This is a genomic window from Microbacterium sp. X-17 (assembly GCF_039615055.1).
In genome coordinates, this window is record NZ_JBDHNI010000003.1 from 982,001 (window position 1) to 1,037,867 (window position 55,867).

The window sequence follows — 55,867 nt, forward strand, 5'->3', positions numbered from 1 at the left end:
CAGCCGGCGCGACATGTCGTGCCGTGCCGGGATGGAGAGGAACGCGCGCGTGTCGTCGATGAACCCGGACCCGCGGTAGAAGCCGGCCGTCTCCGTCGTCGCCGCGCGGAACCGCAGCACGGCGTCCGGAGCGTCGAGGAACCACCACGGAGCGCCGATGTAGACGCTCGGGTAGAAGCCGGCGAGCGGCGCGAGCTCGCGCGACGCGGCCGACTCGTCCACCGTGAACAGCACCAGGTGGAAGTCGGGGTCGTCGCCGTACTTCTCGAGCAGCGGCCGCAGCCCCTCCGTGTACCGCGTGGTGACGGGGATGTCGTGCCCGGTGTCCGGGCCGAACGCCGCGAAGGTCGGCGCGTGGTGATTGCGAAAGACGCCGGGGTGGACGGTCATGACCAGCCCGTCCTCCACGCTCATCCGCGCCATCTGGAGCAGCATGTGGCCCTGGAAGACCGCGGCCTCCGCCGGAGACAGGGCGCCGCGCCGCGCGCGCTCGAACAGCGCTGCGGCCTCCGCGGCCTCCAGGTCGACCGTCAGCGGCTGGAGGACGCCGTGGTCGGCGGACACCGCGCCGTGCTCCACGAAGTACCGCCGGCGCCCTGCGAGCGCGTCGAGGTAGCCGGCGAAGCTGGACGGCGCGGAGCCGTTCCACTCCGCGAGCCGGTCGATCCGCTCGGCGAAGCCCGGCGCGAGCGGGTTGAGGTACGCGTCCGGCCGGAAGGTCGGCACCACGCGCCCGGTGAAGGCAGGGTCGGCCGCGAGCGTCCCGTGGTGGCGCAGGTCGTCCAGCGGGTCGTCGGTCGTGGCGAGCACCTCGATCCCGAACCGCTCGAACAGCGCGCGCGGCCGGAACCCGTCGGTGGCGAGGATGGCCTGGATGCGGTCGAACAGCTCGTCGGCGTTCGCCGCGTCCGGCTCCTCCGCGATCCCGAACAGCTCGGTCAGCTCGCTGCGCAGCCAGTACCCGGAGGCCGTTCCGGCGAACAGGTGCCAGCGGCTGCAGAGCGCCCGCCACACCTCCCGCGCCGGGGCGACCGGTGCGCCGTCCGCGCCCGGGATGCCGAGCGCGCCGAGCGGGACGCCGTCCGCGTGCAGCAGCCGCGTCACGTAGTGGTCGTAGCGCACCAGCAGGTCGGCGGGGTCGGGGAAGGGGCGGTCCTCGACCAGGAGCGCCGGGTCGACGTGGCCGTGCGGCGAGATGATCGGCAGGCGCTCGACCGCCGCGAACAGGTCGCGGGCGATCGAGCGGGTCTCCGGATCCGCCGGCAGCAGGCGGTCCGGGTCGAGGCCCTCGGTCACTGCAGCACGGCCGTTCCGCCGGTGACGAGCACGACCTCGTCGTACTCGCCGGCCAGCACGTCGGCGACCCGGATCGGCTTGCCCAGCGTCGCCGAGACGTACAGCGCGCGGACCACGGCCAGCGCGGTCGTCGCCTCCCGCACGCCCACGACGGGCTCGGCGCCGGTGCGGATGCTGTGCACGACGTCCAGGTACTGCTTGGCGTGCGCGGTCTGGAGGTCGTCCGAGCCGCGGGTGTTCTCGCTCGCGTCGGCCGAGCCCACCTCGCGGGCGGCCTGGTTGCGGGTGCCGCCGATGCCGTAGTGGTTGTCGGCGGCCTCCGGGTCGGCGTCGGCGGCGTAGAAGTAGAGCAGCCGGTCGTTGTCGATGATGGCCGAGCCCGCCGAGCCGTGCACCTGGAGGCGCGCGGAGAGGCCGGGGTACGCCGCGGTGGTCGCGTGCACGACGGCGAGCGCTCCCGACTCGAAGCGCACCGTGGCGACGGCGGTGTCCTCGACCTCCATGTTCTCGTGGGCGAGGAGGGCGGTCTGGGCGTAGACCTCCACCGGCGTCCCCAGGAACCAGAGCAGCAGGTCGACGCTGTGCACGCCCTGGTTCATCACGGCGCCGCCGCCGTCGAGGTCCCAGGTGCCGCGCCACTCGCCGGAGTCGTAGTAGCTCTGCGAGCGCCACCAGGAGACGGCGGCGCTGCCCGAGGTGATCGTCCCGAACCGGCCGGCCTGGATGGCGTCGGACACCGCGACGCTGCCCGCGTCGAACCGGTGCTGGCTGATGATCGAGGTGACCTGGCCGCGCTCGCGGGCGGCGTCCGCGGCGTCCTGCACCAGGCGCGCGTTGGTCAGGCTGACGTCGATCGGCTTCTCGATGATGACGTGCGTGCCGGCGTTCAGCGCGGCCACGGCGACGGCCGCGTGCGCGCCGCTCGGCGTGCAGACGGCGATGAGGTCGAGGTCGGCGGCGGCGAGCGCGTCGGCGATCGAGGTGTAGACCTCCGGACGCGCGGCGCCGAGCACGTTCTCGACCTTGTCGGCGAGGCTCAGCGCCTTGGCCTCCACGACGTCCACGACGGCGACGAGCTCCAGGTCCGCGGTGTTCACGACGACCTCGGCGTGCTCGGCGCCGATGACGCCGCAGCCGACGACGGCGACGCGCAGGCGCTCGGCGGCGGTCACTGAGCGCTCACCCCCGCCTCGGCGAGCACGCGGCCGAACGCGCGGCCGGCGACGCCGAACGCGAACGGGCCGCTGAAGCCGCCCAGGTGGTGGGCGTTCGCCAGGTGCGGTTCGAGGGAGAAGAAGCCCTCGAAGCCGTCCTCGCGCAGCGCGGCGATGGTCTCGGCGAGCTCGCCGTCGCCCTCGCCGGCGGGCATGACGGCCCCGTCGGCCGAGCGGGCGTCCTTGACCTGGAAGTACTCCAGGTGCGGGCGCAGCGACGCGTACGCGCCGGTGAACGGCTTGACGCCGACCTGCACGAAGTTGGCCGAGTCCCACGCCACACGCAGCGCCGGCGAGCCGACGGTCTCGATGATGTCGAGGACGCGCTCCGGGGTGTCGCCGTAGATCTCCTTCTCGTTCTCGTGCACGAGGATGACGCCGCTCGCGGCGGCGAGGTCGGCCAGCGCGGTCATGCGCTCCATGACCGCGTCGCGGATGTCCTCCGGCGTCTGGTCCTCCGAGCGATAGAACGAGAAGATCCGGATGTAGCGGGCGCCGAGCACCTCGGCGGCGCGGATGGCGCGGGCCAGGCGCCCGACCTCGTACTCCACCGGCTCGGACACGTCGACCTTGCCGATCGGCGACGCGATGGCCGAGACGCCCATCCCGTGCTCGCGCAGGATGCCGTCCAGGCGGGCGAGCTCCTCCTCGGTGAGGTCGACGATGTTGGTCCCCCACGCGCTGCGCACTTCGATGTGGTTGGCGCCGAGCGCCTGCAGCACGGCGATCTGGACCTCGGGGTCCGGGCTGATCTCGTCTCCGAAGCCGGAGAGGGTCCATTGCGACTGTGACACGTTCATATCCCTTGTGTTTCGTAGCGAATCGGTTACTTGACGCTTCCGGCGGTGAGACCTCCGACGAGGAACCGCTGGAAGACGAGGTAGAGCACGACGACGGGGACCGCGCAGACGAGCGAGGCGGCCATCATCTGTCCGTAGAGGGGAAGGGACCCGCCTTCCGCGGAGGCGCCGAAGATCTGCAGCACCACCGCGGCGGTCTGGGTGTCGGGGCGGGTGAGCACCGACGCGAAGAGGACGTCGTTCCAGCCGAGCAGGAACGAGAAGACGCCGGAGACGACCAGCCCGGGCCAGCTCAGGGGCACGATGATCCGCACGAGCACCCCGACCGAGGAGGCGCCGTCGATGCGCGCGGCCTCCTCCAACTCCCGCGGCAGCCCGCGGAGGTAGGTGACCAGCACCCACGTCGCGAACGGCAGCGCGAAGGTCAGGTAGGCCAGGAACAGCCCCCAGCTCGTGCCGATGACCGTGATGCCGAGGTAGTTGCCCGCCGAGGCGAACACCACGAAGACCGGCAGGAGCAGCAGCGTGCCGGGCACGCTCTGCAGGCCGATCAGGCCGCGGAGGATCGTCAGCCGGCCGAGGAACTCGAAGCGCACGAGCACGTAGGCGGTGACGATGCCGAGCGCGGAGGCCACGACGGCGACCGCTCCGGCGATGGTGATGCTGTTGAACAGGCCGTTCGCCAGCGGGAGGGTGTCCCAGATCTTCGTGTAGTTCGTGAGCGTGAACTGGGTCGGGAAGTACGCGCCGCGCGCGACCTCCACGTCGGAGTTCATCGACGCGAACACGATGTAGAGCAGCGGGACGGCGATGACGGCGAGGATGACGCAGGTGCCGACCACCAGGACGGACCTCGGCAGCAGGCGCGTCACCTCGGCGGCGCGGCGCTCCGGCTTGGCGCGCTTCGGCTTCTGCCGCGCCGGCGCGACGGCGTCGAGGAGCGGCTCGCGCTCCAGGTCGGTTGCGTGGACGGTCATCGTCGGCCTCCGGAGTCCGCACCCGTGTCGAGCCTGACCGCGCGCAGGTAGAAGAACAGCGGGATAGCGATGAGCAGCAGCGAGATCAGCGCCATGGCGGCGCCCATCCCGAACCGCAGGCTCGTGAAGCTCATGCTGTACACGAGCGTGGGCAGCACCTGCACGTCGAACGGCGCGGGGACGCCGAACAGCAGGAACGCCAGCGAGAAGTTGTTCATGTGGTGCAGCGTCGCGATCAGGCAGGCCAGCGCGACCGGGCCGCGCAGATAGGGGAAGATCACGTAGCGCAGCTTCGCCCACCAGAGCGCGCCGTCGAGCGCCGAGGCCTCGTGGACCTCGTGGTCGACCGACTGGAGGCCGGAGAGCGCCATCAGGTAGATGAACGGCCACGCGGACCACACCTCCACCAGGATCAGCACCCAGTAGCTGGCCGGGCCGTTCAGCCACTGCACGGCCGGCGCCCCCGCGCCCTCCAGCGCCTTGTTGACGATGCCGTCGGGCTGCAGCATGGTGCGCCAGAACGTCCCGACCACGAACGCCGGCAGGACGTACGGGACCAGGAAGAGCGAGCGCACCACGCCACGCCCGCGGTACCGGTTCTGCGTCGCGAGGGCCGCGAACACGCCGATCGGGACCGAGATGAGGGTCGAGATGACGGCGAACCCGACCGTGTTGCCGAACGCGTGCAGGAGGTCGGTCTTGGTGAACGCCTCGATGAGGTTCTGCACCCCGATGAACGGGGCCGAGATCCACGACCGGATCGTGTACTGGTCCAGCTCGAGCAGGGCGATGTACACGCCCAGGATGAGCGGGATGACGATGATCAGGCCGATCAGGAGGCCGCCGGGTGCGAGCATCCACAGCGGCCTCCCCTGCTTCGTGAGGGACCTCCGTCGGGCGGGCGCCGTCGCTTTCCTCACTGCGAGCGTCATTTGCCGGCCGATGCCCGATCGAGGGAGGACTGCGCGTCCTGCTGAGCCTTGGCGAGGGCGGACTGGAGCCAGCTGTCGGAGACGCCCGAGCCGGCGAGCTGCGGCCGCGCCTGGACGACGACGTTGGTCAGCGCGAGCTGGATGTCGCCCCACGCGCCGGTGAACGGCGTGCTCTTCGAGTGCGCGCCCGCGTCGAGGATCGGGGCGAGGGTCTTGTCCGCGGACTCGATCTTCGACGCCGCCGCCGCGTTGGTGGGCAGGTCGCCGAAGTTCTGGTGGTAGTAGACCTGGAAGTCCTCGCTCGTGATGAGCTTGACGTAGGCGGCAGCGAGGTCCTGGTTCTTCGAGTAGGACGCGATGACCACGTTGTCGCCCGAGATGATCGAGGTCGACGGGATGGACTTGCTCGGCGCGCTGCTCTCCCCCGGCGGGATGGTCGGCATCACGGCGAAGGCGTAGTGACCCTTGATCGGCGACGCGTTGAAGGTCGTGGCGGCGGAGGCGGTGGTCATCAGCATCATGGCCGACTTGCCCGCCGCGAAGTTCGCCGCGGCGTCCGTGTCCTTCCAGCCGGCGGCGGCCGGGTTGACGACCTTGTCCTTGTTCAGCCAGCCGAAGTAGGCCTCCATGCCCTTCTTCACGGCCGGGCTGTCGAGGTTCGCCTTCTTGCCGGAGACCAGCGGCGTGCCGTAGTCGTTGGCGAAGGTCCAGGCGTACTTCCACGGAGTGTAGCCGTCGGCGTAGCCGGTCGCGAAGCCGTAGACGCCGTTGGCGGTCAGCTTCTTGGCCTGCGCCAGGAGGCCGTCCCAGGTGGAGGCGGGCTTGCTGATGCCCGCGGCCTTGAACATGTCGGTGTTGTACGCGAGCACGTAGGGGCGGCTGGCGAACGGGACGCCGATCTGGTTCTTCGCGTCGGGGCCGGAGATGCCGAGCGACGCCGGGACGAAGCGGCTCTTGCCGCCGACCTTGTCCCACATCGCGCTGTCGAGCTTGACGAAGGCGCCGGTCGAGTAGGCGGTCGGCGTGAACGTGGTGCCGATCGTGTAGACGTCGGGGCCCTGGCCGGAGACGACCGAGGTCTGGATCTTGGTGAGCTCGTCGTTCGCGGAGGCGAACGTCTCGAACTTGATGTCGGCGCCGGTCTGCTTCTTGAGCGCGGCGGCGATCTTGGCCTGCCAGGCCCGGAGGGCGTCGGCGTGCTGCGCGTTGGCCCCGACCAGGACGTCGAGGGTCTTGCCCTTGCCGTCGACGGCCGAGCCGGTCGACGAGCTGCTGCTTCCGCTGCTGCCGCAGGCGGTGAGGCCGAGGGCGGCGACCGAGATGACGGCGGCTGCGCCCAGCAGGCGGATTGTCGATTTCTTCACGTTGCTCCTCATTGAGTTCAATCGGAATCTCCGGCGGTGCGAGCCAGGAGGACGGCGTTGACGCTAATCTCGTTGCACAACGGAAGGCAAGAAATGCAAAAGTTGCCAGCGGGCGCGCAGACCAGGCGCGCGCCCACCCTCGCGGACATCGCCGCGCTCAGCGGCGTCGCGACCTCCACGGTCTCCCGGGCGCTCTCGCAGCCGGAGCGGGTCAGCCCGCGCACCCGGCACCGCATCGAGGCCGCCGCCAACCAGCTCGGCTACACGGCCCCGGCCGCCCCCGACCCGCAGTCCGGCCCGCGCGCCGTCGCGCTGCTCATCCCGGACATCACGAACCCGTTCTTCTTCGGCCTGATCCGGAGTACGCAGCAGCAGCTCCGGGCCGCCGGCTACACGCTCCTGCTGGTCGACACCGAGGAGGTGACCGACTTCGAGTCCGGCTACCTGGAGACCTTCGGCCACTCGGCCGCCGGGTTCATCCTCGCCGCCACGCGCCTCTCCGACGAGCAGCTCGCGGAGGCCGCGGCGCGCGTCCCGCTCGTGACCATCAACCGCGACAGCCCCGGGGTCCCCGCCGTGATGATCGACACCCCGAGCGGCGTCCAGCAGGCCGCGGAGCACCTGTACTCCCTGGGCCACCGCGACATCGTCTACCTCGCCGGGCCGACCGCGTCGTGGTCGGACAGCCACCGCTGGGAGCTGCTGCAGGAGACCGCGAAGACGCTCGGGATGAGCGTGCGCAGGCACGGACCGCACCACCCGAGCAAGAGCTCCGGCGCGGCGGCCGCCGACGCCCTGGTCAACTCCGGCGCGACGGCGGCGATCGCCTTCAACGACCTGCTGGCGATCGGCGTCCTGATGCGGCTGCGCGAGCGCGGCATCGACGTGCCGGGCCGGCTCAGCGTCGTGGGCTGCGACGACATCTTCGGCGCGGACTTCTGCAACCCGCCGCTCACGACGCTGTCCTCCCCGATCGAGCAGGCGGGCCGGATGGCGACGGACATGCTGCTCGGGCAGCTCCGCGCCGGAGGGCCGGTCACGCGCTCGGGGGTGGTCCTGCCGACGCACCTGGTGATCCGCGGGTCCACGGGGCCGGTCGCCGCAGACTGACGCGCCCGCCGCCGCGCGCGCATCTGCGCAGTGGATTCTGTGCGCTTCCGCATGCAATTTCGTTGCATCGGATTGCTATCAGTTTGCCATGCGTGTTCTGGTGGTCGGCATGGATTCCCCCACGGGCCCGCGTCGCACCCCGACGCTCGCGGACATCGCCGCCCTGAGCGGCGTCGCGACGTCGACGGTCTCGCGCGCCCTGTCGGAGCCGCGCCGCGTCAACGACGTCACCCGGGAGCGCATCGAACGCGCGGCGGCGGAGCTCGGCTACGTGTCGCGCACGCGCGTCCGGCCGCTGCCGTCCGGGCGCCCCCGCGCCATCGCGGTGCTGGTGTCCGACGTGACCAACCCGTTCTACTTCGGGATCGTCCGCGGCACCCAGCACCAGCTCAAGGCGGCCGGCTACCAGCAGATCCTCGTGGACACGGAGGAGTCGGACGAGCTGGAGGACGACATCCTGCGCAAGCTGCGCAGCTCGTTCGACGGCGCCATCCTGGCCGCCTCCCGGCTGACCGACCGCCGCCTGACGGCGCTGTCGGAGGAGCTGCCGCTGATCGCGATCAACCGCCAGACCCGCGGCGTCCCCAATGTCTTCATCGACACGCCCACCGGCTTCCAGCAGGCGCTGACGCACCTGGTGTCGCTGGGCCACCGCGACGTCGCCTATCTCGCCGGGCCCGACACCTCCTGGGCGAACGAGACCCGCTGGCGCACGCTGGCCCGCGCCGCGGCCGGCCACGGCATCTCGGTGCGGCGGCTCGGCCCGTTCCTGCCCAGCTACGACCCGGGCGCCGCGGCGGCCGACGCCGCCATCGCGGCCGGCGTCACCGCCTGCATCGCCTTCAACGACCTCATCGCGATCGGGATGCTCGGGCGGCTCGCCGAGCGCGGCGTCAGGGTGCCGCAGGATATGAGCGTCGTGGGCTGCGACGACATCTTCGGCGCCGACTTCTGCAACCCGCCGCTGACCACCCTCACCCAGCCCACCGAGCGCGCCGGCCGCACCGCGGTCGACATCCTGGTCAGCCGGCTGAACGCCCACGACGAGCGGGAGATGCGCCGCAGCGCGACGCTGCCGACCCACCTGACGGTGCGGTCGTCGAGCGGGCCGGTGCCTGCCCGCACGCTCACCGCCTGAGGGGGAATTCCGACTCGGTCCCTATGTGCTTGCTCGGCAGCAACTAATTGTTGCTATCGTGTCCTCACCGCAACTCCACGCTTACCCGAAGGGCGTCTGGAAACATGAGCACCGTGGTCGACCAGGTTCCGGCGAACCCTCTCGCGCCGGAGCCGCACGAGTCCGGCCGGGCGAACGCCCCCCGACCGACCGTCACCGCCTTCGTGGACGGCGTGTCCGGCCACAACGACCGCGCTCGGCGGGCCACCATCGAGCTCGCGAAGGCGCTGGGCCGGCGGCTGGAGACGACGGTCGGCGTGATCGGCGAAGGTGCGTCGCAGGGTCAGAGCTTCGGCTGGCGCGCCGCCCTCCACCAGGCCAGGCCCGAGCTCGACGCGCTGGCCGAGACGACGGAGCACTCCCTGCGGTCCGCGCCGTTCAGCGCCTTCTGCCTGACCAGGAACGCGGCCGCCCTCGCCACCCTCCCGGCGGTCGCCCGGGCCTACCCGGACGCGGCGATCGTGTGGATGGGCGCCCACCCGTGCCTGCACACCCCCACGACCACCCGCACCGGCGACCTCAGCGGGATGGCGCTCGGCGGCGCGGCCGGGCTCTGGAAGTCCGGCCACGGCGGCGAGGTCGCCCTCTCCAACGTGGTGCTGCTCGGCGCCCGCGACCTCGACCAGGCCGAGCGGAACATCATCGCCAACTCCCCCATCCGCAACATCCCGGCCGGCCCGCGGATGCAGGAGGAGCTGGCCGCGACGATCGCCGGCCGCGACGTGTTCGTGCACTTCTCCGCCGACGTGCTGCAGCCGGGCATCGTCCTCACCGACTACCAGATCGCGGACGGCCTGACCATCGACACCGTCGTGGCGGCCGCCCGCACCCTCGCCGGCGAGCGCGTGATCGGCCTCCAGCTCAGCGAGCTGGAGCACGACCCGACCGACCGCTTCAACACCTCCGCCCAGCTCGTGGTGGAGATGCTGGCGCCGCTGCTGCCGCGCGTGTAGCGCGCACGGCAGCAGCGGCCGGCCAGGGCCGTCACTCTGCGGCGATCCCCTCTCCCCCAGCGGCGCCGGGGACGACGACGGACCCGACGCTCGTCAGGCCGCCGCCCGCGTTCACCCGGAACCCGTCGACTGCGCCGGCGGCGCCGGCCTGGACGTAGAGGTACCGGCCGTCCGACGTCGCCGAGGCGTCGACCGTCCCCGCGCCGGTCGCGGTGTTCCCGAGCGCCGTCAGGCCGCCCGTCCCCGGGTCGGCGTAGCCGGAGAGCGTCCCGCTCCCGGCGTTGGAGGCGTAGAACGCCGAGCCGTCCCGGGCGATCCAGCACGTCGCGGCCTGACCGGTCGCGGCGGTCGCGATCGGGGTGACGACGCCGCTCGGCGCGAGGGCGAAGGTGGCCACCGCGTTCGTGCCGGCCTCCGCCACCACCAGGTGGCCTCCCGCGTCGAACGACACGGCGAACGGCACCGCGCCGGGCTCGACGTTCGTCACCGGGTGCGCGGACAGACCGCCCAGCCGGTCGACGCCGAACACGTCGATGGCGCTGCCGTTGCCCTTGGTGGTGACGACGACCTGCGACCCGTCCGGCGTGAACGCGACCTGGCCCGGCGTGTGCGTGAACTCCGGCGTGAGCGTCGGGTCGAGTCCGAGCGGACGGTTCCAGACCGGGATGCGGACCAGGAAGTCGGCCACGCGGATATAGCCCTGCACGGTCCCTCCCGCGCGCGCGTTCAGCACGTAGACCAGGCCGCTGTGCGCGGTCACGCTGACCGGGAAGCTCCCGCCGGAGCCGATGACCTCCCGCCGGACGAGCTGGTCGCCGTGGACGGCGAAGACCGTCACCGTGTTGCTTCCGGCGTTGACCGCGTAGAGGAGGCCGCGGTCGAGCAGCAGCGAGCCCTGCGACGCGAGGTGGTCGACGACCGAGCCGACCAGCGCGCCGCCGAGGCCGCCGGTCGGGTACGTCCCGGCCTGGTGCAGCGAGCCGTCCGCCGCGCGGTCGTAGGCGACCACGGCGTTGCCCGCGAGCCCGTCGGTCTGGACGAAGACGGCCGACCCGGCGCCGGAGTCCGGGACCCCGCCGGCCGCCGGTGCGGCGAGGGCGGGCCCCGCGAAGAGGGCCGTCGCGGCGACGGCGACCGCCGACGCGAGGGCGAGACGAAGTGGTGTTCTCATGATTCTCCTTCGATCCGTTCGGCGCCGGGCACGGCGCGCTCAGGGGGTGAGTGTCACGCCGCGCGGGATGCTTACCTGCTCGACCGGAACTTCTGCGCGGCCCTACGATCGGGTCATGGGTGTCGACGCGGAGCCGGAGCGCTGGCGCCCCACCGACGACGACCGCGCAGAGACGGACGAGTGGCGGCGGACCCTGACCGCCGGCGGCGCTGTCCAGCGCACCGCTGAGGCCCGGCTGTACGAGCTGCTCCTGCGCGTGGCGCGCGGCGAGGTCCGCCGCCGGTCGGCGTCGCTGCCGTTCGCCGGGCCCGAGCTGGACGACATCGCCCACCAGGCGGCGGCCGACGCGGTCGTCGGCGTCCTGCGCCGGCTGCACGAGTTCCGCGGCGAGAGCCGCTTCACGACCTGGGCGTACACCTTCGCGATCTTCGAGGTCTCGACGAAGGTCGGGCGGCACTACTGGCAGCGCAGGACGCTCTCCCTCGACGCGGCCGGCTGGGACCGCCTCCCCGACCGGCTCGGCATCTCGCCGGAGGAGGCCGGGATGGCGGCCGAGCTGCTGGCGGCGTTGCGGCACGCCATCGACACCGTGCTCACGCGCAAGCAGCGCGAGGTGCTGCTCGCCGTCGTGGTGGAGGGCGTGCCGCTGGAGGCGCTCGCGGTCGCGCGCCGGAGCTCCCGCGGGGCGCTCTACAAAGTCCTCTTCGACGCGAGAAGGAAGTTACGGCGCTACCTTGTCACTAATCACTATCTGGACGACGACGGCGAGGAGGTGACATGAGCGCGCGATCCCGGATCGGGGACTTCCTGGACACCGGCACGCGCGACGCGGGCTGCGCGGAGACGATGGCGCTCATGCACGTCTACGCCGAGCTCGTGCTCTCCGGGCGCGACGCCGCGGCGCGCTACCCGGGCGTCGCCCTGCACCTGAAGCGCTGCGCGGCGTGCGGGGACGACTACGCGGGGCTGCTGGCGGCGCTGGGCAGATAGGACGCCTCCCGCCGCCGCGGACGGGAGGCGTCCGTCAGGACTCACCCCCCGACGTTGATGCGGACCACCTGGCCGCTGAGGCCGTTCGGTCCGTTGGAGGGCATGATCGACCAGTTCGACACGTAGACGTTGCCGCCGCGGAAGGCGAACCCGGACGGGAAGAACAGGTGTCCCGTCCCGAAGGTCGTGCGCTGTCCGCTCGGGCTGATCCGCACGACGTCACCGGCGGGGTTGCCCGTCGGGCTCGGGTTCAGGCCGTTGATCTGGAACTCCGTCACGTAGAAGTTCCCCGACCCGTCGAATCCGCAGCCCTGGATGGTGCTGAAGCCGGTCCACTTCACGACCGCGTGACCGTTCGGCCACACCTGCCAGACGCGGGCGCCTCCCGGTGCGAACGTGCCGCCGAGCAGCTCCGTGACGTAGAACGAGCCGTCCGGCGCCTGCGCGACGCAGGTGGCGACGGCGTCGGTGACCGACCCGGACGGCACGTCCAGGTACGCCACGGTCGAGACCGCGCCGTTCTTGTCGACGCGGGCCAGGATGTTCGTCCCCGCGTCCGCGACGTAGCGGGAGCTGCCGACCGTGAGGACGGTGTTCGGGTTGGCGTCGGGGAACTGCGGGTTCAGGTTCGTGTGCGCGGCCGACCAGGCGAAGTCGGCGTCACCGGTCGAGGCGACAGAGGACCAGGAGCCGGACGACGGGTCGAGCAGGACGGTCCGCCCGAGCGAGGCCCGCGCGGCGTCCACGATGGGGTTCCCCGGCGGGACGGGCGGGATCGGGGAGGTGTTCTCGGCGAACTGCCCCGTCAGCCACCGTCCTTTCGCGTCCACCGAGACCAGACCTTCCGCCGCGGTCCCGGACGGGTCCGCTGCCGAGAACAGGCCCGTGATCGGGTGCGTCAGCGTGCCGTTCGCCCAGACGCCGAGGCGTCCGGTGAGGCCGCCGAACAGCGGGCCCTCCGGTCCGCCGCCGAGGTCCAGCGGGCCACCGTGCCCGGCCTCGGCGATGAAGAGCTGGCCTCCCGTGCCGAACGTCAGCCCACGCGGGTTGTCCAGTCCTGACACGACGACCTGCACGGTCCCGACGGGCGGCTTCGGCGCGGCGTGCGTCGCGGCCTGCGCCGACGTGGCGCCCGCGGCGACGAGCGCCGCGACGAGCAGTGCGGGCATCCCTGCGCGCACGGCGATGTTCAGTCTTTTCATCCGAGTTCACTCCAGCTCTCTGTTGCGCTTCGCGACCCCCAAGACGCCCAAGAAGTTAGCATTCCTCAACTCTGATGGGTAGCCCCCAGGAACCCCATGGGAAACAGAAAGCGTCAGCCCGCGGCGCGCGCCGTGGAGGCGCGGACGATCAGGCTCGTGGACAGGTCTACCCGCGGCAGGTCCGCCGCCTCCGGAGCCGCCTGATCGGGGGCGGCGAGCAGCAGCCGCACCGCGACCTCGCCCATCTCGGAGATCGGCTGGCGGATCGTCGTGAGCGGAGGCGCCCCCCAGCTCGCCTCCGGCACGTCGTCGAAGCCGACCACGCTGAGGTCGTCGGGGATGCGGAGACCGGCCGCCTTCGCGGCGTCGTAGACCCCCATCGCCATGAGGTCGGAGCAGGCGAACACCGCGGTCGGGCGGTCGGGGCTCCGGAGGATCGGGGCGATGGCCTCCGCGGCGCGCGCACGGTCCCAGTCGCCGTGCACGACCACGGGCCCCGTCCCTCCGCCGACCTCCAGCGCGGACCGGAAGCCGTCGATCCTGGCCCGGCTGTAGAGGTGCGTCCTGCTGCCCCCGACGACCGCGAAGCGGTGGTGGCCGAGCCCGAGCAGGTGCTCGGCCGCGGTGCGCCCGCCGTCCCAGTTCGTGACCCCGACGCGCATCGCGGGCGCGGCCGGCTCGCTCATCGGCGTGACCAGCACGACGGGGATGCGCGCGGCCTCCAGCGCGGCGAACTGCCCCGGCGCCGGATCGACCAGCACCACGACCGCGCCGCGCGAGGGCCGGCGCAGGAGGCGGGACACCCAGTTGCCGTCCGGGCGGGCGATCGTGATGACCACGTCGACGTTGGCGGCGGTCGCCGCGGCTTCGACGCCGGTGAGGACGCCGTTCGCCCAGGTTCCGTGCACGTGGTCGACCACGAGGTCGATCATCGCCGGAGCGTCGGGCTCCGCCGCTCCCGCCCTCGCCGCGCTCGCCCGCGGCGCACGCGCGTACCCGACCGCGTGCACCGCCTCCAGCACCCGGTCGCGCGTCGCGGGCGACACGTCGGTCCCTCCCCGGAGCACCTTCGACACCGTCGGGACGCTCGTGCCGGCCATTCCGGCGACGTCGGACAGGGTCGGCCGTTCGCGCCTGAGACCCTCGTCACCCATGACCGCAGCCTATCCAGGCACTCCTGCTTGCGCAAACTTTCGTAAACCGGATGTCTTGCGCTCCCGAAGCTTTTGCTGAAAACATGACCGAACCGCCCCAACCAGCAGCGCGAATTTGCGCAAATCGCTGGATGCGGCGGTCCACCTCTCCAGGTGTTCGACGAAGAAAGCCGCCGGAAACGCTCCGGCCGATGGAGGAGAAGACACGCATGACGAACGGCCTGCTCTCGGGAACCGTCTCCCGGCGAGGACTACTCGCCGGCACCGGAGGACTCGCCGTCCTCGCCGCGCTCGCCGCCTGCAGCTCGCCGGGCGGCACCGCATCCTCGACCGTCAAGTTCTGGAACATGCCGTGGGGAGGCACCGCGTTCTCGCCCCTCGACAAGAAGATCGCGCTCGCCTACAAGCCCGCGAGCGGGCTGCCGTCGGCCGGCTACCAGGCGGTGCAGTGGTCCAACTTCACGACGACCTTCGCGTCGGCCATCGCGTCCAACACCGGACCGGCCGTCAGCAGCGGCAGCGGCACGCAGGCGTTCCAGTTCGCCGAGAAGAACTACATCGCGTACGCCGACGCCCTGTTCGACTCGTGGAAGAGCGACGGCCTGCTGGACGACTTCCTGCCGGGCGTCCTCGACACGATGAAGACGAGCAAGGGCTACGTCGCGGTGCCGTACAACCTCGACATGCGCGTGCTCTGGTACCGGAAGTCCCTCCTGGAGAAGGCGGGGGTCGAGCCGCCCACCGACTGGCAGTCCTACCTGGACGTCTGCGCGGCGCTGAAGAAGATCGGCGTCTTCGGCTTCGGGATCGCCTCCGGCGCGCAGGGCAACGGCTTCCAGGTCCTGACCGGCCTGCTCATCAACAACGGCGGCGGCCTCTTCAACGCCGACCAGAAACCGGACTGCGTGACCCCGGCCAACATCGAGGCGCTGGAGTTCGTGGTCGAGATGGTCCGCAAGGGCTACATGGACCCCGGGAGCGTGAGCTACTCCACGACCAACGCCCAGACCCAGTGGAAGGCCGGCACGTTCGGCCTGGGCTTCGAGAGCCCCGGTCTCGCGCAGGTGCTCGGCGGGCCGCTCGTGCCGGACATGGCCGTCACCAACCCGCTCACCGGCGCACGCGGCGGCAAGGGCGCGCTGTCCTTCCCGAACAACATCATGATGTACAAGCACACCCCCAGCCAGAAGGGCTCGGAAGCGTTCCTGACCTATTACTACAAGAACATGGCTCCGCTCTGGACCGAGAACACCGGCATCGGCCTCCCCGTGCTGAAGTCGATCGCGGCGACGAAGGAGTTCCGGGCCGACCCCAACGCGGTCGCCATGATCGAGAAGTGGCAGCCGATCTGCAAGACCTGGGCGGCACCGGGCGGCGACGCCCTGTTCGCCGACGTGACCCTGGTTGACAGCACCCCCGCGATGACGACGTGGGCGCAGAGCGTCCTGTCGCTGAAGGCCACCCCCAAGGAGTCGCTGCAGACACTGCAGAAGACCCTGACCTCCCAGCAGAAGTAGGACCATGGCCACCCCAACGACACTGGAGTCGGTCCGGCGCGCCCGCCGCGGCGTCGCGGTCGCGGGCCGGGGCCGCCCCGGCGCGCGGCCGCCGGCACGCCTGAGCTCCGGCGCGCTGACGCTCGTGCTCTTCGCGACCCCGGCCGTCCTGCTCCTCCTGCTGCTCAACCTGTACCCGGTGCTGTACGCCGGGCAGCAGTCGCTGCGCAACGGCGACCTCGTCGACGCCGGCACGTTCGTCGGCCTGCAGAACTACGTGACCGTGCTGACCTCCCCGGAGTTCTGGCACGCCGCCTGGTTCACGGTGGTCTTCACGGTGGTCGGGGTCTTCGGGAGCTGGACCATCGGCCTCGGGCTGGCGTTGCTGCTGCGGACCCGCGTGCCCGCCAACGGCACCCTGAAGGTCCTGCTGCTCCTGCCCTGGGTCGTGCCGATCGTCGTCTCCTCCACGTCGTGGAACTGGCTGGTCGCCACACCGCAGAGCCCGCTGCCGCTGCTGGCGAAGGCGCTCGGCTTCGGCGACGTGCTCTTCCTGGCCGACCCGCTGCTCGCTCAGATCACGGTGTGCGTGTTCAAGGTCTGGGTCAGCTTCCCGTTCATGATGATGATGATGTCCTCCGCCCTCGCGTCGGTCGACACCACCGTCTACGAGGCCTCCCGGGTGGACGGCGCGTCGCGCTGGAAGACCTTCCGCTTCATCACCCTGCCGATGATCTCGCGGTCCACCTACATCAGCTGGATCCTGATGACGATCTTCTGCGTGAACGACTTCCCGACGATCTTCCTGCTCACCGGCGGCGGCCCGGTGAACTCCACCCAGACGCTGGTCGTGCTCGCGTACACGACCGTGTTCCAGAACTTCCAGACCGGCCCCGGTGTCGCGATCGCGTTCCTGATGACGATCGTGCTCGTCATCGTCAGCGTCACCCTCTACCGGCGGATCCGAAAGGCGGCCATCGAATGACGGCAGTGGCTCAGCAGACCGTGCCGGCGGTGGCCCGGCGTCCCCGACCGGAGGGCGAGCGCGGCCGGTGGTGGCGGTTCTGCCTCCTCGCGGTGATCACCGCCCTCGTGCTCGTGCCGCTCGCGGCCGTCGTGCTGCTCTCGCTCCAACCGGGGCTGGGCAGCTCCGCGACCGGCGTGACGCTCGACAACTACGTCGGCGTCATCACCTCGACCGACCTGGGCGTCTGGGTGACCAACAGCCTGGTCGTCACGCTCGCGACCGTGGTCGTGTCGGTCGTCATCGCGGCGCCGGCCGGCTACGTGCTCTCCCGGGGCCGCGGCAGGCTGGTGGCCGGCTTCTCGCTGACGCTGTTCGTGATCCAGTCGCTGCCCGTGGTGACCGCGGTCATCCCGCTGTTCATACTCTTCGCCCGCATCGGGCTGGTCGACACCCTCGGCGGCGTCGTGATCCTCTACGTGGGCGGGACGATGTCCGTCGCGATCTGGATGATGGCGGCCTACTTCGACTCGATCCCGATCAGCCTGGAGGAGGCGGCCTGGATGGACGGCTGCTCGGTGTTCGGCAGCTTCTCGCGGGTGGTGCTGCGCAACTCGCTGCCCGGCGTGCTGTCGACGGCGATCTTCGCCTTCCTGCTGGCCTGGAACGACTACCTCGTGGCCGTCATCTTCCTGCGCTCGGACCAGAACTACACGCTGCCGATCGGCCTCCAGACGTTCTTCCAGCAGAACCAGACCGACTGGGGGCCGGTGATGAGCGTCGCGGTGGTGATGATGATCCCGCCGGTCGTCGTTTTCGCGGTGCTCAACCGGTACTTCAGTGTGGGCGGGATCGGGGGCTCGCTGGCCGGGCGGTGACGAGCGAGCCTCCGCGACCGCCTACGGGACCAGATACCCCGCCGCCCGGTACAGCTCGTACCACTCCGGCCGGGTCAGCGGCAGCTCCGAGCCGAGCGCCGCGGCGGCCACGCGCGACGGCGTCGTTGTGCCGAGCACGACCTGCATCCGTGCCGGGTGGCGCGTGATCCACGCGACCGCGATCGCCTCGGCGGGGACGCCGTACTTCCCGGCCAGCCGGTCCACGACCGCGTTGAGCTCGGGGTAGCGGTCGGAGCCCAGGAACGGGCCGTCGAAGAAGCCCGCCTGGAACGGCGACCAGGCCTGGACCGTGATGTCGTGCAGCCGGCAGTAGTCGAGGATGCCGTAGTCGCGGCTGATCGACTGGTCGAGGGCCTGCATGTTCGAGGCGACGCCCTGCGCGATGATCGGCGCGTGGGTGATCGAGAGCTGCAGCTGGTTGGCGACGATCGGCTGGGTCACGTACCGGCGGAGCAGGTCGATCTGGCCCGGGGTGTGGTTCGAGACGCCGAACGCCCGGACCTTGCCGGAGGACGACAGCTCGTCGAACGCGCGCGCGACCTCCTCCGGCTCGACCAGGGCGTCCGGACGGTGCAGCAGCAGGATGTCGAGGTAGTCGGTGCCCAGCGCCTCCAGGCTGCCGTTCACCGACTCCAGGATGTGCTCGGCCGAGAAGTCGAAGTACGGACCGTCCGGCACGATGCCCGCCTTGGACTGGATGACGAACTCCTCGCGCTCGGAGGGGCTCAGCTTCATCGCCTCGGCGAACCGGCGCTCGCAGCCGTGCAGCGGGGAGCCGTACACGTCGGCGTGGTCGAGGAAGGTGATGCCGGCGTCACGGGCGGTCCGGACGAGCGTGCGCACCTCCTCGTCGGACTTGTCCTGGATGCGCATCAGGCCGAGCACCACATTGGGCGCGGTGATCTCGGTGCCGGGCAACGTGAATGTTCGCACGGGTCGTCCCTTCTGGACAGCGGTGGGGGCACGCCCGGACGGACGTCCCTCCACGCTACGAAGGCGGCATTCGGAAGTCCAACAACTGTTGTCTCTGCCACTGATGAGTCAGAACGATCAAACGTCCTCACACGTCGCGGGCGAAGAGGTCCTCCCACGTCTCCCGGCGGATGACCGCCCGCGCCTCACCGTCGCGCACGAAGACCACCGGCGGACGGCGGTACCCGTTGTAGTTGTTCGCCATCGTGTGCGTGTACGCGCCGGTCGCGGGCACGGCGAGGAGGTCGCCGACTCGGGCGGCGGGCAGCCGCAGCGGATCGATGAGCACGTCCCCCGACTCGCAGTGCCGGCCGACGACCACGACCTCCTCGGCGTCCTCCTCGTGCAGCCGGCCGGCCAGGACGGCCTCGTAGCGCTGCCCGAACAGGGCGACCTCCAGGTTGTCGCCCATGCCGCCGTCGACGGCGACGAAGGTGCGGGCGTCCCGCTTGACGGTCGTCACGGTGTAGAGGGTGAAGGCCGACGCGTTCACCATGCTGCGGCCGGGCTCGATGATGAGCTCGGCGTCGGCCGAGAGGTGCTCGTCGGCGGCCGCGAGCAGCGCGTCCACATACTCATCGACGGACGCGGGCCGGTCCTCGATCGTGTAGCGGGAGCCGAGGCCCCCGCCGAGGTCGTAGACCGGGAAGTCGCCCAGGGCCGCGAGCGGCGCGACGGCGGCTGCGAGTTCCGCCGGGTCCATGATCTGCGAGCCGACGTGGGCGTGCACTCCCCGCAGCTCCAGCAGCGGGCTCGCCTCGATCCGGGCGATGAGTGCGCGAGCGGCCCCGGCGGTGAGCCCGAACTTGGAGCCCACCTGCCCGGTCTGCACGTGCGGGTGTGTGGACGAGGCGACCTCGGGGACGACCCGGACGAGGACGCGCTGGACACTCCCCGGCGCGACCAGCTGCTCCAGCCGGTCGACGTCGTCCGCGTTGTCCACCACGACGAGCCCGACCCCGGCCTCCACCGCGATCCGCAGCTCCTCCGTCGTCTTGGCGTTGCCGTGCATGACCAGGAGCGCCGGGTCGACCCCCGCGCGCAGGGCGCTGAGGATCTCGCCCCCGCCCGCGACGTCCAGGCCGATCCCCTCCTCCACCATGACCCGCTGCACGGCGGTCGCCGGGAACGCCTTCGACGCGAAGACGACCCGCGCGTTCGGGCGGCGCGAGGTCAGGGCGGTGCGGTACTCGCGCGCCCTGGCCCGCAGCGCGTCCTCGTCCACGACGATCGCGGGCGTGCCGAACTCGCGCGCGAGGTCGTCCACCCGGCAGCCCGCGATCACGAGGACGCCGTCGGGGTCGACGGTCGCTCCGGCCGGGAAGAGGTCGACGAGGGGGTGGGGCATGGCGGTGTCCTTGGGTCGGAGGGCTGGAGGGTCAGTCGCGGCCGGTGACGCCGTGCGGGACGACGACGACCGGGACGGGCGAGTGCCGGACGATCTTGGCCGCGTGCGAGCCGAGGAACACCCGGGCGATCGGGCCGAGCGTGCTCGACCCGACGACCAGCACCTCGTCCGGCTCCCAGCCGACGTCGGCCAGGGCCGCCTCCCACGTCTCGCCCCTCCCGACCGCGACGTCGGAGACCGGCGGAGCGTCCGGGAGGTCGGATACCTGCCGCACCAGTGCGGCCGCGTGCCGCTCGATGTCGGCCGCCCAGGTGTCCGCGACGGCCTGCTCGGCGTCCAGCCCGGCGCCGGAGGTGCCCGAGTCGCGCGGAACGACGGCGAAGGAGGCGACGCGCAGGTCCGCGCCGACCGACGCGGCCACTCCGGCCGCGCCGAACACCAGCCCGGTCGATGCGCCGGTGCCGCGGTAGGCGGCGGTCACCCGGCCGACGCGTGCGCCCTCCTCGGTGCGGTACCCGCGGGGAGCGATCGCGACGGGGACCGGGGACGCGTGCAGCAGGGTGTCGCTCGCGGAGCCGAGGCCGATCCGCCCCGCCGGCGCGTCCGTCGCCGAACCCACGACGATCAGGGAGGCCTCGCGCTGCTCGGCGAGCTCCACGAGGCCGCGACGGGCCGAGGGCGCCTCGTGCAGCAGGTACTCCGCCGTGACCGAGCCGCCGAGCACGGCCGCGGCGTGATCGAGGGCGCTGTCCGCGTTGTCGCGCGTGTAGCCGCGCCACTCGGTGTCCGCGCCGCCCGCCGTCGTCGGCCAGGCGGGCGGGACGATGGCGGCCACGATCAGGCCGGAGCCGGAGGAGCGGGCGAGCATCGCGGCCAGGTGCAGCGCGGAGGCCGACCGGTGCGCGGGGTCGACGCCGACGACGATGCTCATCGCCTGCCCGCCTTCCTGCGCTCGGCGGCCTCCCGGATCTCGGCCTTGCTGGGCTGGGCGAAGTTGCTCGTATACGGAGCCTCCGTGCCGGCGACCGGGGTCCCGGTCTGCAGGGTGGAGTGCTTCCGGCCGTAGAACCAGTAGAAGACGAGGAAGGCGGCCGTCCAGATCAGGAAGACGATGATCGTGATGAGGCGCAGCTGCGTGATGATCGCGATGCAGCCCGCGATCGACAGGATGGGGATCGTCCAGCCGAGCGGGAGGCGGAACCCGCGCTCCAGCTCGGGCTCCCGCACGCGCAGGATGATGACGCCGAGCGACACCACGAGGAAGGCGACCAGGGTGCCGATGCTCGTCATCTCGGCGAGGAAGTCGATCGGGACGACGGCGGCGAGCACGCTCGTGGCGATCATGACGATGACGGTGTTCTTCACCGGCGTCATCGTCCGCGGGTTCACCTTCGCGAACACCTTCGGGATCATCCCGTCGCGCGACATGGCGAACAGGATGCGCGTCTGGCCGTAGAGGACGACGAGCGTCACCGAGAAGATGGAGATGATCGCGCCGATGGCGACGATGGTCCCCGGCCAGGTGGAGCCGATGATGTTCTGCAGGATCGCGGCGAGCCCGGCGTCCTGGTTCGCGAACTTCTCGGGGGCCTGCGCGCCGAGCGCGGCGAGGCTGGTGCCGACGTAGAGCACGATGATGATGATGAGCGCGAAGATGATCGCGAGCGGCAGGTTCCGCTTCGGGTTCTTGGCCTCCTCGCCCGCGGTCGACACGGCGTCCAGCCCGACGAACGAGAAGAAGATGATCCCGGCGCCGCCGACGATGCCTGCGAACCCGGCCGGCGCGAAGTTGTGGAAGTGGTCGCTGTTCCACCCGGTGAACGCGACGGCGCAGAAGAACAGCACGACCGCGATCTTGATGACCACCATGATGCTGTTGACCATCGTGGACTCCCGCGCCCCGCGCAGCAGCAGCAGCGAGCACAGCACGATGACGATCACCGCGGGGATGTTGACGATGCCGCCCTGCTCCGGCGCCTGGGAGAGCTGCACCGGGAGCTGCCAGCCCAGGAGGTTCTGCAGCAGCTGGTTGACGTACTGGGACCAGCCCACGGCGACGGCCGCGGTGGAGACGCCGTACTCCAGCAGCAGGCAGGCTCCCACCGCCATCGCGGTGCCCTCCCCGAGCGTCGCGTAGGCGTACGAGTAGGTCGACCCGGAGGCGGGGACGGCGCCCGCCATCTCGGCGTAGCAGAGCGCGGTGAGCCCGGCGACGACGCCGCCGATGACGAACGACCAGATCACCGCGGGACCGGCGACGGGGACCGCCTGGGACAGGATGAAGAAGATTCCGGTGCCGAGCGTCCCGCCGGCACCGATCATGGTCAGCGAGAAGAGGCCGATGCTGCGTCGCAGGTGCGCCTCACCGGCGCCGGGAGGCGTCGTGGGCTTTCTGCGCAGCAGCTGCTGAGCGATTGTGGGCATATCTACCAGTCTCCTTTGATTGGTGGGGGTTTCAGAAATCCGTCGCGCTCAGTCCCGGGTCACCCGGAACAGCCCGACGCGCGGGTCGACGGCGCCGCGCACGTAGCCGGACGGGGAGGCCGCGACCGCCTGCAGGAACGCGACCGTCTGCTCCGTGATCTCCTCGCCGGGGATGAGGTTCGGGATCCCGGGCGGGTACGCCGCGAGGGTGTCGGCGGAGATGCGGCCGACCGCCTCGGCCGCCGGAACGAGCTCGGTGGCGGCGAAGAACGCGTCGCGCGGCAGGATGCGCAGCGGGCCGACCTCGGGCAGGGCCGGGAACTGCTCGGCGCCGCCGCGCGCCCGCTCGGCGTGTGCCTCCGCCGAGTCGGCCGCCGCGACGAGTGCCCGGTGCGCTCGGCCGAGGTCGGGCGTCTTGCCCGCGCCGATCAGCGCGACGAGGGTGGTCGCAGTCGACATCTCGAAGAAGATCCCGTCGGCGTCGATGAGCCGCTGACGCAGCCAGTGCCCGCTGACTCCGGTGTTCGACACGTCGATCGCGACGCGCAGCGGGTCGACGGCGACGATGTCCTCGAACGCGCCGAAGCCGTCGCTGAGGACCCCGAAGCGCGGGTCGGCGCGCAGCGCGTCGCGGAACCCGTCGGCGACCGCGATCGAGCGGCCGATCAGCTCCGTGCCGGTGGCGAGCGCGTGCCGGGCGATGTCGAGGGAGGCCTGCAGCAGCGCCGATGTGGAGGTGGACGCGGTGATCGACACCGCCCGCTCGATGAGCGGCTCCAGGGCGTCGGCGAACGGTCCGTGGCCGAGGTGCAGCATGGCGGACTGGGTGAGCGAGCCGCCCAGCTTGTGGGTGCTGGAGACCACCAGGTCCGCGCCGAGCCGGGCGGGCGACTCGGGGAGGTCCGGGTGGAACCCGAAGTGCGGCCCCCAGGCGCCGTCCACGATGAGCGGGGCGCCGTGCGCGTGCGCCACCCGGGCGAGCCCGGCGACATCCGCGACCGAGCCGAAGTAGCTGGGCGAGACGATATAGACCGCGTCCGCCGGGCGTCCGGCACGCGCCGCGTCGGTCAGCGCCGCGTCGAGGGAGGCCGGCGAGACACCGTGCGCGACGCCGTGCCCGGCATCCAGGGACGGCAGCACGAAGGAGGGCGCGAGTCCCGCCGAGAGCACGCCGTCGCTGAAGCTGGAGTGCGCGCTGCGCTGCGACAGGATGTTCTGGCCGAGCCCCCGCACGGCCAGCGCGGCGATCCGGTTGGCCTGCGAGGCGCCGCCGGTCAGGAACCAGGTGCGGCGCGCGCCCCACGCGTCCGCCGCGAGGCCCAGGGACCGGCTCAGTGGCGAGTCCTCGCCCAGGTCGATGTCGTCCACCAGCATCGGGACGTCGAGCTGCAGCGGCCGCGGCCCGAGGAAGTCGGCGAGGCGGGCGCTGAGGCCGAGCTCGTCCCCGCCGTGCCCCGGGACCATCAGCGGCAGCGGCGACCGGGCGGCGTGGCGCTCCAGCGCGTCCGCGTACGGGGTCTCCCAGTGACGGAGGTCGGCAGCCGGATGCTGCTGACGCGAGTCGAGCTCAGACGAACGGGTGGGGGCCATTCCTCCATCGTGAGGGCGGCGCCTCCCGGCCAGAATCCCCCGAAGTTCACCCTACCCACATAGACTGTATGTGACTCACTCACCTCACGACAGGGCTTCCGATGGCGGATCTGCGACAGTTCGAGGCGCTGCGGGCCGTCCACGCCGAAGGCTCCGTCACCGCCGCCGCCCGCCGCCTGGGCTGGGGCCAGCCGACCGTCGACTACCACCTCAAGAACCTGGAACGACTGGTCGGCGCGCCCGTGCTCGTGCGCTCGCCGCGCGGCAGTAGGCTGACCCCGGTCGGCATGCTGCTCCTCGAACGCGCGCAGGAGATCCTCACGCTCAGCGAGCGGGCCATCGCGGACGCGCGCGAGTTCAGCCGGCTCGGACGGGTGCGACTGCGGTTCGGGACCTTCGCGACGGCGGCGGCGAGCATCCTCCCGTTCGTCGCGAACACCGTGGGCGACCTCGGGATCGAGATCGACGCCACGTTCGAGGAGGTCCCCACGCTGGTCGACCGGATCAACCGCGGCGCCCTCGACGCCGCGCTCGTCTACACGGTGCCCGGGTACGACCTGCCGTTCCGCCCGAACGTGGTGACGAGGGAGGTCTACCGCGACCCCCTGATGCTGGCGCTGCCGGTCGGCCACCCGCTCGCGTCGCGCACGTCCGTCGACCTCGCCGCCGTGCTCTCCCTCCGCGACGAGCGCTGGGTCTTCGCCACCTCCGCGGAGGACGCGATGGACCGCGTGGTCGCCGACGCGTTCGCGGCCGAGGGGCACGTCCTGGACGTCGCGATCCGGACCGACGACTTCCAGGTCCTCCTCGGGATGACCGCGGCGCGCATGGTGGTCGGGATCATCCCCGGCCTGGCGACGACCGCCGCGCACCCCGGCATCGTCCTGCTCCCGATCAACGATCCGTCGTTCGTGCGCTCCATCCTCGTGGCGACCTCCGCGGAGGACGCGAGCCGCCGCCCCTCCCCCGCCGTGCGCCACCTCGTCGCCGCCGTCCGCGACGGCTTCGCCGCCCTCCGCTGACCCCTACGTCGCCACCCACGCACTCCCCGCACGCGCACTCGCTTCGACCGCCGCCAGCACCCGCTGCACGTGCAGAGCGTCCGCGAACGACGGCTCCGGCGCCCGCCGTTCGGCGATGTCGGTCACGAAGTCGACGACCTGGTGGGAGAAGGCGTGCTCGTAGCCGAGCGCGTGGCCCGTCGGCCACCAGTTCCCCGCGAAGGCGTGCTCGGGCTCGGTGGCGAGGATGCGGCGGAAGCCGAGGCGGTCGGGCGGCTCGGTCGCGTCGTAGTACTCGAGCTCGTTCATGCGCTCCAGGTCGAACGCCAGCGCGCCGCGCGTGCCGGAGACCTCCAGCCGGAGCGCGTTCTTGCGGCCGGTCGCGTAGCGGGTCGCCGTGAAGGAGCCCATCGCGCCCGAGGCGAACCGCGTCGTGAACCAGGCCGCATCGTCCACCGTCACCTCGCCGAGCCGGTCGGAGGCCACGCCGCCGAGTCCGCGCTGCTCGGCCAGGATGGGCCGCTGACGGACGTACGTCTCGAGCGTGCCGCTCACCGAGGCGACGCGGTCGCCCGCCACGAACTCCGCAGCGTCGATGATGTGCGCGCCGATGTCGCCCAGCGAGCCGGAACCGGCCTTCGCGCGATCGAGGCGCCACGTCATCGGGCCGGCCGGGTCGCTCAGCCAGTCCTGGAGGTACTGCGCCCGCACCTCGCGCACCTCGCCGATCGCGCCCTCCCGCACCAGCCTGCGCGCCTCCAGGATCGCCGGCACCCGGCGGTAGGTGAACCCGCACATCGCGAGCACTCCCCGCTCCTGCGCGGTCGCCGCCGCCGACGCCATCCGCTCGGCCTCGCCGAGGCTGTTCGCGAGCGGCTTCTCGCACAGCACGTGCTTGCCCGCCTCCAGCGCGGCGATCGCGATCTCGGCGTGGGTGTCGCCGGGCGTCACGATGTCGATCACGTCGATGTCGTCGCGCGCGACCGCCTCGCGCCAGTCAGTCGCGCTCTCCGTCCAGCCGAGCCGTTCCGCCGACTCCGCGGCGCCGGTGCGCCCGACCAGGAGCGCCAGCTCCGGCCGCAGCGGGAGGTCGAAGAAGCGCGGGGCGACGCGCCACGCCTGCGAGTGGGCGGCCCCCATGAAGCCGTGGCCGATCAGCGCGACCCGGAGCGGCGCGGCTGTCACCGCAGAACCTCGGCTCCGCGCAGGTGGGCGACGCTCCCCCACTGCTCGAGCCGCTCCCGCACGTCGGCGCGGCGCTCGGTGCGCACCGCTTCCGCGTAGCGCTGCTCCAGAAGCTGCGGGATGTCGACGCGCTCTCCGGTCTCGGCGCTCAGCACGGCGGCCTCCACCATCGCAAGGCTCGGGATGTTCCGGTGGATCTCGCTCTGCGGCGTCTCGCCGCTGCGCAGGCAGCGGACGAACTCCGCGAGCGATCCGGCGATCTCCTCCGGGCCGGCCGGCACGTCGGGCAGGCCGTCGATCCCGTCCGCCTCCGGTGCGCCGTCCCCGTCCCACACGGCGGTGCCGTGCTCGGCGCTGACCCGCCAGGAGCCGTTCCACGAGGTCTCACGACCCGGTGCGCACCAGCTCCCGGTGAAGGTGTAGCGGGCGCCGTCGTCGAACTCGAACGTCGCGGTGGCGGACGCGTCGCCGTCGTACCAGCTCCAGGCCGGGTTCCACGACGAGCAGGACACCGTCACCGGGTCCGCGCGCAGCAGGTAGCGGGCCATGTCGAACTGGTGGATGGCCATGTCCACCAGGAGCGGCTGCTCCATCCGGTCGCGGAAGCCGCCGAAGTGCGGGGCCTTGTAGAACTCGGTGGTGATGGCGCCGACACGGCCGAGCCGGTCGGCGATGGCGCGCAGCCGGGTCAGCTCGGTGAAGAACCGGCGCGACTGGCTGACCATGAGCAGGCCGCCCGCGACCTCGGCGAGCGCCGCCTGCTGGAGGGCGTCGACCAGCGTGGGCGCGATCGGCTTCTCGCAGAGCACAGGGAGGCCGGCGAAGAGCGCCTCCTCGTTGACGGGGCGGTGCGCAGCGGGAACGGTGACGTTGACCACGGCGACCGCGCCGCTCCGGGCGGCGACCTCGGACACCGAGGAGCCGAGGACCACGTCGAGCGCCTCCTCCTCCGCCACGCGCGCGGCGAGCTCCAGGTCGAGGTCGACGATTCCGACCAGGCGCGCGTCCGGCGACGACGCGAAGGTGCGGATCCAGTTGCGGCCCATGTTGCCCGCTCCGACGAGGACGACGGGCAGCGACCCCTGCCGGCCGGCGGCGGCCACGCTCACAGGGCGACCTCGTCGCGGTTGTGCATCGCGCCGGCGTAGCCGTGCCCGGTGAAGAAGTCCCCGCGCTCGTAGCGGAGCAGCACCGGCACCTGACGCGCCGGCCGGTCGGAGGCCGCCCACTCCACGCCGTTCGCGATGACGTGCCGGACGTCGGGGTGGTGGTACACCGGGTAGTCCTGGTCGCCGGGGCTGAAGTAGAAGATCCTGCCGTTGCCCCGCTTGAACGTCATCCCGCTGCGGAAGCACTCGCCGCCGCTGAACGTGCTGATGAAGACCAGCTCGTCGGGTGCGGGCACGTCGAACTGCTCGCCGTACATCTCCTGCGCCGGGATCTCGATCGGGTGCGGGATGCCCTGCGCGATTGGGTGCGTCGGGTCGACCGTCCAGACCAGCTCCCGGTCGTTGTCGCTGCGCCAGCGCAGGGTGCACGACGTCCCCATCAGCTTGGTGAAGATCTTCGACCAGTGCCCGGAGTGCAGCACGATCAGACCCATTCCGGAGAGCACGTGCCGGTGGACGCGCTCGACGATCTCGTCGGACACCTCGGCGTGCGCGGCGTGGCCCCACCAGGTCAGCACGTCGGTCCGCTCCAGCAGCTCCTCGGTCAGCCCGTGCTCCGGATCGTCGAGCGTCACGGTCGTCACGCTCACGCGGTCGCCCGCGAACTCCTCGATGCCCTCCTTGATGGTGGTGTGCATGCCGGACGGGTAGATCTCCGCGACCTCAGGCTCCAGCTGCTCGTGGCGGTTCTCCCCCCACACGACCACGCGGATCGGGTCTTCTGCGGTTCCGATTCGATGAGACACTTCTGGTCACTCTCCTTGTTTCTTCACTTGATCGCGCCGCCGAGGGCTCCGGCGGCGATGTACCGTTGCGCGAGGATCAGCAGCACGCCGGCGGGGATGGAGGCCAGCACCGCTGTCGCCATCACCGGCCCCCACTGCTGCACGTTGGCGCTGATGTAGTTGTAGATGCCGAGCGTGATCGGCCGGACTTCCGGGGTGCTGGTCAGGGTCAGGGCGAAGAGGAAGTCGCCCCACGCCCCGAGGAACGTGAACAGCGCCGCGGTGACGATCGCGTTCTTGCTGATCGGGACCACGATCGAGATGAAGGCGCGGAAGTTGCTCGCGCCGTCGACCAGCGCCGCCTCCACGAGCGAGGGCGGCAGCGAACCCATGAACGCCCGGATGAGCAGGATGGCGAACGGGATCTGCGCCGCGGTGTCGGCGAGGATCAGCCCGGCGTACGAGTTCAGCAGCCCCAGGTCGTTGAACAGCGCGTAGAGCGCGTTCGCGATCACGATGACCGGGATCATCTGGGTGATCAGCAGCGCGAACACGAACACGGTCATGCCGCGCATCCGGAACCGGGCGAGCCCGTACGCCGCCGGCGTCGCGATGGCGATGGTCAGCACCACGGTGCTCAGCGCGATGATCGTGCTCGTGACCAGGTTGCCGCCCTGCTGCTTGAGGGCGGTCACGTAGCCGTCGAGCGTCGGCTGGAGCGGGAACCACGCGGTCGTGGCCGCGCCGGCGTTGGCCTGCAGGCTGCTGTTGACCATCCAGTAGACGGGGAAGATCATCACCGCGAGGAAGAGGACGCCGAGGACGGTCATCGGCCAGCGTCGCTTGACGTGCGGGCGCGCCCCGCGCTGTCCTTTCGGGAGCACGATGGCTCTGGTCTCGGTCATTCGTCGACCTCCTTGCGTGACATGTACAGATAGACGACCGCGAAGACGAGGGAGATCACGATCAGGATGTTGCTGATCGCGGCGCCCTCCCCGAACGCGAATTGCACGAACGACTTCTGGTACGCCCAGGTGGCGAGCGTCTGCGTGGAGTTGGCAGGGCCTCCTCCGGTGAGGCCGAGGATCACGTCGACGACCTTGAGTGTGTAGACGACGCCGAGCACGATCACGACGCTGACCACCGGACGGATGCTCGGCCAGGTGATGTGCCGGAACGCCCGCCAGCCGACCGCGCCGTCGAGCGCCGCCGCCTCGTACAGCTCCTCGGGGACGCCCTGCAGCCCGCTGTAGAGGATGGTCGTGTTGAACGGGATGCCGAGCCACACGTTCACGCCGATCACGGCGATCAGCGCCAGCGACGGGCTGACCAGCCACGGGATCGGCTGGACCCCGAAGACACCCAGGAACTGGTTGAGCGCACCGCTGTCCTGGTCGAGGATCCACTTCCAGACCGCGCTCGACGCGATCAGCGGGAGCAGCCACGGCAGCAGCAGGAGCGAGCGCAGGAAGCCGCCGAGCGGGAAGTTGCGCTTGAAGAACAGCGCCAGCCCGAGGCCGATGGCGAACTGGAGGACGATCGAGCCGATCGTGAACAGGGCGGTGTTCAGCATCGTCGTGGTGAAGAGCGAGCTGGTCACCGTCGTGATGTAGTTCTGGAGGCCGACCCAGGGGGCCTCCCCCGTGTAGAACGTGCTCGTCGTGTAGTCCTGGAACGACATCGCCACGTTCTTGACGATGGGGTAGCCGAAGAAGACCAGGACGAACAGGACGGCAGGCAGGACGAACAGCCACTTGCTGATCGACCGGGCCAGCCGGAACCGGCGGCGGCGGGGGCTGCCGGCGACGGGACGGTCGTCCCGCGCGGGTGGTGCGATCGCGGGGGTCTCCGCGTTGAGAGTCGTCATCGACCTCGTCCTTTCCCGCAGAGGCGGGAGCACGCGGCCCCCGCCTCCGGCGAGTTCGTTACTGGTTCTCCGACTGGGCCTGCTTGAGGGCGTCGGCCGGGGACGCCTTGCCCGTCAGCGCGAGCTGCACGGCGGTGTAGATCTTGGTCGCCGCCTTGGGCCAGCCCTCGCCGAGCTCGGCGGTGCGCGACCGGGCGTTCGCGACGACCCCGACGAAGGAGGCGACGTCGGGGTTGGCCGAGCCGAACTTCTTGGCCTCCGCCAGGTCGGTCGGAACGGTCTGCGCGGTCTTGGCCTCGAACGACTGCATGGCCGGGCTCATCAGGCACTGGACGAACTTCGCGCCGGCGGCCTGGGCGTCCTTCTTGCCGGTCTGCGGCACCGTGTACTGCTCGCCGCCGAGGGGCGCGACCGAGGTCTGGGACGCCTCGCGGACCGGGATGGAGACGCTCGCCCAGTGCAGTCCGCTCGCCTTGTCGAGCGCCGGGATCTGCCACGGCCCGTTGATCATCATGGCGGCCTTGCCCGCGATGAACTGGTTGTTCACGTCCGCCTGCGCCCACGAGATGGAGCTCTTCGACAGCGACCCGTCGTTCTGCAGATCGAGGACGAACTGCAGGGCCTGGGCGGCCTGCGGCGTCGCGATGTTCTTCTCGTTGCCGCCGTTGGACCAGAAGAAGGGCAGGAACTGCCAGGTGCCCTCGTACGTGTTGATGTTGCTCATCGCGAAGCCGTAGCGGCCCTTGCTCGCGTCGGTGAGCTGGCGGGCTGCGGTGCGGAGCTCGTCCCAGGTCTTCGGCGGCTGGACGCCGGCGGCCTGGAGGATGTCCGTGTTGTAGAACAGGGCGATGGAGTTGGCGAGCGGCTGCGCGCCGTAGAGCTGCCCCTTGTAGGTGCCCGCCTTGACAGCGGCGGGAGTGAGCCCGTCGCCGGTGATGCCGAAGTCCTTGAGCGGCGCGAGGGCGCCGGTCGCGGCGATCTGCTGCACGTCGGGGTTGTCGAGCATGAGGACGTCCGGGAGGGTCTTGGAGGAGACCTGCTGAAGGACCTTCTGGATGAGGGAGGCGCCGGCGACGTGGACCGCGTTGACCTTGATGCCGGTGCTGGCCTCGCATTTGGCGTACTGGGCGTCGTGCGATCCGTCGGTGTAATAGTCCTCGAGCGTGATGCTCTTGGCGGTGGAGGCTCCTCCACTGCCGCTGCTGCACGCGACGAGTCCGAGCGGGACGATGGCCGCGGCCGCGAGGACCGCGACGGCGCGATGTGCTGTCTTCATGGGTGGATGCTCCTTTGCATTGCACTGTGGCTGACGACGGTGTGTGCAGGATTGTAAGCATAAAATCAGACAGAAGTCACGAACTTTTTTTATGCTTACAACCACGGAGACCACTCTGTGCGAAAATGAAGGACTCATGACCGCTCCCAAGAAGGCGGGCACACGCAAGCCCAGCATGGCCGACGTCGCCCGGCACGCCGGCGTCTCCGTCATGACCGTCTCCAACGCCATCAACCGGCCCGACATCGTCAGCGAGGCGACCAGGGACCGCGTGCGCGCGTCGATGGACGCGCTCGACTACCGCAACAACCTCGTGGCCCGCAGCCTGCGGCTGGCCCTCCCCCGCCAGATCGGCTACCTGATCGGCCCGCACCGCTTCGCGGCCGACGCCTACATGGACCAGTTCCTCCACGACCTGGCCGCGACCTCCGAGCGTCACGGCCGCAATCTGACCCTCATCTCGGCGCGGTCGCAGGAGATCGAGGCCTGCGAGGACCTCTACTACGGTCAGATGGCGGCGGGCTTCATCGTGCCCAACATCTCCATCGGCGACCCCCGGCTGCCCGCGCTCGCCGAACGCGGTATCCCGTTCGTCGCGTACGGCGGCGACCCGAACGACGAGAGCGCCACGTGGAACTGGGTCGACACCGACGCCGAGAAGGGCATCGTCCTCGCCGTCGACCATGTGACGTCGCTCGGTCACACCGAACTGGCCTACCTCGGCTACCCCGACGACCTGATCACGACCCGCTACCGGCGGCTCGGCTACATCGGCGCGTGCACCGAGCGCGGGCTGGAGTCCTCCCTCGCGCCGGGCCGGCTGGTGGAGACCGGACCGGAGTTCACCGACACGCTCGTCGCGGCACGCACCCTGCTGACCTCGGACGACCCGCCGACCGCGATCGTGAGCGCGACGGACCAGCACGCGCTGGCCGTCGTCCTCGCCGCCCGCGAGCTCGGCATCCCGGTGGGCACAGGGGTGGCGGTCACCGGTTTCGACGACTCGCCGGTGGCCGGTGAGTCCGGCTTCGGGATCACCTCGATCCGCCAGCCCAAGGACCGCATCGCGGAGATCCTCGTCGACATCCTCGTCGGTGAGGGGACGGGCGTGAGGCAGGAGTTGCTGGAGCCGGAGTTGATCGTGCGGTCGAGCACGGTCTGAGGCTGGCGCCCGCGGCGCCGCCCGTCGCTACCGGAGGAGATCCGCCCCGACACGCCCGGCGACCTCCTTCTGAGGCTGCTTCAGTACGGCGTGTCGCCGTGGATCTCCTCCGTTAGCGACGGCACCTCACGCCAGCATCCCCAACTCCTCCAAGCTCTCCGCCGTCGCCACGATCGTCTCCACCGCCGCCCGCGGCCGCAGCCCGAGCTCGGCCTTCGCCCGCTCATTGTGGATGACCAGCGGCGCAGGCTCCTCCCCCGGCAGCTCCACGGTCGGCACCAGACGCGCCCGGTCGCCGAGCTCGGCGCGCAGGACGTTCGCCACGTCGAGGAACGTCATCGTCGGGCCGTCCGCGAGCACCAGGTAGCGCTTGCCCGCGGCCTCCGGCGTCGTCATCGCGGCGATGTGGGCCGTCGCCACGTCGCGGACGTCCGCGATGCCGAAGCGCTGGCGCGGGACCGCCGTCATCGCGCCGCTGAGCATCCCCACGAAGAGCTGGAGGGAGGACCGCGCGGCGGCGGTCAGGGTCGGGCCGGCGATCCAGGTCGGGTTGACCACGACCAGCTCGGTGTCGCCGCCCTCCCGCTCGATGAAGTCCCACGCGGCGCGCTCGGCGACCGCCTTCGACAGCGGGTAGGCCGGGAGTCCGGGGGTCTCCGGGTCGGTCCAGTCGGACTCGTCGTAGTCGCGGACCGGCTTCGGCGAGTAGCCGACCGCCGCGAACGACGAGGTGAGCACCACGCGCCTGGCCCCGGCGGAGCGGGCGGCGCGCAGCACGCGCAGCGATCCGTCGCGCGCCGGGACGACCACCTCGGCCGGGTCCGCCGTCTGGATCATCGGGGACGCCACGTGGTAGACGTCCTCGATGCCGGCGAGGGCGGCCTCCCAGCCGTCGTCGTCGGTGAGCGAGGCCGCGGCGAAGGTCAGCCCGGCGTCGTCCGCGCCCGCGCGCCGCACCGCCGCGCGGACCTCGTCGGCCCGGCCGAGGGAACGGACGGTCGCGCGCACCGCGGTCCCGGAGCCGAGGAGGTCGGCGATGAGGCGCGTGCCGAGGTAGCCGTTGCCTCCGGTGACGAGGGTGGCGGGGGTGGTGGGGGTGTCGTTCATCGGAAGGTCTCCTCGAGTCGGGGAAGGATGGTCTCCAGTTCGAGCTGCGCCTCGGCCTCGGCCGCGATGTCGGCGCGCGCGCGGGCGTCCCACAGCGCGGCCTTCGCCCGCAGGTAGTCGAGGTGGGTGCGCAGCGTCACGATCTGCTCCTCCACGCGCACGGCGTGCCGCAGCAGGATGTCGCGCTGCTCGCCCGCGGCGTCGTGCCCGCGCAGCCGGTTGGCCTGGTAGGTGCGCATGTCCTCGATCCCGACACCCATCGCCCGCAGGCAGGCGAGCACCTGCGCCGTGTCGAGGTCGCCCTCGCTGTAGCGCCGGTGACCGCTGCTGACGTCGCGGGCGATCGGGCCGAGGAGGCCGACCTCCTCGTAGTACCGCAGGGTGGGCTCGCTGAGACCGCTCTGCCGGGACACGTCCTGGATGCTCAAACTGGTCATGTCCCCATCAGAACAGACCTCAAGCGCTTGAAGTCAAGCGCGGATCCTCAGACCCGGGTTCTCAGGCCCGGTCATGGAGGGTGACGTGGTAGCCGTCGGGGTCGGCGAAGGTGAAGGTCCGGCCGAACGGGCCGTCGATCGGGGCCGCGACGATCGTGCGCCCGTCGGCGGCGAGCGCGTCGTGGATCGCCTGCACGTCGGTCGCCCGCAGCCAGAGCGCGACGCCGAGACCGGGCTGCGCGACGGAGCCGAGGTCGGTGCCCGGGACGAGGTCGCGGAGCGCGAAGGCGATCGGCTCGGTCGCGAAGACGACGGCGTGCGGAGGGCCGGCCGGTGAGCGGACGAGGCCGAGGTAGCGCTCGTAGAACGCCTGGGAGGCGTCGAGGTCGCGGACCTGCAGGGAGATGAAATCGGGGCCGATGGCGGACATGGTGGAACTCCTCTCGTATGTCAGTTTTCTGACACACGAGAGTCTATGTCAGACTACTGACATGAGCGTCCCTGACGACGGAATCCACCTCGAGAGCTCCCTCGGCTACCTGCTGAAGGAGGCCTCCAGCTCCCTCCGCGCGGCGATGGAGGAGGTCCTCCGCCCGCTCGGGATGACGGTGACCCACTACTCCTGCCTCGAACTCCTGGCCCAGCGCCCCGGCCTGTCGAACTCCGAGCTCGCCCGCGGCGCATTCGTGACCCGGCAGACGATGAACGTGCTCCTCCAGGCGCTGGAGCGCGACGGCTTCGTCACGCGCCCGGCGGAGGCGCCGGTCGGCAAGGTCCTGCCCGCACGGCTCACGGCGCGCGGCCGGCGCAGCCTGGCGACGGCGAGCGCGGCGGTGCGATCGGTGGAGGTCAGGATGCTGGCCGGGATGACGGCGGGCGAGCAGTCCGCCGCGTTCGCGAGCCTGCAGAGCATGGTGCGGGCGCTGCGCGAGGAGGGCGCCTAGACCGCGCTCAGCCGCCGGACGGCGCCGACGCGGTCGGCCACGATCCTGACGAGCTGGTCCGGCGTCGAGGTCGGCGTCAGCAGCGGTTCGGTGGTGATGTCGGCGCCCGCCGCGGCGGCGAGCTGCGCGAAGTAGCCCGGCGCCAGCAGGTAGGTCGCGATCAGCACGCGCGACCCCGGAGCCCGCGACCGCGCCGCCGCGACCGCCTCGGGGAGCGAGGGCGCCGCCGCCGAGACGAACCCGGCCGAGACCGCCGAGCCGATCCGGCCGGCGAGGAGGGCCGCCGTGCGGTGGCAGTCGGCCACGGCGCGGGAGTCGGAGGAGCCGGCGGCGGCGAGGACGACCTGGTCGCCCGGTCGGTGGCCGGCCTCCTGCAGTCGTTCGACCAGGACCTCGACGAGCCGCGCGTCCGGTCCGAGGGCCGGCGTCACCGTCGCAGGGATCGGCGACGCCTCCGCCGCGTCGGCCAGGTCGACGAAGACGTGGTAGCCGGCGGAGAGCAGCAGCGGGACGATGATCGCGTGGCCGGCCTCCCGGGCCGCGCTCTCCAGCGACGAGGGGACGTCCGGCTGCTCGACGTCGACGTGGCAGCCGATCACAGGCTGGGTCAGCGCGCCGGCCACGGCCTCCACCAGGCGGCGCACCGCGGCCCGGCCTTCGGGCGAGGAGGTGCCGTGCGAGGCGGCGAGGACGATGTCCGTCATCCGTCGCCCAGCTCGATCTCGATGAACCCCCCGACGATGCGGGTGCGGAAGGTCCGCAGGGCCAGCGCGGGGTCGGTGAAGCACTCCCCCGTGCCGAGGTCGTAGACCTCCTTGTGCAGCGGGGAGGCGACCGTCGGCCGGTCGCCGCGCGACCCGACGATGCCGCGCGCCATCACCGGGGCGCCGCCGGCAGGGTCCTCGTGGGCGACGGCGTAGACCTCGCGGGGCGAGAGCAGGAAGAGCGCGATCTGGCGCATCCGGAGGAGCACGGCCTCGCCCCACGACGGCTCCAGGTCGTCGACGCGGCAGGCGCGCACCCAGTCGGCGCGGGCGGCATCGGAGTGCCGGTGGGTCTGCGTGATCGTCATGCGCCGACGCTACGGGAGGCGTGTTTCGGGAGGCCGCGCATCGTGTTACCTCTCTGTGAATCCCGGCTCACACGTCGCGGTCGGCGGTGTGCGAGCGGTGTTAACGGGCGGTTACACGGCCGAAACGGCGGGGAAACCCCTCGCTCGTACGCTCGAAAGGCACCGGCCGGGACACCGGCGGTGCGGCGGCAGCCGCTGGACACGGAAGGGGCGCCCGCATGACGATTCGACGCACGCTGATCGTAGGAGGCGGCCCTGCCGCGCACCGGCTGGTCGACGCGCTCGTGTCGCGGGGAAGCGCGGACAGGTCCATCGTGGTCGTCGCGGAGGAGCCCTACCTCCCCTACGACCGGGTCCAGCTCAGCAAGCGCCTCGCGGACGGCGATGTCGACCTCACGCTCGAACCGGCCTCGCACTGGGAGGACGCGGCCGTGGAGCTGCGGGTCGGCGAGACCGTCACCGCCGTCGACCGCGCCGCGCGGACCGTGACGACCTCGGCGGGCGCGGTGCTCGGCTACGACGACCTCGTGCTCGCCACCGGCTCGTCCGCTCCGGTCCCCGACATCCCCGGCGCCGCCGCGAGCCGGGTCTACCGCACGATCGCGGACGTGGACGCTCTCGTGGCCGAGGTCGCCGCCCTGCGCGAGCGGCTCGGCCGGGCGCCCCGGGTCGCGGTCGCCGGCGGCGGGCTGCTCGGACTGGAGGCCGCGGGCGGCGTCGCCGCGCTCGGCGCGGAGGCGGTGATCATCCACTCCGGCGGCTGGCTGATGTCCGCGCAACTCGACGAGGGGGCGGGGCAGGCGCTCGGGAGGCTGATCTCGGCGCGCGGCATCGACCTCCACCTCGGCACGCGGCCGCGCGAGATCGTGCTCGGCGGCGACGGGCTGCCGACGGCGGTGCGCTGCGCGGACGGCCGCAGCGTGCCCGCCGACATCGTGGTGTTCGCCATCGGCATCCGCGCCCGCGACGAGCTGGCCCGCGAGGCCGGGATCGAGACGGCCGAGCGCGGCGGTGTCGTGGTGGACGAGGCGTGCCGCACGTCCGATCCCGCGATCTGGGCGATCGGCGAGGTCGCCGCGATCGACGGCCGCACCATCGGCCTGGTCGCCCCGGCCAACGCGATGGCCGAGACGGTGGCCGACCGCCTGCTGGGCGGCGACGCGACGTTCACGACGGTGGACGACGCGACCAAGCTCAAGCTCTCCGGAGTCGACGTCGCGAGCTTCGGCGACGCGTTCGCGCGGGAGCCCGGCGCGCTGGAGATCGTCTACGCCGACCCGGCCCGCGGCCTGTACCAGAAGCTCGTCGTCAGCGACGACGCGAAGACCCTGCTCGGCGGCGTGTTCGTCGGCGACGCGTCCCCGTACGCCGGCCTGCGCCCGCTGCTCGGCCGCGAGCTGGACGCCGAGCCCGCGGCCTACCTGTCGGCGGCCGGCGCCGAGCCGCCCGCGGGCGGTGCCCTCCCTGACGACGCGTTCGTCTGCTCCTGCAACAACGTCACGGCCGGCACGGTGCGGGAGGCCGTCGGCGACGGCTGCCACGACTTGGGCGAGCTGAAGGCGTGCACCCGCGCGGGGACCCAGTGCGGCTCGTGCGTCCCGCTGGTGAAGAAGCTGCTGGAGGCCGAGCTCACCGCGGCGGGCGCCACGGTCTCGCACGCGCTCTGCGAGCACTTCGAACTGTCCCGCCAGGAGCTGTTCGAGTCCATCCGCGTGCTCGGCCTGACCAGCTGGGAGGAGACCGTCGGCCGGCTCGGCCACGGTCGCGGCTGCGACATCTGCAAGCCGGCGGTCGGCTCCATCCTCGCCAGCCAGCACAGCGCCTACCCGCTGGACGGCGGCCGCGGCCCGCTGCAGGACACCAACGACCGCGCGCTCGCGAACATGCAGAAGGACGGCACCTACTCGGTCGTCCCGCGCATCCCGGGCGGCGAGATCACCCCGCAGAAGCTCGCGGTGATCGCCCAGGTCGCCACCGACTTCGGCCTCTACACGAAGATCACCGGCGGGCAGCGGATCGACATGTTCGGCGCCAGGCTCGACCAGCTCCCCGACATCTGGACGCGCCTGGTCGACGCCGGCTTCGAGTCCGGTCAGGCGTACGGCAAGGCGCTGAGGAACGTGAAGAGCTGCGTCGGTTCCACCTGGTGCCGGTACGGAGTGCAGGACTCGGTCGGGATGGCCGTCGAGCTGGAGCTGCGCTACCGCGGCCTGCGCGCGCCGCACAAGTTCAAGTTCGGCGTCTCCGGCTGCGCCAGGGAGTGCGCCGAGGCGCGCGGCAAGGACGTCGGCGTGATCGCGACGGACAAGGGCTGGAACCTCTACGTCGGCGGCAACGGCGGCTTCCAGCCCGCGCACGCGCAGCTGCTGGCCTCCGACCTCGACGACGAGACCCTGGTGCGGTACATCGACCGCTACCTCATGTACTACATCCGCACCGCCGACCGTCTGCAGCGCACGGCGCGGTGGATGGAGGACCTCGACGGCGGCGTCGACCACGTGCGCGAGGTGGTCGTGGAGGACTCCCTCGGCCTCGGCGCCGAGCTGGAGGCCGCGATGGCGAGACACATCGACACCTACGAGGACGAATGGGCGGCCACGCTGCGCGACCCGGAGCGGCTGCGCCGGTTCCGGTCGTTCGTGAACGCGCCGACCGAGCCCGACCCGTCGATCGCGCGGGTCGAGGAGCGCGGCCAGCACCGGCCGGCGACCCCCGAGGAGCGGGCGGCGGGCGCGGTGCTGGTGGCCGGGACGACCATCCCGGTGCGCGGCGCCGCGGCGGCGACCGCAGTGGAAGGAGACACCCCGTGACCGACGCGAACCGCACCGGCTCCGTGACCCTGGTCGGCGGCGGCCCCGGCGACCCCGACCTCCTCACCGTCGCGGCGGTGCGCGCGCTCGCGGCGGCCGATGTCGTGCTCTACGACCGGCTCGCCCCGCACGAGACCCTCGCCGAGCTCGCGCCCGGCGCCGAGCTGATCGACGTCGGGAAGCAGCCGGGTCACCACCCCATCCCGCAGGACGAGATCGAGCGGCTCCTGGTCGCGCACGCCAGGGCGGGGGCGGCCGTCGTCCGGCTCAAGGGCGGCGACCCGTTCGTCTTCGGCCGCGGCGGCGAGGAGGTGGAGGCGTGCCGGCGCGCGGGCGTCCCGGTGAGCGTCATCCCGGGGGTCACCAGCGCGGTCGCGGTGCCGGCGGCGGCGGGCATCCCGGTCACGCACCGCAGGGCGTCCCGGATGTTCACCGTCGTCTCGGGACACGCGCCGCTCTCGCCGGCCGAGCTGGAGCACCTCGCCGGCCTCGGCGGCACGATCGTCGTGCTGATGGGGATCACCAACCTCCCGTCGATCACCGCAGGGCTGGCCCGGTTCGGGATGGACCCCGACATGCCGGTCGCGGTCGTCGAGCAGGGGTACACCGCGCGCCAGCGGACCACCTTCGGCGCGCTGCGGACGATCCTGACGGAGTCGGTCCAGGCCGGGGTCGGCTCGCCGGCGGTCGTCGTGATCGGCGAGGTCGTCGGGCTCGCGCGCGGCGGCGACGCGGACGCGACCGCGGCGCTGGCCGACGCGGCCGCGGTGACCGGAGGCTGACATGGGTGACGAACGCGTCGCGGCCTTCCGCCCCGACCAGCTCGCCGGGTTCCGGATCGGCGTGACCAGCGACCGGCGCTCGGCCGACCTGATCGACGCGTTCGAGCGCCGCGGGGCGGCCGTGCTGCACGCGCCGACGGTGCACATGCAGCACGCCGAGGACGACGCGCCGGTCATCGCGGACACCGAGCGCATCATCGCCGCGGCGCCCGACGTGCTGCTGGCGACGACGAGCTACGGGATGCGGCGCTGGTTCGAGGTCGCCGACTCGGCCGGGCTCGGCGAGGAGCTGCAGCGGGCACTGGCGGGCTCGACCATCCTGGTGCGCGGTCCGAAGGCGCGCGGGGCGGTGCGGGCGGCGGGACTCGACGACGCGGGGATGAGCGACGAGGAGACCACGGCCTCCCTCGTCTCGAAGGTGATCGCCGAGTACCCGCCGGGCATCAGGGTCGCCGTCCAGCTCCACGGCCAGACCGACATCGGTCAGCTCCAGCGCCTGCAGGAGGCCGGCGACCGGGTGCTGACGGTCGCGCCGTACACCTGGTCGGTGGCCGAGGACGACGACGAGCGCGCGACCCGGCTCGTGGACGCGATCGCGTCGCGGCAGCTCGACTGCGTGACCTTCACGAGCGCGCCCGCCGTCGACGGGCTGCTGATCGCCGCGCTCGCCCGCGGCCGCCACCCGGAGGTGGTCGAGGCGTTCCGCACGGACGTGGTCGCCGCGAGCGTCGGGCCGGTGACCTCCCTGCCGCTGCTCGGTGCGGGGATCGAGCCGCTGCAGCCGGACCGGTTCCGGATGGGCGCGCTCATCCGGCTGGTGTGCGAGCAGCTGGAGGCGGAGTCCACGCGGCGGGTGAGCACGCGCCACGGCGAGGTCGAGCTGCGGGGCAGTGTCGCCGTCGTGGCCGGGAACGCGGTGCGGCTGACGCCGACGTCGTTGTCGCTGTTCCGCGCGCTGGTCGCCGCGAACGGAGCCGTGGTGTCGCGCCGGGAGCTGTCCGTCGCGCTCGACGGCGGCTGCGACGAGCACGCGATGGAGGTCTCCCTGAGCCGTCTGCGCCAGACCCTCGGCACCCCCGGCCTCGTCGCCACCGTCGTCAAACGCGGCTACCGCCTCGACGTCTGATCCGGGGATTCGGCACGAATGGCGGCTTTCGCCGCCGCATTCGCGCCATTCGGCACGAATCGCGCGTCAGGCGAGTATCGCCGCGATGCGGCCCTTGCAGCCGCCGCAGCCGGTCCCGGCCCGGGTGTCGCGGCCGACGCACTCGACGGTGTCGCAGCCGGCGGCGACGGCCTCGCCGATGCGGCCCGCGGTGACGCCGTTGCACCAGCAGACCGTCGCGTCAGGGCCGAGCGGGTCCTCCACGGCGACGGCGCCCGCGTCGGCGGCGTCCAGCCGCAGCAGCGCGGACGGCTCGGCCGGGAGCGCGGCGCCGCGCTCGAACAGCAGGGTGAGCTCCGCCCCGGCCTGCGGGAGCCCGACCGCGACGAAGCCGGTCAGCACGCCCTCCCGCACCACGGTCTTCAGATAGGCCGCCCTGGCCGGGTCGAGCCAGACCGTCACCTCGGCGTCCGCGTCCCACGGCTCGGCCGCGTGGTCGCCGCCCGCGACGACGTCGATCCCGGTCGCCTTGAGCATCACCGCCGTCGGCCGCTCGCGGAGGGCGACCGCCGCATCCGCCCCCGCCGCCGCTCCGGCCGCCTCCGCCCGGAACCGCCGGGCCAGCGCCGCCGCCTGCCGCCAGCCCGGCCCGATCAGCCCGCTCGGCGCGCCGCCCACCCGGCCGGACGCGTCCGCGTCCTCCGGCGCGGCGACCTGCGCGCAGTCCCCGATCGCGAACACGTCCGGGTCGCTCCAGCTCCGCAGCTCCTCGTCGACGAGCACGCCCGCCGAGCACGCCAGGCCGGCGGCCAGCGCGAGCTCCACCCGGGGGCCGACCCCGCACGACAGGACGAGCAGGTCACCCGGGATGTAGGTGCCGTCCGCGCAGCCGACCCCGTCAAACACGCGGCCGAGCCCGGTGTCGCGGAAGCCGACGCTCTCCGCGCGCGCGTGCGGCGCCATCCCGACGCCGGCGGCCCGCACGGCGCGGGCGAGCATCCGGCCGCCCGGCTCGTCGAGGTTGCGCGCCATCGGGGTCGGGCCGTGGTGGACGACCACCACCTGCGCACCGTGCTCGGCGGCGAGCAGCGCGAACTCCATGCCGAGCACCCCGGCGCCGAGCACGACGATGGCGCCCCCGGCCGCCACGACGGGAGCGACGAGGTCGGCGTCCGCCAGATCGCGCAGGGCGACGACTCCGCCGGGGAGGGGACGCCGCCCGCGATCGATCTCGGCGCGCGGCGCGGCGTCCCGCCCCCGCCTGGTGTCCTCCAGGCCGTCGAGGGTCGGGATGTTCGCACGCGAGCCGGTGGCGAGCACCAGCCGGTCGTAGGGCAGCTCGTCGCCCGCGGAGGTGCGGACCCGCTGCCGCACCCGGTCGATCGCGACGGCGGTCTCGGAGAGGCGGATCTCGGCCCCGGCCGCCCGCGCCGCCGCGGTGTCGGCGACGTCGAGCCGGTCGCGGGAGGCGGCCCCCACCGCGTACTCGGCGACGAGCACCCGGTTGTAGGCGTCCTCGTCCTCGGCGCCGACCGCGACGAGGGAGGCCTCCCCGGCCGCGACGGCCGGCAGCAGCTCCTCCACGAAGCGCGCGCCGACCGGCCCGTAGCCGATGAGGACGATGCGCAGCGGCCTGCTCATGCGCCGGCCTCCACCGTCACCAGCGTGCGCTTGAACTCCGGCATCGCCGAGATCGGGTCGACCGCGGCCTCCGTCAGCAGGTTCGCGCACTGTCGTCCGGCGAAGTGGAACGGCAGGAACACCGTGTCGATCCGCATCCCCGCGGTGAGCCGGGCCGTCGCCTCGACGCTCCCGCGGGAGTTGCGGATGCGCACCGGCTCCCCGTCGCCGATCCCCAGCCGCGCGGCCGTGGCCGGGTGCAGTTCGGCGCGTGCGAGAGGCTGCGCGGTGACCAGCTCGGGGACCCGGCGCGTCTGGGCACCTGACTGGTAGTGCTCCAGCAGCCGGCCGGTGATCAGGGTCAGCTCGCCGGGCTCCCTGCCTGTCGCGAGGTCGCGCGGCCGGACGGCGACGAGGCGTGCCCGCCCGTCCGGATGGCCGAACCGGTCCAGGAACAGCCGCGGCGTGCCGTCCGACCCCGCAGGGTACGGCCAGTGCGCGGCGACGTCGTTCGCGAGCTGGGCGTCGAGCACCGCGTGGCTGAGCCCCGAGTAGTCGGCCGCGCCGCCCGCCGACGCCCGCGCGAGCTCGTCGAAGACCTCCGCGGGGGAGGTCGGCCACTCCGACGGCGCCTCCAGCCGGCGCGCGAGGTCGGCGAGTATGTCCAGCTCGCTCCGCACGCCCGGCGGCGGGTCGAGGGCGCGGCGACGACGCAGGACGCGGCCCTCCAGATTCGTCATGGTCCCCTCCTCCTCGGCCCACTGCGTGACCGGCAGCACCACATCGGCGAGCTCCGCCGTCTCCGACAGGACGAAGTCGCACACCACCAGGAGGTCGAGCGCGTCGAGGCCGGCGCGCACGGCGCCGGCGTCCGGACCGGAGACCACCACATTGGAGCCGTGAACGAGCAGGGCGCGCACGCCGCCCGGCCGCCCGAGCATCCCGAGCAGTTCGACCGCGGGGACGCCCGCCCCCGGGAGGACGCCGGGGTCGACGCCCCAGACCGCGGCGACGGCGGCGCGGTCGGCCGGGTCCGCGATCGAGCGGTAGCCGGGGAGCTGGTCGCACTTCTGCCCGTGCTCGCGACCGCCCTGGCCGTTGCCCTGGCCGGTCAGCGTCCCGTAGCCCGAGCCTGCGCGCCCGGGGAGGCCGAGCACGAGCGCCAGGTTGATCGCGGCCGTCGCGGTGTCCGTCCCGTCGACGTGCTGCTCGACCCCGCGGCCGGTGAGGATGTAGGTGTCGCGGCCGCGCGCGAGCCGGCGGGCGACCTCCCGGAGCTGCGCGACCGGGACGCCGGTGTGCTCCTGCACGCGTTCGGGCCACCACCCCGACACGCTGCGGCGGAGGGCGTCGAAGCCGCTGGTCCGCGCCTGGAGGTAGTCGAGGTCGGCCAGGCCCTCGGCGAGCACCAGGTGGGTCAGGCCGAGCAGCACCACCAGATCGGTGCCCGGCGCCGGCGCCAGGTGCAGGCCTCCCCCGTCGGCGGTGAGCTGCGCGGTCTGGGAGCGGCGCGGGTCGACGACGACGAGACCGCCCGCCGCTCGCGCGCCGGCCAGGTGGCCGATGAACGGCGGCATGGTGGCCGCGACGTTCGAGCCGAGCAGCAGGATGGTGTCCGCGTCATCGAGGTCGGTCACCGGGAACGGCATCCCCCGGTCGACCCCGAACGCCCGCTTGCCCGCCGCAGCGGCCGACGCCATGCAGAACCGTCCGTTGTAGTCGATGCGGGAGGTCGCCAGCGCCAGGCGGGCGAACTTGCCGAGCAGGTAGGCCTTCTCGTTGGTGAGGCCGCCGCCGCCGAAGACCGCGACGGCGTCCGGGCCGTCCTCGCTGCGGATGGCTGCGAGCCGCGCGGCGATCAAGGTGAGCGCCTCCTCCCACTCGGCCGGTCGCAGCTCACCGTCGCGGCGGATCAGCGGGGTGGTCAGCCGGCCGGGCGTCGCGAGCAGCTCCGCGGAGGTCCAGCCCTTTTTGCACAGGCCGCCGCGGTTGGTCGGGAACATCCGGCCGGCGACGGTCACGGGGTTCGCCGCGTCCGCCGAGGGCGTGAGCGTCATCGCGCACTGCAGTGCGCAGTACGGGCAGTGGCTCGGCGCGGACATCGGACCCCCGCTCAGATCCGAACCCCGCGGCGGCGGCCGCGGATGGCGACCGCCACCGTGATCGCCAGCAGCACCACGTAGGCGGCGACGAACCAGGTCAGCCCGGCCGCGTAGCCTCCGGTCGTCGCCTTCGAGAGTCCGAGGACCTGCGGGATGACGAAACCGCCGTAGGCGCCGAAGGCCGAGACGATCCCGAGGGCGGCGGCGGCCGTCCGCTGCGACGAGACGTCACCAGCGAAGCTGTGCCCGTCCGCCGTGCCGGAGCGCAGCGCGAACAGCGTGGGGATCATCCGGTACGTCGCGCCGTTGCCCGCCCCCGACGCGATGAACAGCACCAGGAAGAAGCCGAGGAAGAGCCAGAAGTTGTCCAGCGGAAGCGTGAGGATCACGGCGAGCGCCCCCAGCGCCATGACCACGAAGGCGGCGATCGTGATGGTGCTGCCGCCGAACCGGTCGGCGAGCCGGCCGCCGAACGGACGGGCGAGCGAGCCGACGAGCGCGCCGAGGAACGCCAGCGACAGCGTCGCGCCGCCGACCGGGAACGCGCTGAACGCCGGGAACTGGTCGGCGATGAGCTTCGGGAAGACGCCGGAGAAGCCGATGAACGACCCGAACGTCCCGATGTAGAGCAGCGCCATCAACCACAGCTCGGGCGCGCGGAGGGCGGCGAGCGAGGCCTTCACGTCGGCGCGCGCGTTCGAGAGGTTGTCCATCCGCCGCCACGCCCCGATGACGGCGACCAGGATCAGCGGCACCCAGACCAGGCCGGCGAGCGGGAGCTGGAGGGTCGCGCCGGCTCCGATCGTGATCACGATCGGCACGGCGAACTGCGCGACCGCCGCGCCGAGGTTGCCGCCGGCGGCGTTGAGGCCGAGCGCCCAGCCCTTCTTGCGCTGCGGGTAGAAGAAGGTGATGTTCGCCATCGAGCTGGCGAAGTTGCCGCCGCCGAACCCGGCGAGCGCCGCCACCAGCAGCATCACCCCGAACGGTGTCTGCGGGTTCGCGACGCAGAGCGCGAGGCCGATCGCTGGGATGAGGAGCAGCGCCGCCGAGACCATCGTCCAGTTGCGGCCGCCGAGCTTCGGGACCATGAACGTATAGGGGAACCGCAGTGTGGCCCCGACCAGGCTCGGCATCGAGATCAGCCAGAACGTCTGTCCCGTCGTGAAGTGGAAGCCGGCTGCGGGCAGGGCGACCACGACGATCGACCAGAGCTGCCAGACGACGAAACCGAGGAACTCGGCGAAGATCGACCAGCGGAGATTGCGCTGCGCGATGGCGGCGCCTTCGGCGTGCCACTGGATGGTGTCCTCGGCGTTCCAGCCGTCGATCCAGCGGCCGGGACGGACGGGGAGGGCGGACTGCGCGGCCGGGGCCGCGGTCGGGACGGAGACGGTGCTGGTCATCGTGCGGACCTCCTGCGACGGGAGCGAGTGGATGTCCACCACGCTAGGAAGGCCGTGTTTCCGTCATCCGCGCCGCACGTGAAACCTGCGTGACGAACAGCTCTCGGCCGGTCGCGCACGTTGTGAGGAAGGGCTCCGCAACGATCTGAGCACAGTCTCAGATCATGTCCTCGCAAATGAGGACAGACTGCTTATACTATCCCCACCACAGAGAGATGAGTAACTCTCATTTAAATCTCTGGTGCCGGACCCGACCCCCGGCACGAGGGGGGCGAGCCGGATGGCCATCCACACCGTACACATCCACCCGCGCGGTCACACCGGGCGGTGGGGCCGCATCCTGTTCATGCTCGCGCTGGTCGTCCTGGTGGCGATCGTGGCGGCGTTCACGGCGGCGGCCCTCTATGCCGGGAGCGTGGCGAGCACCTTCGACTCGCACGTGACGCGCCTCCCGAACGCACTCCCGACCGCCGTGCCGACGCCCGCCGCCACGACGCCGCCCGCCATGCCCGGCGCGATGAACATCCTGCTGCTCGGCTCCGACTCCCGCGGCGCACCCACGTCGGTCGGGCCCACCGCGGTGTCCGATCAGCGCGCCGACACGATGATGCTCGTCCACATCGACGCCGACCGGCGCGACGTCTACGTCATGTCGATCATGCGGGACCTGTGGGTGCCCATTCCCGGCAACGGAACCGCGAAGATCAACGCGGCCCTGGCCTGGGGTGGCACGCCGCTGACCGTGGAGACGGTGGAGCAGCTCCTCGGCGTCCGGATCGACCACGTCGTGATCCTCGACTTCGCCGGGCTGAAGGACGTCACGGACGCCATCGGCGGCGTGGACGTGGACAGCCCGCTCGCCTTCACCACCGTGAAGGCGCCGCACTACCACTTCGTCCAGGGGCTCAACCACCTCGACGGGGACCAGGCGCTCGCGTTCGCGCGCGAGCGGTACGCGTTCCCCACGGCCGACTACCAGCGGGTCGCGGACCAGCAGGCGCTCCTGCGCGGCTTCGCGACGACCCTCCTGCGGCGCTCGGTGCTGACGAACCCGGGCGCCACGCTGGCGTTCGCCAAGGCCGCCGGGTCCGCGGTCAGCGTGGACGCGCAGTTCGACCTCCCGAGCATGCTGTCGCTCGCGGCGAGCCTGCGCCTCTCGGGCGCCGGGAGCATCCACACCTTCACGCTCCCGACCGCCGGGACCGGGACCTCCGCGGACGGGCAGTCGATCGTGCTCGAGGACCCCGCCGCGCTCGCCCGGGTGCGCGCAGCGCTCGCCACGGACACGCTGGGGCAGGTCACGGGAGGGCACTAGTCAGCCGGTGACCTCCTGGAGGAACACCTGCGCCTCCCACGGCTCGCAGCGCCCGTCCACCCGCGGCAGCCGCCCGCCGAGATTGCCGAGCACCGGCTCCGCCTCGCGCCACCCGGCGGCGTCCGGGAGGTCGTACACCGCCCGCTCGCCGGACAGGTTCGCGATCACGAGCAGCTGCCGGTCGCCGAGCGTCCGCGTGTAGGCGAACACGGTCGGGTGCTCCGGCAGCAGGAGCTCGAAGCTGCCGTGCGAGACCACCCGCTCGCTGTGCCGCAGTGCGATGAGCGCGCGGTAGTGCGCGAAGACCGAGCCCGGATCCTCGCGCTGCGCCGCGGCGTTGATCAGCGCGGCGTTCGGGTTGACCGCGATCCACGGCGTGCCCGTGGTGAACCCGGCCGCCGGGCCGTCCGACCACTGGACGGGCGTACGCGCGTTGTCCCTGCTCATCACGCGCAACGCGGCGAGCACGGCCTCCGGCGCCTGTCCCTGCGCGGCGACCGCCACCGCGTAGTGGTTGAGCGACTCGATGTCGCGGAAGTCGTCGATGGACGCGAACGGCATGTTCGTCATCCCGAGCTCCTCGCCCTGGTAGACGTAGGGCGTTCCGCGCATCAGGTGCAGGACCGTCGCGAGCGCCTTCGCCGAGGCGACGCGGTGCTCGGGACGGTCGTCGCCGAACCGGCTGACGACGCGGGGCTGGTCGTGATTGTTCCAGTAGAGGCTGTTCCAGCCGGTCTCCGCGAGGCCCTCCTGCCAGCGGCCGAGCGACGCCTTCACGTCCCGCGGCGAGGCGGCGCCCGGGTCGAACTTGCCGCCGGCGCCGTGGTCCAGCCCGACGTGCTCGAACTGGAACACCATGTCGACCTCCCGCCGGGCCGGGTCGGTGAACAGCCGCGCGTGCTCGACCGTCACCCCCGGCATCTCGCCGACGGTGAGGTAGTCGCCGGTGCGTCCGGCGAACACCCGCTCGTGCATCTCCTGCAGGAACTCGTGGATGCGCGGCCCCTGCGCGTAGAACGGGAACCCGTCGCCGTGGACCGCGCCGGGCGGCACCTCGGCGTCCGGGAGCCCGGCGACCTTCGAGATCAGGTTGATGACGTCCATCCGGAAGCCATCGACTCCGCGGTCGAGCCACCAGTTCATCATGTCGTAGACGGCGTCGCGGACCTCCGGGTTCTCCCAGTTGAGGTCGGGCTGCTTGCGCGAGAACAGGTGGAGGTAGTACTCGCCCGACACCTCGTCGTAGTGCCAGGCGGGCCCCGAGAAGAAGGAGCCCCAGTTGTTCGGCTCCGCGCCCGGAGCGCCCGCCGCGAAGCCGGCCCTCGGCTTCCGCCACCAGTACCAGTCGCGCTTCGGGCTGTCGACGGACGACGCGGACTCCACGAACCACGGGTGCTCGTCGGAGGTGTGGTTGACCACGAGGTCCATCACCAGCTTCATGCCGCGCGCGTGGAGGTCCGCCAGTAGCTCGTCGAAGTCCTCCAGCGTCCCGTACGCCGGGTCGATCGCGCGGTAGTCGCTGATGTCGTAGCCGTTGTCGTCCTGCGGGGACGCGTAGACCGGCGACAGCCAGACGACGTCCACGCCGAGCTCCTGCAGGTGGTCCAGGTGCTGGATGATCCCACGCAGGTCGCCGACGCCGTCGCCGTCGCTGTCCGCGAAGCTGCGCGGATAGATCTGGTAGACGACGGCGGAACGCCACCACTGGTCGTCGGCCGCCGGCGCACCGGCGCGCGCGGCGGGGTTCGTGGTCAGGTCGGTCATGGTGCTCCATCCGGTTCGAGTTCGACGAGGACGACCTGCCACGCGCCAGGAGGCGGCAGGACGACCGTCGCGTGCGTCCCCTCCACGTGGACGGGGAGGTCGACCAGCCGTGGCGACCCGTCCGGGTCCGCCACGCGGACGCGCGGGGTCGAGCCGGCGACCGCGCGCAGGCGCAGCGTCCCCGGTCCGACCTCGGCGACGTCCTCTTTGGGCGCGTCCCAGAGCGTGTCCGGCTGACCGGCCAGGTTGATGAGGTGGACGACCAGGCCGCGCCCTGTCTGCACCACCCGGCGCCAGACCGCGCCGGCCACGGGCTCGCCGGTGACCTCCGCCTCCGCGTAGGTGACGTCGAGGTCGTCGTTGTACCGCCCCGCGTAGGAGCCGGTGACGTCCGCGATCGCGGGATCGAACAGCAGCTCGTCGTGCTCGACCATGAAGTCGTACCAGCGCCGGAGCAGCCCGGCCGTGGAGTCCTCGATCACGTGGTTGCGCACGTAGTACGGGTCCACCAGGATGCGGTCGGCCTCCCCCGCCAGGAGCTGGGTGGCCCCGTGCGAGAACAGCGTCGCCATCGTGAAGGCGGTGGCCCGGTCGGCCGCGGCGGCGGGCGCCGAGTCGTAGACGTGCTGGTAGGCCGCGATCGCGATGGGCTTGTCCCCGCCGGCCGCGCGCGCCCGGGTGACGACGGACGCGAGCGAGCCGAGCGTCAGGTGCGGGTCCCACACCTCGATGTAGACGGCGTCCTGCGGGCTCGCCGCCGTCGTCCAGGTCGGGAAGTCGTTGACGTTGTTGAAGACAAGATGGGCGTCGGGGAGGGCGTCCCGCACCCCGCCGATCAGGGTGTCGAACGACCGGGCGACGTCGACCGTGCGGCCGTCCGCGCGTCGCGCGTGCTTCGGGTAGCCGTACTGGTCGAGGTGGAACCCGTCGAAGCCGACCGTCCGGACGGCGGCAGCGAGCTCGTCGCGGAAGTGCGACAGCCACGGCACTGCGGCCGGGTCCACGATGAAGAGGAAGTCGCCCAGCGCGTACGACTGCCCGGCCGCGTCGAGGAGGGCCCACTGCTTCCAGCCGTCCCACTCGCGCGGACCGACCGCATACACGGCCGCGTACCCGAGGGCGCGCGCCCCGGCCGCGCGGACGCCGTCGGCCAGCCGCCGCACCGTCGCCAGCGACACCGGCTGGCCCAGCGCGTCGTCGTAGTCCTCCCCGCCGCCGAGCAGGTCGGCGTGCCGGTAGGCCCAGTCGTAGAACTGCACATCGGTGAGGTGGAGGCGGCGAACGGTGTCGACCAGCCCGCGCGGGTCACGACCCGGCGTGTAGTCGACGGTGAAGCCGTACCGCAGGCGCGTCGTGCCGGCTCCGGCGACCTGCACGGCCGTGCGGAGGAGGACGGTCCCGTCCGTCCACTCGACGCCGTAGCCTCCGGGCGCCGGAGTGCCGAGCGAGACGAACCCTGCGCCGTCCGTCGCCCACGCGCCCAGTTGCTCGCCGAGGCGCCAGAGCGTGAGCTCCCCGGACCCGGACACGCCGCGCACCTCGACCCGGATCTCGTCGCCCGCGCCGAACCAGGCACGCTCGGGCAGCAGCTCGCTCATCCCTTCACCGCCCCGGAGGTCAGGCCCTGCACGAAGTAGCGCTGGAAGACGAGGAACACCACGATCACCGGGACGACCGCGATCACCGAGGCCGCGAAGACGAGGCCCCACTGCGTCGCGTTCTGACCCTGGAACAGGGCGATGGCGATCGGGAGGGTGCGGTTCTGCGGAGTGTTGATGATCGTCAGCGCCCAGGCGAACTCGTCCCAGCAGGACAGGAACGTGAAGATCGTCGCCGTGGCGAGCGCGGGCTTGGCCAGCGGCAGCGCAAGCCGCCAGTACCGGGTCCACGCGTTCGCCCCGTCGACCTGCATCGCCTGGTCGAGCTCGGCGGGGATGGAGGCGAAGAAGCCGCGCAGCAGGAACGTGTTGAGCGCGAGCGAGCCCGCGACGTAGAACACGACCAGGCCGCCGAGCGAGTCGATCAGCCCGAAGAACTTGGCGATGATGAACTGCGGGATGATCAGCATCATCGCCGGCACGACCAGCCCGATCAGCAGGATGCGGAACATCGTCTCGCGGCCGGCGAACCGGTAGCGCGCGAACCCGTACGCCATCATCGAGCTGATCAGCACGGACAGCGCGGTGGAGATCACGGCGACGATGGTCGAGTTCAGGAAGTACAGCCCGAAGTCCTGCGTGGTCAGGGCCTGCGTGTAGTTCGCGGTGGTCGCCGGGTTCGGGATGAACTGCGGCGGCACGGTGAGCACGTACGCCTGGCTCTTGAAGCTGGTGGACAGCATGTAGAGGAACGGCGTGACCATGATGGCCGCGCCGACGACGAGGGCGGCGATCCGGACACCCGCGCCCAGCCTGCGCTGCGTCCGCAACCGGGGCCGGGCGATGCGCCGACCGACGCTCCGGCCGTTCGACACGGCGGTCATGAGAGCTCCTCTCCGCGGTCGCGGAAGACGCGCAGCTGGATGACGGCGAGCACGAACACGATGACGGCGAGGATCACGGCGAGCGCCGAGCCGTAGCCGAAGTCGAGGTTCGCGAACGCCTGGTCGTACATGTAGGTGAGGACGACGTCGGTCTGGCCGCCCGGACCTCCGGCGGTCATCACGAGCACCGAGGTGAAGACGTTGAAGCCGCCGATCACGAGCATCACCAGGACGAAGACGACCGAGGGCCAGATCGCCGGGAGGGTGACCACGCGGAAGCGCTGCCACCGGCCGGCGCCGTCCATGGTTGCGGCCTCCTCCAGCGACTGCGGCACGCCCTGGAGCGCCGCGAGGAAGATCATCATCGACCAGCCCACGCCCTTCCAGACGCCGAGCGCGCAGATCGCGACGAGCGCGGTCCAGCGACCGGAGAGCCAGGACACGTCGGAGCTCATCAGGTGCAGGAAGTCGTGCAGCGTGAAGTTGACGAGGCCGCCGTCGGCGAACAGGAACTTGAACAGCAGGGAGACGACCACCCAGCTCGTGACGACCGGCAGATAGAACAGGACTCGGAACACGGGCTGGGTCGGGCTCCTGCGCTTGAGGAGGACGGCGATGAGGAGTCCGAGCACGATCTGCGGCGGCACGGTGAAGAGCATGTAGATGCCGCTGTTGGTGAGGCTCAGCCAGAAGTGCGGGTCCTGCAACGCCCGGACGTAGTTGTCCAGGCCGAGGAACTGGCTGACCGCGCCGGGGATGATCTTCCAGTCGAAGAAGCTCATCTGCACGGCCTGGAAGATCGGCAGCAGGATCAGCACCGCGAACAGGATGAAGCCGGGGGCGATGAAGAGGTAGGGCGTCGCGCCGGCGCCGAGCGTCCGCCGCCGTCCCTGCGGTTGGGGGCGCCGCTGTCCCGCCGTCGAGCGCCGCGGCGCGGTGGGGTCGGCCCCCACCGCGCGCACGGTCCGTTCCGTCGTGGTGCTCACGGGATCACTTTCCGGTCAGCAGCGGGTCGATCTGCTGGGCCGCCGCGGTGAGCGCGTCCTTGACGCTCGTCGTCCCGGCGAAGGCCGGTGTCAGCGCCGCGCTCAGGATGCCGTCGACCTTGTCGCCCTGCGGGATGGCGAGCCGCGACTTCGCCGTCTTGAGCTGGTCGGCGAAGGTCGTGAAGTACGGGTCGATCGCGGCCTGCTTGGAGGCGAAGGCCGGGACCACGGTCATCTGGCCGGTCTTGGCCATCTCGATCTGGAACTTCTCGGACTGGGTGAAGCGGATGAACTTCTCCGCCGCGGCCTGGTTCTTCGAGGAGGCCGTGAGCACGATGTCCTCGCCGCCGACCACGCTGGTCGACGCGCCGTCGCCCTTGGGCACCGGGGCGTAGATCGGCTGGAAGTCCTTGTACTGTCCCGCCCAGATCGCCTTCATCCACGGCCCGTCGAGGATGGTCGCGTACTTCCCGGTCGGCAGGCCGTCCGACGTGGAGGTCGCGCCCTGGTTGCCGGTGATCAGGTTCGGGATCTGGCCCTCCTTGTAGAGGTCGACCAGGAACTGGATCGCCGCGACCGACTTGGCTCCGTCGAGGTACCCGCTGGCCTTGGTCAGGCTCGCGTTGGTGATCTCGCCGCCGTTGGACCAGATCCACGGGAAGATGTTCCACCCGCCGAGGCCGCCGTCGGCGAAGACGGAGACGCCGGTGCCCTTGAGCTTGGCCGCCATCTGCTTGACCTGGTCGAAGGTCGACGGCGGCGTGCTCATGCCCGCGGCGTCGAGGGCCTTCTGCGAGGTGATGAGCACGCGGGTGTTGGTGTCCAGAGGCAGGCCGTAGTACGTGCCCTTGTACTTGTTCGTCGTCAGCGTCCCCGGGTAGACCGCCTTGGAGAGCGTGCCGAAGTCGGACATCGACTGGGACAGCGGGGTGAGGACGCCGAGCTGGGCGAGCTGCGGCACCCAGCCGATGTCGGAGCGGACCAGGTCGGGGAGGGTGCCGCCGGCGGCGCTGGTGGTCAGCTTCTGGTGGAGGCTGTCGTAGGGGATGTCGACGTAGTTGATCGTGATGCCCGGGTTCGCCTTCTCGAAGGCGGGGATGAGGGTCTTGTTCAGCGCGTCCTGCTGGGCCGAGTTGCCGCCGTTGCCGTAGGAGCCCCAGAAGGTCAGCGTGACCGGGTGGCTGGAGGAGCCGTCGGAGGATCCGGACGACGAGGCGGAGCATCCACTGGCGACCAGTGCGATGGATGCCGCGAGCGCCGCCGTCGCGGCCAGTGCGGTGGAACGCTTCATTGCAGTTCTCCTGTCGGAAGGGGGCGCTCGGTGCGGGCCCCGCGGTGTGGAGTTATTTCTATGACAAAAACAACCCGCTGTCAACAATGACTTACCGGGCCGATTTTCGACCGAGTTGGTTGATTGACGAAACAATCCCGATATGCAAAAGTGTGTTCACGAGACCTGAGGGGGATGCGTGACGATCACTGCACCGACGTGGACGCCGGACACCGGCGCATCGAGGTCCGTCGCGCTCGAAGTCCTCCTCAACGGCCCGCTGTCCCGCAGCGAGATCGCCCGCCGGCTCGACCTCTCCCCCGGGTCGCTCACCCGGCTCAGCGCGCCGCTCATCGAGTCGGGGCTCCTGGTCGAGACGGGCGAGCTGGCCGAGGGCCGGACGGGACGCCCCTCCCGCCCCCTCGACGTCGTCTCCGGCTCACGCCACTTCATCGGCATGAAGCTGATGGCCGACCGGGTGCAGGGCGTCACCACCGACCTGCGCGCCAACGTCATCGCCACCGACATGGTCGAGTTCGGCTCCCGCGACCCCCGGACCGTCGCGGACGCCATCGGCGTGCTGGCCGAGCGGCTCTCCCGCGACGTGCCCCCGGTGACCGCCCTCGGCGTCGGCCTCGGCGGCCGCATCGCCGACAACTCGCGTGTCGCGAGCGCCGCGTTCCTGGAGTGGGAGGACGTGCCGCTGGTCGAGATGATCGAGCAGCGCACCGGCATCTCCACCGTGATCGAGAACGACGTCGTCGCCTTCACCGAGGCGGAGCACTGGTTCGGCTACGGCCGCGGCCTGGACCGCTTCGCCGTGATCACCCTCGGCGCCGGCGTGGGCTACGGCCTGGTCATCCACGACGGGATCGTGGCCGACGACGACGCCGGCATCGGCCTCATCGGCCACTGGCCGCTCGACCCGTACGGCCCGCTCTGCCCGGCTGGCCACCGCGGCTGCGCCCGCAGCGTCCTCACCCAGGAGGCCATCGTCCACGAGGTCGGCACCGCACTGGGGCACGACGTGAGCTACGACGAGGCCCTGACCCTGGCGGCCGCCGGCGAGCCCGCCGCACGCCGGGTCGTCGATGACGCCGGCCGCGGCCTCGGCCGCCTGCTGGCCGCCGTGGCCAACCTCACGATGCCCGAGCGCATCGTGCTCGGCGGGGAGGGAGTCCGCCTCGTGGAGGTCGCCCGCGAGGCCATCGACCAGGGCGTCGCCGCCGACCGCGACCCGCGCGCCAAGACGCTCGACCTGATCACGACCCCCGGCGACAACCTGGAGTGGTGCCGGGGCGCGGCGGTGATCGCCATCCAGACCTACGTGCTCGGCACGCACCCGGGGTCGGCGGGGAGCTGAGTCCCGCTCGAACAGAGTCCTGCTGGGCTCAAAGCCCGTCGAACGTGTCGTCGTCGATGCTCGACTCCGACACCTCCGCGCCGTCGGCCTCCGGAATCGCGTCGCCTCCGACGTCGATCTGGCTCCAGACCACCGGCATGCCCGGCGAGAACAGGATGTCGATGCCGGGGCCGGAGCGCAGCGGCGGGATGTTCACGTAGTCGCCGCCCGCCTGGATCGCGTTCTTGATCTTCTCGCGCAGCTCCGTCACCGATCCCGGCAGGAAGTAGTCCTTGCCATCGACGGTCAGCCTGTTGACGATCACTCTTCATCCATTCGGTCGGTCTTGCTCTGGGCCTGCGCCGGCGACTCTACGCCCGCGCCGGGTTCGTCGACGATGCGGAGTCCGGAGACGCTGTTGGCCGTGCGCACCAGCGCCTCGACCCACGCCCGGTTGATCGGCTCGCGCGTGTGGGTGGGATAGGTGAAGCGGAGGCCGACGGTCGGGGAGATCCAGACCGAGTTGGAGCCGCTTCCCGCCGCGGCCGCGACGTCCCACGAGAAGACGAAGCTCTCGCTCCGCCGCAGCTTCGTGACGATCGCGAGCTGCAGGTGCGCGAGGAGGCGGTCGTCGAACTCGACCGACGACGCGGCGTCGCCGTAGAAGAGCGTGCCCATCAGTGCGCCGGAGGCTCGGGGACGACGCGCAGACCGCCGACGCTGTTGGCGGCGTCCATCAGCGCTTCGGTCCACGCCCGGTTGAGCGCGGGGCGGCGGCTGCCCACGTACTGGAAGTGCACCGGGACGGACGGGTTGATCCAGATCGCGGTCCGGCCGCGCGAGTACGCCTCGTCGTGGTCCCACTCGAAGAGGAACTGCTCGTTGCGGCGCAGCTTCGACGTGAT

Annotated in this window: 52 protein-coding genes (2 of these 52 cut by a window edge); 16 read left to right on the forward strand and 36 right to left on the reverse strand. The window is 71.7% G+C overall.

The window, feature by feature from the left end; all coding sequences use genetic code 11:
- The 6 genes from uxaC to ABCS02_RS18925 all read right to left on the reverse strand — a co-directional run.
- A protein-coding gene (uxaC, locus tag ABCS02_RS18900; protein ID WP_345837208.1) for a glucuronate isomerase crosses the window boundary here: on the reverse strand, positions 1-1,296 show its 5' portion. Its footprint begins 114 nt before the window's first position; the window shows 1,296 of its 1,410 coding nt (coding positions 1-1,296); its start codon is at positions 1,294-1,296; its stop codon lies beyond the left edge, outside the window.
- The gene (locus tag ABCS02_RS18905) at positions 1,293-2,468 is read right to left on the reverse strand and encodes a Gfo/Idh/MocA family oxidoreductase (RefSeq protein WP_345837209.1); all 1,176 of its coding nucleotides are present in this window, start codon (positions 2,466-2,468) and stop codon (positions 1,293-1,295) included. Before ABCS02_RS18905 ends, uxaC begins: the two co-directional genes overlap by 4 nt.
- Positions 2,465-3,310 (reverse strand): sugar phosphate isomerase/epimerase family protein, encoded by an 846-nt coding sequence (locus ABCS02_RS18910; protein ID WP_345837210.1) that lies wholly within the window; start codon positions 3,308-3,310, stop codon positions 2,465-2,467. The genes ABCS02_RS18905 and ABCS02_RS18910 overlap by 4 nt, the downstream gene beginning before the upstream one ends.
- 26 nt (positions 3,311-3,336) lie before the next feature.
- On the reverse strand, positions 3,337-4,287 hold the full coding sequence (locus ABCS02_RS18915; protein WP_345837211.1) for a carbohydrate ABC transporter permease: 951 nt from the start codon (positions 4,285-4,287) through the stop codon (positions 3,337-3,339).
- Positions 4,284-5,144: a sugar ABC transporter permease gene (locus ABCS02_RS18920; RefSeq protein WP_345837212.1), complete on the reverse strand. Its 861-nt coding sequence runs from the start codon at positions 5,142-5,144 to the stop codon at positions 4,284-4,286. The genes ABCS02_RS18915 and ABCS02_RS18920 overlap by 4 nt, the downstream gene beginning before the upstream one ends.
- 71 nt (positions 5,145-5,215) lie before the next feature.
- Positions 5,216-6,595, reverse strand: coding sequence for an extracellular solute-binding protein (locus ABCS02_RS18925; protein WP_345837213.1), 1,380 nt, complete (start codon positions 6,593-6,595; stop codon positions 5,216-5,218).
- 81 nt (positions 6,596-6,676) lie between these two features.
- Between ABCS02_RS18925 and ABCS02_RS18930 the strand changes: the two genes are divergently transcribed.
- The 3 genes from ABCS02_RS18930 (at position 6,677) to ABCS02_RS18940 (ending at position 9,823) form a co-directional block, all read left to right on the forward strand.
- Positions 6,677-7,693 carry a LacI family DNA-binding transcriptional regulator gene (locus ABCS02_RS18930; protein WP_345837214.1) on the forward strand — a complete coding sequence of 339 codons (1,017 nt, stop codon included), beginning with the start codon at positions 6,677-6,679 and terminating at the stop codon, positions 7,691-7,693.
- A gap of 109 nt (positions 7,694-7,802) precedes the next feature.
- Complete coding sequence (locus ABCS02_RS18935) at positions 7,803-8,831, forward strand: LacI family DNA-binding transcriptional regulator (RefSeq protein ID WP_345837215.1); 1,029 nt, start codon at positions 7,803-7,805, stop codon at positions 8,829-8,831.
- 104 nt (positions 8,832-8,935) lie between these two features.
- Positions 8,936-9,823, forward strand: a complete 888-nt coding sequence (locus tag ABCS02_RS18940; protein ID WP_345837216.1) for an arginase family protein — start codon at positions 8,936-8,938, stop codon at positions 9,821-9,823.
- Positions 9,824-9,854: 31 nt separating this feature from the next.
- Here the strand turns inward: ABCS02_RS18940 and ABCS02_RS18945 are convergent, their stop codons facing one another.
- Positions 9,855-10,994 (reverse strand): beta-propeller fold lactonase family protein, encoded by a 1,140-nt coding sequence (locus ABCS02_RS18945; protein WP_345837217.1) that lies wholly within the window; start codon positions 10,992-10,994, stop codon positions 9,855-9,857.
- Positions 10,995-11,109: 115 nt separating this feature from the next.
- Between ABCS02_RS18945 and ABCS02_RS18950 the strand changes: the two genes are divergently transcribed.
- On the forward strand, positions 11,110-11,775 hold the full coding sequence (locus ABCS02_RS18950) for a sigma-70 family RNA polymerase sigma factor (protein WP_345837218.1): 666 nt from the start codon (positions 11,110-11,112) through the stop codon (positions 11,773-11,775).
- Complete coding sequence (locus ABCS02_RS18955; RefSeq protein WP_345837219.1) at positions 11,772-11,984, forward strand: hypothetical protein; 213 nt, start codon at positions 11,772-11,774, stop codon at positions 11,982-11,984. The genes ABCS02_RS18950 and ABCS02_RS18955 overlap by 4 nt, the downstream gene beginning before the upstream one ends.
- A gap of 41 nt (positions 11,985-12,025) precedes the next feature.
- On the opposite strand, the gene ABCS02_RS18960 is transcribed toward ABCS02_RS18955, so the two are convergent.
- Positions 12,026-13,186, reverse strand: coding sequence for a ScyD/ScyE family protein (locus tag ABCS02_RS18960; RefSeq protein ID WP_345837220.1), 1,161 nt, complete (start codon positions 13,184-13,186; stop codon positions 12,026-12,028).
- A gap of 113 nt (positions 13,187-13,299) precedes the next feature.
- A complete protein-coding gene (locus ABCS02_RS18965) occupies positions 13,300-14,340 on the reverse strand; it encodes a LacI family DNA-binding transcriptional regulator (protein WP_345837221.1) in 1,041 nt (346 codons plus the stop codon).
- A gap of 209 nt (positions 14,341-14,549) precedes the next feature.
- On the opposite strand from ABCS02_RS18965, the gene ABCS02_RS18970 reads away from it, so the two are divergent.
- The 3 genes from ABCS02_RS18970 to ABCS02_RS18980 are packed head-to-tail and all read left to right on the forward strand — an operon-like array spanning position 14,550 to position 17,678.
- Positions 14,550-15,857 (forward strand): extracellular solute-binding protein, encoded by a 1,308-nt coding sequence (locus ABCS02_RS18970; protein ID WP_345837222.1) that lies wholly within the window; start codon positions 14,550-14,552, stop codon positions 15,855-15,857.
- A gap of 4 nt (positions 15,858-15,861) precedes the next feature.
- Positions 15,862-16,821, forward strand: a complete 960-nt coding sequence (locus ABCS02_RS18975) for a sugar ABC transporter permease (RefSeq protein WP_345837223.1) — start codon at positions 15,862-15,864, stop codon at positions 16,819-16,821.
- Between the two features lie 5 nt (positions 16,822-16,826).
- A complete protein-coding gene (locus ABCS02_RS18980; protein ID WP_345837224.1) occupies positions 16,827-17,678 on the forward strand; it encodes a carbohydrate ABC transporter permease in 852 nt (283 codons plus the stop codon).
- Between the two features lie 21 nt (positions 17,679-17,699).
- Here ABCS02_RS18980 and ABCS02_RS18985 read toward each other — a convergent pair whose 3' ends face one another.
- From ABCS02_RS18985 to ABCS02_RS19005, 5 genes are all read right to left on the reverse strand, one after another.
- Positions 17,700-18,632: an aldo/keto reductase gene (locus ABCS02_RS18985; RefSeq protein WP_345837225.1), complete on the reverse strand. Its 933-nt coding sequence runs from the start codon at positions 18,630-18,632 to the stop codon at positions 17,700-17,702.
- Positions 18,633-18,759: 127 nt separating this feature from the next.
- Complete coding sequence (gene lysA, locus ABCS02_RS18990) at positions 18,760-20,019, reverse strand: diaminopimelate decarboxylase (RefSeq protein ID WP_345837226.1); 1,260 nt, start codon at positions 20,017-20,019, stop codon at positions 18,760-18,762.
- A 31-nt stretch (positions 20,020-20,050) separates the two neighbouring features.
- Entirely contained in the window at positions 20,051-20,950 is a 900-nt protein-coding gene (locus ABCS02_RS18995) for a universal stress protein (RefSeq protein ID WP_345837227.1), read from the reverse strand.
- On the reverse strand, positions 20,947-22,443 hold the full coding sequence (locus ABCS02_RS19000) for an amino acid permease (protein WP_345837228.1): 1,497 nt from the start codon (positions 22,441-22,443) through the stop codon (positions 20,947-20,949). The genes ABCS02_RS18995 and ABCS02_RS19000 overlap by 4 nt, the downstream gene beginning before the upstream one ends.
- 48 nt (positions 22,444-22,491) lie before the next feature.
- Complete coding sequence (locus ABCS02_RS19005) at positions 22,492-24,033, reverse strand: amino acid decarboxylase (protein ID WP_345837229.1); 1,542 nt, start codon at positions 24,031-24,033, stop codon at positions 22,492-22,494.
- A 101-nt stretch (positions 24,034-24,134) separates the two neighbouring features.
- On the opposite strand from ABCS02_RS19005, the gene ABCS02_RS19010 reads away from it, so the two are divergent.
- Entirely contained in the window at positions 24,135-25,055 is a 921-nt protein-coding gene (locus ABCS02_RS19010) for a LysR family transcriptional regulator (RefSeq protein WP_345837230.1), read from the forward strand.
- Between the two features lie 3 nt (positions 25,056-25,058).
- On the opposite strand, the gene ABCS02_RS19015 is transcribed toward ABCS02_RS19010, so the two are convergent.
- The 6 genes from ABCS02_RS19015 to ABCS02_RS19040 all read right to left on the reverse strand — a co-directional run bounded on the left by ABCS02_RS19015 (position 25,059) and on the right by ABCS02_RS19040 (position 31,256).
- Positions 25,059-26,219 carry a Gfo/Idh/MocA family oxidoreductase gene (locus tag ABCS02_RS19015; RefSeq protein WP_345837231.1) on the reverse strand — a complete coding sequence of 387 codons (1,161 nt, stop codon included), beginning with the start codon at positions 26,217-26,219 and terminating at the stop codon, positions 25,059-25,061.
- A complete protein-coding gene (locus tag ABCS02_RS19020) occupies positions 26,216-27,328 on the reverse strand; it encodes a Gfo/Idh/MocA family oxidoreductase (RefSeq protein ID WP_345837232.1) in 1,113 nt (370 codons plus the stop codon). Before ABCS02_RS19020 ends, ABCS02_RS19015 begins: the two co-directional genes overlap by 4 nt.
- Positions 27,325-28,134 (reverse strand): ThuA domain-containing protein, encoded by an 810-nt coding sequence (locus ABCS02_RS19025; protein WP_345837233.1) that lies wholly within the window; start codon positions 28,132-28,134, stop codon positions 27,325-27,327. The genes ABCS02_RS19020 and ABCS02_RS19025 overlap by 4 nt, the downstream gene beginning before the upstream one ends.
- A 23-nt stretch (positions 28,135-28,157) precedes the next feature.
- Positions 28,158-28,943, reverse strand: a complete 786-nt coding sequence (locus ABCS02_RS19030; protein ID WP_345837341.1) for a carbohydrate ABC transporter permease — start codon at positions 28,941-28,943, stop codon at positions 28,158-28,160.
- Positions 28,944-29,014: 71 nt separating this feature from the next.
- Complete coding sequence (locus tag ABCS02_RS19035) at positions 29,015-29,980, reverse strand: sugar ABC transporter permease (RefSeq protein ID WP_345837234.1); 966 nt, start codon at positions 29,978-29,980, stop codon at positions 29,015-29,017.
- Between the two features lie 58 nt (positions 29,981-30,038).
- The gene (locus tag ABCS02_RS19040) at positions 30,039-31,256 is read right to left on the reverse strand and encodes a sugar ABC transporter substrate-binding protein (protein WP_345837235.1); all 1,218 of its coding nucleotides are present in this window, start codon (positions 31,254-31,256) and stop codon (positions 30,039-30,041) included.
- Positions 31,257-31,392: 136 nt separating this feature from the next.
- On the opposite strand from ABCS02_RS19040, the gene ABCS02_RS19045 reads away from it, so the two are divergent.
- A complete protein-coding gene (locus ABCS02_RS19045; RefSeq protein ID WP_345837236.1) occupies positions 31,393-32,418 on the forward strand; it encodes a LacI family DNA-binding transcriptional regulator in 1,026 nt (341 codons plus the stop codon).
- A gap of 126 nt (positions 32,419-32,544) precedes the next feature.
- On the opposite strand, the gene ABCS02_RS19050 is transcribed toward ABCS02_RS19045, so the two are convergent.
- The 3 genes from ABCS02_RS19050 to ABCS02_RS19060 form a co-directional block, all read right to left on the reverse strand.
- Positions 32,545-33,525: an NAD-dependent epimerase/dehydratase family protein gene (locus ABCS02_RS19050; RefSeq protein ID WP_345837237.1), complete on the reverse strand. Its 981-nt coding sequence runs from the start codon at positions 33,523-33,525 to the stop codon at positions 32,545-32,547.
- Positions 33,522-33,962 (reverse strand): MerR family transcriptional regulator, encoded by a 441-nt coding sequence (locus ABCS02_RS19055; RefSeq protein WP_345837238.1) that lies wholly within the window; start codon positions 33,960-33,962, stop codon positions 33,522-33,524. The genes ABCS02_RS19050 and ABCS02_RS19055 overlap by 4 nt, the downstream gene beginning before the upstream one ends.
- Before the next feature lie 61 nt (positions 33,963-34,023).
- A complete protein-coding gene (locus ABCS02_RS19060; RefSeq protein ID WP_345837239.1) occupies positions 34,024-34,392 on the reverse strand; it encodes a VOC family protein in 369 nt (122 codons plus the stop codon).
- Positions 34,393-34,453: 61 nt separating this feature from the next.
- Between ABCS02_RS19060 and ABCS02_RS19065 the strand changes: the two genes are divergently transcribed.
- Positions 34,454-34,906: a MarR family transcriptional regulator gene (locus tag ABCS02_RS19065; protein ID WP_345837240.1), complete on the forward strand. Its 453-nt coding sequence runs from the start codon at positions 34,454-34,456 to the stop codon at positions 34,904-34,906.
- On the opposite strand, the gene ABCS02_RS19070 is transcribed toward ABCS02_RS19065, so the two are convergent.
- The gene (locus tag ABCS02_RS19070; RefSeq protein ID WP_345837241.1) at positions 34,903-35,610 is read right to left on the reverse strand and encodes a CbiX/SirB N-terminal domain-containing protein; all 708 of its coding nucleotides are present in this window, start codon (positions 35,608-35,610) and stop codon (positions 34,903-34,905) included. The genes ABCS02_RS19065 and ABCS02_RS19070 overlap by 4 nt on opposite strands.
- Positions 35,607-35,978 (reverse strand): nitrite reductase small subunit NirD, encoded by a 372-nt coding sequence (gene nirD, locus ABCS02_RS19075; RefSeq protein WP_345837242.1) that lies wholly within the window; start codon positions 35,976-35,978, stop codon positions 35,607-35,609. The genes ABCS02_RS19070 and nirD overlap by 4 nt, the downstream gene beginning before the upstream one ends.
- Positions 35,979-36,196: 218 nt before the next feature.
- Between nirD and nirB the strand changes: the two genes are divergently transcribed.
- From nirB to ABCS02_RS19090, 3 genes are read left to right on the forward strand one after another with little or no spacing between them, the layout of a single operon-like run.
- Positions 36,197-38,788, forward strand: coding sequence for a nitrite reductase large subunit NirB (gene nirB / locus ABCS02_RS19080; RefSeq protein ID WP_345837243.1), 2,592 nt, complete (start codon positions 36,197-36,199; stop codon positions 38,786-38,788).
- Complete coding sequence (gene cobA / locus ABCS02_RS19085; RefSeq protein WP_345837244.1) at positions 38,785-39,570, forward strand: uroporphyrinogen-III C-methyltransferase; 786 nt, start codon at positions 38,785-38,787, stop codon at positions 39,568-39,570. The genes nirB and cobA overlap by 4 nt, the downstream gene beginning before the upstream one ends.
- Position 39,571: 1 nt before the next feature.
- Complete coding sequence (locus ABCS02_RS19090) at positions 39,572-40,696, forward strand: uroporphyrinogen-III synthase (RefSeq protein ID WP_345837245.1); 1,125 nt, start codon at positions 39,572-39,574, stop codon at positions 40,694-40,696.
- 66 nt (positions 40,697-40,762) lie between these two features.
- Here the strand turns inward: ABCS02_RS19090 and ABCS02_RS19095 are convergent, their stop codons facing one another.
- Genes ABCS02_RS19095 through ABCS02_RS19105 form a run of 3 tightly spaced genes read right to left on the reverse strand, consistent with a single transcriptional unit; the run spans position 40,763 to position 45,803 of the window.
- Positions 40,763-42,316, reverse strand: coding sequence for an FAD-dependent oxidoreductase (locus ABCS02_RS19095; RefSeq protein ID WP_345837246.1), 1,554 nt, complete (start codon positions 42,314-42,316; stop codon positions 40,763-40,765).
- Entirely contained in the window at positions 42,313-44,397 is a 2,085-nt protein-coding gene (locus tag ABCS02_RS19100; protein WP_345837247.1) for a molybdopterin oxidoreductase family protein, read from the reverse strand. The genes ABCS02_RS19095 and ABCS02_RS19100 overlap by 4 nt, the downstream gene beginning before the upstream one ends.
- Before the next feature lie 11 nt (positions 44,398-44,408).
- Positions 44,409-45,803, reverse strand: a complete 1,395-nt coding sequence (locus ABCS02_RS19105; RefSeq protein WP_345837248.1) for an MFS transporter — start codon at positions 45,801-45,803, stop codon at positions 44,409-44,411.
- 280 nt (positions 45,804-46,083) lie between these two features.
- On the opposite strand from ABCS02_RS19105, the gene ABCS02_RS19110 reads away from it, so the two are divergent.
- Entirely contained in the window at positions 46,084-47,118 is a 1,035-nt protein-coding gene (locus ABCS02_RS19110) for an LCP family protein (RefSeq protein ID WP_345837249.1), read from the forward strand.
- Here the strand turns inward: ABCS02_RS19110 and ABCS02_RS19115 are convergent, their stop codons facing one another.
- Genes ABCS02_RS19115 through ABCS02_RS19135 form a run of 5 tightly spaced genes read right to left on the reverse strand, consistent with a single transcriptional unit; the run spans position 47,119 to position 53,641 of the window.
- Positions 47,119-48,882 (reverse strand): alpha-glucosidase, encoded by a 1,764-nt coding sequence (locus tag ABCS02_RS19115; protein WP_345837250.1) that lies wholly within the window; start codon positions 48,880-48,882, stop codon positions 47,119-47,121.
- Positions 48,879-50,480, reverse strand: a complete 1,602-nt coding sequence (locus tag ABCS02_RS19120; protein WP_345837251.1) for a glycoside hydrolase family 66 protein — start codon at positions 50,478-50,480, stop codon at positions 48,879-48,881. Before ABCS02_RS19120 ends, ABCS02_RS19115 begins: the two co-directional genes overlap by 4 nt.
- Positions 50,477-51,364: a carbohydrate ABC transporter permease gene (locus tag ABCS02_RS19125; RefSeq protein WP_345837252.1), complete on the reverse strand. Its 888-nt coding sequence runs from the start codon at positions 51,362-51,364 to the stop codon at positions 50,477-50,479. The genes ABCS02_RS19120 and ABCS02_RS19125 overlap by 4 nt, the downstream gene beginning before the upstream one ends.
- Positions 51,361-52,350 (reverse strand): sugar ABC transporter permease, encoded by a 990-nt coding sequence (locus tag ABCS02_RS19130; RefSeq protein WP_345837253.1) that lies wholly within the window; start codon positions 52,348-52,350, stop codon positions 51,361-51,363. Before ABCS02_RS19130 ends, ABCS02_RS19125 begins: the two co-directional genes overlap by 4 nt.
- A gap of 4 nt (positions 52,351-52,354) precedes the next feature.
- Positions 52,355-53,641, reverse strand: a complete 1,287-nt coding sequence (locus ABCS02_RS19135) for an extracellular solute-binding protein (protein WP_345837254.1) — start codon at positions 53,639-53,641, stop codon at positions 52,355-52,357.
- A gap of 178 nt (positions 53,642-53,819) precedes the next feature.
- Between ABCS02_RS19135 and ABCS02_RS19140 the strand changes: the two genes are divergently transcribed.
- A complete protein-coding gene (locus tag ABCS02_RS19140) occupies positions 53,820-54,983 on the forward strand; it encodes an ROK family transcriptional regulator (RefSeq protein WP_345837255.1) in 1,164 nt (387 codons plus the stop codon).
- 28 nt (positions 54,984-55,011) lie between these two features.
- On the opposite strand, the gene ABCS02_RS19145 is transcribed toward ABCS02_RS19140, so the two are convergent.
- The 3 genes in view from ABCS02_RS19145 to ABCS02_RS19155 are tightly spaced (each overlapping or abutting the next) and all read right to left on the reverse strand, a layout consistent with a single transcriptional unit that may run on beyond the window.
- The gene (locus ABCS02_RS19145) at positions 55,012-55,287 is read right to left on the reverse strand and encodes a hypothetical protein (protein WP_345837256.1); all 276 of its coding nucleotides are present in this window, start codon (positions 55,285-55,287) and stop codon (positions 55,012-55,014) included.
- Entirely contained in the window at positions 55,284-55,640 is a 357-nt protein-coding gene (locus tag ABCS02_RS19150; protein WP_345837257.1) for a hypothetical protein, read from the reverse strand. Before ABCS02_RS19150 ends, ABCS02_RS19145 begins: the two co-directional genes overlap by 4 nt.
- Positions 55,640-55,867, reverse strand: the 3' portion of a protein-coding gene (locus ABCS02_RS19155) for an ATP-dependent DNA ligase (RefSeq protein ID WP_345837258.1). Its footprint extends 75 nt past the window's final position; the window shows 228 of its 303 coding nt (coding positions 76-303); its start codon lies beyond the right edge, outside the window; the stop codon is at positions 55,640-55,642. Before ABCS02_RS19155 ends, ABCS02_RS19150 begins: the two co-directional genes overlap by 1 nt.

What these genes read in the sequence shown, in the direction of transcription:
- ABCS02_RS19065 (WP_345837240.1), top strand. Translation starts at nt 34,454, where the DNA reads ATGAGCGTCCCTGACGACGGAATCCACCTCGAGAGCTCCCTCGGCTAC.
- ABCS02_RS19005 (WP_345837229.1), bottom strand. Translation starts at nt 24,033, where the DNA reads ATGGCCCCCACCCGTTCGTCTGAGCTCGACTCGCGTCAGCAGCATCCG.
- ABCS02_RS18935 (WP_345837215.1), top strand. Translation starts at nt 7,803, where the DNA reads ATGGATTCCCCCACGGGCCCGCGTCGCACCCCGACGCTCGCGGACATC.
- ABCS02_RS19125 (WP_345837252.1), bottom strand. Translation starts at nt 51,364, where the DNA reads ATGACCGCCGTGTCGAACGGCCGGAGCGTCGGTCGGCGCATCGCCCGG.
- ABCS02_RS19150 (WP_345837257.1), bottom strand. Translation starts at nt 55,640, where the DNA reads ATGGGCACGCTCTTCTACGGCGACGCCGCGTCGTCGGTCGAGTTCGAC.
- ABCS02_RS19045 (WP_345837236.1), top strand. Translation starts at nt 31,393, where the DNA reads ATGACCGCTCCCAAGAAGGCGGGCACACGCAAGCCCAGCATGGCCGAC.
- ABCS02_RS19110 (WP_345837249.1), top strand. Translation starts at nt 46,084, where the DNA reads ATGGCCATCCACACCGTACACATCCACCCGCGCGGTCACACCGGGCGG.
- ABCS02_RS19060 (WP_345837239.1), bottom strand. Translation starts at nt 34,392, where the DNA reads ATGTCCGCCATCGGCCCCGATTTCATCTCCCTGCAGGTCCGCGACCTC.
- ABCS02_RS19095 (WP_345837246.1), bottom strand. Translation starts at nt 42,316, where the DNA reads ATGAGCAGGCCGCTGCGCATCGTCCTCATCGGCTACGGGCCGGTCGGC.
- ABCS02_RS18955 (WP_345837219.1), top strand. Translation starts at nt 11,772, where the DNA reads ATGAGCGCGCGATCCCGGATCGGGGACTTCCTGGACACCGGCACGCGC.
- ABCS02_RS19040 (WP_345837235.1), bottom strand. Translation starts at nt 31,256, where the DNA reads ATGAAGACAGCACATCGCGCCGTCGCGGTCCTCGCGGCCGCGGCCATC.
- ABCS02_RS19100 (WP_345837247.1), bottom strand. Translation starts at nt 44,397, where the DNA reads ATGTCCGCGCCGAGCCACTGCCCGTACTGCGCACTGCAGTGCGCGATG.
- ABCS02_RS18915 (WP_345837211.1), bottom strand. Translation starts at nt 4,287, where the DNA reads ATGACCGTCCACGCAACCGACCTGGAGCGCGAGCCGCTCCTCGACGCC.
- ABCS02_RS19135 (WP_345837254.1), bottom strand. Translation starts at nt 53,641, where the DNA reads ATGAAGCGTTCCACCGCACTGGCCGCGACGGCGGCGCTCGCGGCATCC.
- ABCS02_RS19030 (WP_345837341.1), bottom strand. Translation starts at nt 28,943, where the DNA reads ATGACCGTCCTCGGCGTCCTCTTCCTCGCGGTGATGATCTTCCCCGTC.
- ABCS02_RS18960 (WP_345837220.1), bottom strand. Translation starts at nt 13,186, where the DNA reads ATGAAAAGACTGAACATCGCCGTGCGCGCAGGGATGCCCGCACTGCTC.
- ABCS02_RS19055 (WP_345837238.1), bottom strand. Translation starts at nt 33,962, where the DNA reads ATGACCAGTTTGAGCATCCAGGACGTGTCCCGGCAGAGCGGTCTCAGC.
- lysA (WP_345837226.1), bottom strand. Translation starts at nt 20,019, where the DNA reads ATGCCCCACCCCCTCGTCGACCTCTTCCCGGCCGGAGCGACCGTCGAC.
- nirB (WP_345837243.1), top strand. Translation starts at nt 36,197, where the DNA reads ATGACGATTCGACGCACGCTGATCGTAGGAGGCGGCCCTGCCGCGCAC.
- ABCS02_RS18925 (WP_345837213.1), bottom strand. Translation starts at nt 6,595, where the DNA reads ATGAGGAGCAACGTGAAGAAATCGACAATCCGCCTGCTGGGCGCAGCC.
- ABCS02_RS19115 (WP_345837250.1), bottom strand. Translation starts at nt 48,882, where the DNA reads ATGACCGACCTGACCACGAACCCCGCCGCGCGCGCCGGTGCGCCGGCG.
- ABCS02_RS19035 (WP_345837234.1), bottom strand. Translation starts at nt 29,980, where the DNA reads ATGACGACTCTCAACGCGGAGACCCCCGCGATCGCACCACCCGCGCGG.
- ABCS02_RS19120 (WP_345837251.1), bottom strand. Translation starts at nt 50,480, where the DNA reads ATGAGCGAGCTGCTGCCCGAGCGTGCCTGGTTCGGCGCGGGCGACGAG.
- ABCS02_RS19090 (WP_345837245.1), top strand. Translation starts at nt 39,572, where the DNA reads ATGGGTGACGAACGCGTCGCGGCCTTCCGCCCCGACCAGCTCGCCGGG.
- ABCS02_RS18970 (WP_345837222.1), top strand. Translation starts at nt 14,550, where the DNA reads ATGACGAACGGCCTGCTCTCGGGAACCGTCTCCCGGCGAGGACTACTC.
- ABCS02_RS18945 (WP_345837217.1), bottom strand. Translation starts at nt 10,994, where the DNA reads ATGAGAACACCACTTCGTCTCGCCCTCGCGTCGGCGGTCGCCGTCGCC.
- ABCS02_RS18965 (WP_345837221.1), bottom strand. Translation starts at nt 14,340, where the DNA reads ATGGGTGACGAGGGTCTCAGGCGCGAACGGCCGACCCTGTCCGACGTC.
- ABCS02_RS19010 (WP_345837230.1), top strand. Translation starts at nt 24,135, where the DNA reads ATGGCGGATCTGCGACAGTTCGAGGCGCTGCGGGCCGTCCACGCCGAA.
- ABCS02_RS18930 (WP_345837214.1), top strand. Translation starts at nt 6,677, where the DNA reads ATGCAAAAGTTGCCAGCGGGCGCGCAGACCAGGCGCGCGCCCACCCTC.
- ABCS02_RS18940 (WP_345837216.1), top strand. Translation starts at nt 8,936, where the DNA reads ATGAGCACCGTGGTCGACCAGGTTCCGGCGAACCCTCTCGCGCCGGAG.
- ABCS02_RS19070 (WP_345837241.1), bottom strand. Translation starts at nt 35,610, where the DNA reads ATGACGGACATCGTCCTCGCCGCCTCGCACGGCACCTCCTCGCCCGAA.
- nirD (WP_345837242.1), bottom strand. Translation starts at nt 35,978, where the DNA reads ATGACGATCACGCAGACCCACCGGCACTCCGATGCCGCCCGCGCCGAC.
- ABCS02_RS18975 (WP_345837223.1), top strand. Translation starts at nt 15,862, where the DNA reads ATGGCCACCCCAACGACACTGGAGTCGGTCCGGCGCGCCCGCCGCGGC.
- ABCS02_RS19105 (WP_345837248.1), bottom strand. Translation starts at nt 45,803, where the DNA reads ATGACCAGCACCGTCTCCGTCCCGACCGCGGCCCCGGCCGCGCAGTCC.
- ABCS02_RS19000 (WP_345837228.1), bottom strand. Translation starts at nt 22,443, where the DNA reads ATGCCCACAATCGCTCAGCAGCTGCTGCGCAGAAAGCCCACGACGCCT.
- ABCS02_RS18950 (WP_345837218.1), top strand. Translation starts at nt 11,110, where the DNA reads ATGGGTGTCGACGCGGAGCCGGAGCGCTGGCGCCCCACCGACGACGAC.
- ABCS02_RS18995 (WP_345837227.1), bottom strand. Translation starts at nt 20,950, where the DNA reads ATGAGCATCGTCGTCGGCGTCGACCCCGCGCACCGGTCGGCCTCCGCG.
- ABCS02_RS18910 (WP_345837210.1), bottom strand. Translation starts at nt 3,310, where the DNA reads ATGAACGTGTCACAGTCGCAATGGACCCTCTCCGGCTTCGGAGACGAG.
- ABCS02_RS18920 (WP_345837212.1), bottom strand. Translation starts at nt 5,144, where the DNA reads ATGCTCGCACCCGGCGGCCTCCTGATCGGCCTGATCATCGTCATCCCG.
- ABCS02_RS19050 (WP_345837237.1), bottom strand. Translation starts at nt 33,525, where the DNA reads ATGAACGACACCCCCACCACCCCCGCCACCCTCGTCACCGGAGGCAAC.